This is a genomic window from Micromonospora sp. C41 (assembly GCF_018070485.1).
Taxonomy (GTDB): domain Bacteria; phylum Actinomycetota; class Actinomycetes; order Mycobacteriales; family Micromonosporaceae; genus Micromonospora; species Micromonospora chalcea.
The window spans coordinates 1-56222 of sequence record NZ_JAGPXP010000032.1; the positions used below are offsets into that span (position 1 = coordinate 1).

51 protein-coding genes and 2 pseudogenes (1 of these 53 running past the window's edge) are annotated in these 56222 nt (G+C 73.4%); 35 read left to right on the forward strand and 18 right to left on the reverse strand.

What is annotated here, in order from left to right:
• Nucleotides 1-132: 132 nt before the first annotated feature.
• The 3 genes from KBX43_RS26060 to KBX43_RS26070 all read right to left on the reverse strand — a co-directional run bounded on the left by KBX43_RS26060 (nucleotide 133) and on the right by KBX43_RS26070 (nucleotide 3392).
• Entirely contained in the window at nucleotides 133-858 is a 726-nt protein-coding gene (locus tag KBX43_RS26060) for a methyltransferase domain-containing protein (protein ID WP_210887609.1), read from the reverse strand.
• 540 nt (nucleotides 859-1398) lie between these two features.
• Nucleotides 1399-1716 (reverse strand): hypothetical protein, encoded by a 318-nt coding sequence (locus KBX43_RS26065; RefSeq protein WP_043328117.1) that lies wholly within the window; start codon nucleotides 1714-1716, stop codon nucleotides 1399-1401.
• A 38-nt stretch (nucleotides 1717-1754) separates the two neighbouring features.
• A complete protein-coding gene (locus KBX43_RS26070; RefSeq protein WP_210887612.1) occupies nucleotides 1755-3392 on the reverse strand; it encodes an ABC-F family ATP-binding cassette domain-containing protein in 1638 nt (545 codons plus the stop codon).
• An 85-nt stretch (nucleotides 3393-3477) separates the two neighbouring features.
• Here KBX43_RS26070 and KBX43_RS26075 point away from each other — a divergent pair, with 85 nt between their 5' ends.
• From KBX43_RS26075 to KBX43_RS26085, 3 genes are all read left to right on the forward strand, one after another.
• Nucleotides 3478-4248: an ROK family protein gene (locus tag KBX43_RS26075; RefSeq protein ID WP_069087764.1), complete on the forward strand. Its 771-nt coding sequence runs from the start codon at nucleotides 3478-3480 to the stop codon at nucleotides 4246-4248.
• 89 nt (nucleotides 4249-4337) lie between these two features.
• Nucleotides 4338-4700 carry a M48 family metallopeptidase gene (locus KBX43_RS26080; RefSeq protein ID WP_018787684.1) on the forward strand — a complete coding sequence of 121 codons (363 nt, stop codon included), beginning with the start codon at nucleotides 4338-4340 and terminating at the stop codon, nucleotides 4698-4700.
• Nucleotides 4701-4759: 59 nt separating this feature from the next.
• Nucleotides 4760-5014: a Smr/MutS family protein gene (locus tag KBX43_RS26085; protein WP_064446661.1), complete on the forward strand. Its 255-nt coding sequence runs from the start codon at nucleotides 4760-4762 to the stop codon at nucleotides 5012-5014.
• 99 nt (nucleotides 5015-5113) lie between these two features.
• Here KBX43_RS26085 and KBX43_RS26090 read toward each other — a convergent pair whose 3' ends face one another.
• Together KBX43_RS26090 and KBX43_RS26095 are read right to left on the reverse strand one after the other, a co-directional pair.
• Nucleotides 5114-5353 carry a hypothetical protein gene (locus tag KBX43_RS26090; RefSeq protein WP_147265155.1) on the reverse strand — a complete coding sequence of 80 codons (240 nt, stop codon included), beginning with the start codon at nucleotides 5351-5353 and terminating at the stop codon, nucleotides 5114-5116.
• Nucleotides 5354-5906: 553 nt separating this feature from the next.
• A complete protein-coding gene (locus KBX43_RS26095; protein ID WP_209963356.1) occupies nucleotides 5907-8285 on the reverse strand; it encodes a M28 family peptidase in 2379 nt (792 codons plus the stop codon).
• A 311-nt stretch (nucleotides 8286-8596) separates the two neighbouring features.
• On the opposite strand from KBX43_RS26095, the gene KBX43_RS26100 reads away from it, so the two are divergent.
• From KBX43_RS26100 to KBX43_RS26130, 7 genes are all read left to right on the forward strand, one after another.
• Nucleotides 8597-9790 carry a PP2C family protein-serine/threonine phosphatase gene (locus KBX43_RS26100; RefSeq protein ID WP_064446658.1) on the forward strand — a complete coding sequence of 398 codons (1194 nt, stop codon included), beginning with the start codon at nucleotides 8597-8599 and terminating at the stop codon, nucleotides 9788-9790.
• A 26-nt stretch (nucleotides 9791-9816) separates the two neighbouring features.
• A complete protein-coding gene (locus tag KBX43_RS26105) occupies nucleotides 9817-11544 on the forward strand; it encodes an ATP-binding protein (protein ID WP_210887645.1) in 1728 nt (575 codons plus the stop codon).
• On the forward strand, nucleotides 11541-11993 hold the full coding sequence (locus KBX43_RS26110; RefSeq protein ID WP_043328130.1) for a response regulator: 453 nt from the start codon (nucleotides 11541-11543) through the stop codon (nucleotides 11991-11993). Before KBX43_RS26105 ends, KBX43_RS26110 begins: the two co-directional genes overlap by 4 nt.
• Nucleotides 11986-12795 (forward strand): inositol monophosphatase family protein, encoded by an 810-nt coding sequence (locus KBX43_RS26115; protein ID WP_064446657.1) that lies wholly within the window; start codon nucleotides 11986-11988, stop codon nucleotides 12793-12795. Before KBX43_RS26110 ends, KBX43_RS26115 begins: the two co-directional genes overlap by 8 nt.
• Before the next feature lie 184 nt (nucleotides 12796-12979).
• Nucleotides 12980-14017, forward strand: a complete 1038-nt coding sequence (locus tag KBX43_RS26120; protein ID WP_166457661.1) for a hypothetical protein — start codon at nucleotides 12980-12982, stop codon at nucleotides 14015-14017.
• Between the two features lie 60 nt (nucleotides 14018-14077).
• Nucleotides 14078-15610: a fused MFS/spermidine synthase gene (locus KBX43_RS26125; protein ID WP_176722783.1), complete on the forward strand. Its 1533-nt coding sequence runs from the start codon at nucleotides 14078-14080 to the stop codon at nucleotides 15608-15610.
• A gap of 71 nt (nucleotides 15611-15681) precedes the next feature.
• A complete protein-coding gene (locus KBX43_RS26130; protein WP_069088013.1) occupies nucleotides 15682-17304 on the forward strand; it encodes a serine/threonine-protein kinase in 1623 nt (540 codons plus the stop codon).
• 62 nt (nucleotides 17305-17366) lie between these two features.
• Here the strand turns inward: KBX43_RS26130 and KBX43_RS26135 are convergent, their stop codons facing one another.
• Together KBX43_RS26135 and KBX43_RS26140 are read right to left on the reverse strand one after the other, a co-directional pair.
• On the reverse strand, nucleotides 17367-18035 hold the full coding sequence (locus KBX43_RS26135; protein WP_064446653.1) for a TrkA family potassium uptake protein: 669 nt from the start codon (nucleotides 18033-18035) through the stop codon (nucleotides 17367-17369).
• Nucleotides 18025-19359, reverse strand: a complete 1335-nt coding sequence (locus KBX43_RS26140) for a TrkH family potassium uptake protein (RefSeq protein ID WP_210871012.1) — start codon at nucleotides 19357-19359, stop codon at nucleotides 18025-18027. The genes KBX43_RS26135 and KBX43_RS26140 overlap by 11 nt, the downstream gene beginning before the upstream one ends.
• A gap of 106 nt (nucleotides 19360-19465) precedes the next feature.
• Here KBX43_RS26140 and KBX43_RS26145 point away from each other — a divergent pair, with 106 nt between their 5' ends.
• Nucleotides 19466-20584, forward strand: a complete 1119-nt coding sequence (locus KBX43_RS26145) for a glycerophosphodiester phosphodiesterase (protein WP_210887615.1) — start codon at nucleotides 19466-19468, stop codon at nucleotides 20582-20584.
• 265 nt (nucleotides 20585-20849) lie between these two features.
• Here the strand turns inward: KBX43_RS26145 and KBX43_RS26150 are convergent, their stop codons facing one another.
• Nucleotides 20850-21077 (reverse strand): GntR family transcriptional regulator, encoded by a 228-nt coding sequence (locus KBX43_RS26150; RefSeq protein WP_064446847.1) that lies wholly within the window; start codon nucleotides 21075-21077, stop codon nucleotides 20850-20852.
• A gap of 278 nt (nucleotides 21078-21355) precedes the next feature.
• Here KBX43_RS26150 and KBX43_RS26155 point away from each other — a divergent pair, with 278 nt between their 5' ends.
• The 11 genes from KBX43_RS26155 to KBX43_RS26205 all read left to right on the forward strand — a co-directional run bounded on the left by KBX43_RS26155 (nucleotide 21356) and on the right by KBX43_RS26205 (nucleotide 31228).
• On the forward strand, nucleotides 21356-21658 hold the full coding sequence (locus KBX43_RS26155; protein ID WP_064446650.1) for a DivIVA domain-containing protein: 303 nt from the start codon (nucleotides 21356-21358) through the stop codon (nucleotides 21656-21658).
• Entirely contained in the window at nucleotides 21655-21900 is a 246-nt protein-coding gene (locus KBX43_RS26160) for a hypothetical protein (RefSeq protein ID WP_069088016.1), read from the forward strand. The genes KBX43_RS26155 and KBX43_RS26160 overlap by 4 nt, the downstream gene beginning before the upstream one ends.
• Before the next feature lie 215 nt (nucleotides 21901-22115).
• Nucleotides 22116-23321: a substrate-binding domain-containing protein gene (locus KBX43_RS26165; protein WP_043328150.1), complete on the forward strand. Its 1206-nt coding sequence runs from the start codon at nucleotides 22116-22118 to the stop codon at nucleotides 23319-23321.
• Nucleotides 23322-23324: 3 nt separating this feature from the next.
• The gene (locus KBX43_RS26170; RefSeq protein ID WP_043328151.1) at nucleotides 23325-24068 is read left to right on the forward strand and encodes an ABC transporter ATP-binding protein; all 744 of its coding nucleotides are present in this window, start codon (nucleotides 23325-23327) and stop codon (nucleotides 24066-24068) included.
• Nucleotides 24068-24802: an ABC transporter ATP-binding protein gene (locus tag KBX43_RS26175; protein ID WP_210887618.1), complete on the forward strand. Its 735-nt coding sequence runs from the start codon at nucleotides 24068-24070 to the stop codon at nucleotides 24800-24802. The genes KBX43_RS26170 and KBX43_RS26175 overlap by 1 nt, the downstream gene beginning before the upstream one ends.
• Entirely contained in the window at nucleotides 24799-25689 is an 891-nt protein-coding gene (locus KBX43_RS26180) for a branched-chain amino acid ABC transporter permease (RefSeq protein ID WP_043328154.1), read from the forward strand. Before KBX43_RS26175 ends, KBX43_RS26180 begins: the two co-directional genes overlap by 4 nt.
• Complete coding sequence (locus tag KBX43_RS26185) at nucleotides 25686-26795, forward strand: branched-chain amino acid ABC transporter permease (protein ID WP_210887621.1); 1110 nt, start codon at nucleotides 25686-25688, stop codon at nucleotides 26793-26795. The genes KBX43_RS26180 and KBX43_RS26185 overlap by 4 nt, the downstream gene beginning before the upstream one ends.
• 119 nt (nucleotides 26796-26914) lie before the next feature.
• Nucleotides 26915-27664, forward strand: a complete 750-nt coding sequence (locus KBX43_RS26190; RefSeq protein WP_069088021.1) for an SDR family NAD(P)-dependent oxidoreductase — start codon at nucleotides 26915-26917, stop codon at nucleotides 27662-27664.
• A 61-nt stretch (nucleotides 27665-27725) separates the two neighbouring features.
• The gene (locus tag KBX43_RS26195; RefSeq protein ID WP_210887625.1) at nucleotides 27726-29846 is read left to right on the forward strand and encodes a RecQ family ATP-dependent DNA helicase; all 2121 of its coding nucleotides are present in this window, start codon (nucleotides 27726-27728) and stop codon (nucleotides 29844-29846) included.
• A 124-nt stretch (nucleotides 29847-29970) separates the two neighbouring features.
• Entirely contained in the window at nucleotides 29971-30201 is a 231-nt protein-coding gene (locus KBX43_RS26200; RefSeq protein WP_043328162.1) for a heavy-metal-associated domain-containing protein, read from the forward strand.
• Nucleotides 30194-31228: a hypothetical protein gene (locus KBX43_RS26205; RefSeq protein WP_210887628.1), complete on the forward strand. Its 1035-nt coding sequence runs from the start codon at nucleotides 30194-30196 to the stop codon at nucleotides 31226-31228. The genes KBX43_RS26200 and KBX43_RS26205 overlap by 8 nt, the downstream gene beginning before the upstream one ends.
• An 8-nt stretch (nucleotides 31229-31236) precedes the next feature.
• Here KBX43_RS26205 and KBX43_RS26210 read toward each other — a convergent pair whose 3' ends face one another.
• On the reverse strand, nucleotides 31237-31656 hold the full coding sequence (locus KBX43_RS26210; protein WP_043328166.1) for a helix-turn-helix domain-containing protein: 420 nt from the start codon (nucleotides 31654-31656) through the stop codon (nucleotides 31237-31239).
• Nucleotides 31657-31848: 192 nt separating this feature from the next.
• On the opposite strand from KBX43_RS26210, the gene KBX43_RS26215 reads away from it, so the two are divergent.
• Entirely contained in the window at nucleotides 31849-32277 is a 429-nt protein-coding gene (locus KBX43_RS26215) for a hypothetical protein (RefSeq protein WP_113973475.1), read from the forward strand.
• Between the two features lie 8 nt (nucleotides 32278-32285).
• Here KBX43_RS26215 and KBX43_RS26220 read toward each other — a convergent pair whose 3' ends face one another.
• On the reverse strand, nucleotides 32286-33434 hold the full coding sequence (locus KBX43_RS26220) for an SAM-dependent methyltransferase (RefSeq protein WP_210887631.1): 1149 nt from the start codon (nucleotides 33432-33434) through the stop codon (nucleotides 32286-32288).
• A gap of 179 nt (nucleotides 33435-33613) precedes the next feature.
• Entirely contained in the window at nucleotides 33614-35272 is a 1659-nt protein-coding gene (locus tag KBX43_RS26225; RefSeq protein WP_043328172.1) for a DEAD/DEAH box helicase, read from the reverse strand.
• Nucleotides 35273-35557: 285 nt separating this feature from the next.
• Here KBX43_RS26225 and KBX43_RS26230 point away from each other — a divergent pair, with 285 nt between their 5' ends.
• Nucleotides 35558-36244, forward strand: coding sequence for a ferritin-like fold-containing protein (locus tag KBX43_RS26230; protein WP_043328173.1), 687 nt, complete (start codon nucleotides 35558-35560; stop codon nucleotides 36242-36244).
• A gap of 45 nt (nucleotides 36245-36289) precedes the next feature.
• On the opposite strand, the gene KBX43_RS26235 is transcribed toward KBX43_RS26230, so the two are convergent.
• The gene (locus tag KBX43_RS26235; RefSeq protein ID WP_030502928.1) at nucleotides 36290-36517 is read right to left on the reverse strand and encodes a DUF3107 domain-containing protein; all 228 of its coding nucleotides are present in this window, start codon (nucleotides 36515-36517) and stop codon (nucleotides 36290-36292) included.
• A 65-nt stretch (nucleotides 36518-36582) separates the two neighbouring features.
• Entirely contained in the window at nucleotides 36583-37221 is a 639-nt protein-coding gene (locus tag KBX43_RS26240; protein ID WP_030502929.1) for a TetR/AcrR family transcriptional regulator, read from the reverse strand.
• A gap of 149 nt (nucleotides 37222-37370) precedes the next feature.
• Here KBX43_RS26240 and KBX43_RS32155 point away from each other — a divergent pair, with 149 nt between their 5' ends.
• From KBX43_RS32155 to KBX43_RS32160, 6 genes and pseudogenes are all read left to right on the forward strand, one after another.
• Nucleotides 37371-40481, forward strand: a complete 3111-nt coding sequence (locus tag KBX43_RS32155; RefSeq protein ID WP_210887633.1) for a hypothetical protein — start codon at nucleotides 37371-37373, stop codon at nucleotides 40479-40481.
• Nucleotides 40482-40520: 39 nt separating this feature from the next.
• Entirely contained in the window at nucleotides 40521-41516 is a 996-nt protein-coding gene (locus KBX43_RS26250; RefSeq protein WP_187694503.1) for an alpha/beta fold hydrolase, read from the forward strand.
• A gap of 5 nt (nucleotides 41517-41521) precedes the next feature.
• Nucleotides 41522-42379 carry a DUF3152 domain-containing protein gene (locus tag KBX43_RS26255; protein WP_210887636.1) on the forward strand — a complete coding sequence of 286 codons (858 nt, stop codon included), beginning with the start codon at nucleotides 41522-41524 and terminating at the stop codon, nucleotides 42377-42379.
• 78 nt (nucleotides 42380-42457) lie between these two features.
• Nucleotides 42458-43303 carry a DUF3152 domain-containing protein gene (locus tag KBX43_RS26260; protein ID WP_104115501.1) on the forward strand — a complete coding sequence of 282 codons (846 nt, stop codon included), beginning with the start codon at nucleotides 42458-42460 and terminating at the stop codon, nucleotides 43301-43303.
• Nucleotides 43304-43344: 41 nt separating this feature from the next.
• Nucleotides 43345-44592: an adenylyltransferase/sulfurtransferase MoeZ gene (moeZ, locus tag KBX43_RS26265; protein ID WP_176722780.1), complete on the forward strand. Its 1248-nt coding sequence runs from the start codon at nucleotides 43345-43347 to the stop codon at nucleotides 44590-44592.
• Between the two features lie 130 nt (nucleotides 44593-44722).
• Nucleotides 44723-45592: pseudogene (locus tag KBX43_RS32160) on the forward strand (hypothetical protein); the annotation flags it as partial.
• Between the two features lie 882 nt (nucleotides 45593-46474).
• On the opposite strand, the gene KBX43_RS26275 reads toward KBX43_RS32160, so the two are convergent.
• Nucleotides 46475-47716, reverse strand: coding sequence for a glutamate-5-semialdehyde dehydrogenase (locus KBX43_RS26275; RefSeq protein WP_113973469.1), 1242 nt, complete (start codon nucleotides 47714-47716; stop codon nucleotides 46475-46477).
• 74 nt (nucleotides 47717-47790) lie between these two features.
• A complete protein-coding gene (proB, locus tag KBX43_RS26280; protein ID WP_051611346.1) occupies nucleotides 47791-48948 on the reverse strand; it encodes a glutamate 5-kinase in 1158 nt (385 codons plus the stop codon).
• A gap of 13 nt (nucleotides 48949-48961) precedes the next feature.
• Between proB and KBX43_RS26285 the strand changes: the two genes are divergently transcribed.
• Entirely contained in the window at nucleotides 48962-49273 is a 312-nt protein-coding gene (locus tag KBX43_RS26285; protein ID WP_043328189.1) for an MGMT family protein, read from the forward strand.
• Nucleotides 49274-49331: 58 nt separating this feature from the next.
• Here the strand turns inward: KBX43_RS26285 and KBX43_RS26290 are convergent.
• A pseudogene (locus KBX43_RS26290) lies at nucleotides 49332-49907 on the reverse strand (nucleotidyl transferase AbiEii/AbiGii toxin family protein); the annotation flags it as partial.
• Between the two features lie 80 nt (nucleotides 49908-49987).
• On the reverse strand, nucleotides 49988-50344 hold the full coding sequence (locus KBX43_RS26295) for a hypothetical protein (protein WP_043328193.1): 357 nt from the start codon (nucleotides 50342-50344) through the stop codon (nucleotides 49988-49990).
• Between the two features lie 123 nt (nucleotides 50345-50467).
• On the opposite strand from KBX43_RS26295, the gene KBX43_RS26300 reads away from it, so the two are divergent.
• Complete coding sequence (locus tag KBX43_RS26300; RefSeq protein ID WP_113973468.1) at nucleotides 50468-51835, forward strand: MFS transporter; 1368 nt, start codon at nucleotides 50468-50470, stop codon at nucleotides 51833-51835.
• 28 nt (nucleotides 51836-51863) lie between these two features.
• Nucleotides 51864-53342 (forward strand): aminotransferase class V-fold PLP-dependent enzyme, encoded by a 1479-nt coding sequence (locus KBX43_RS26305; protein WP_113973627.1) that lies wholly within the window; start codon nucleotides 51864-51866, stop codon nucleotides 53340-53342.
• Between the two features lie 49 nt (nucleotides 53343-53391).
• On the opposite strand, the gene KBX43_RS26310 is transcribed toward KBX43_RS26305, so the two are convergent.
• The gene (locus KBX43_RS26310) at nucleotides 53392-54321 is read right to left on the reverse strand and encodes a hypothetical protein (RefSeq protein WP_113973467.1); all 930 of its coding nucleotides are present in this window, start codon (nucleotides 54319-54321) and stop codon (nucleotides 53392-53394) included.
• Nucleotides 54322-54490: 169 nt separating this feature from the next.
• On the opposite strand from KBX43_RS26310, the gene KBX43_RS26315 reads away from it, so the two are divergent.
• Complete coding sequence (locus KBX43_RS26315; protein ID WP_043328197.1) at nucleotides 54491-55051, forward strand: NADH-quinone oxidoreductase subunit B; 561 nt, start codon at nucleotides 54491-54493, stop codon at nucleotides 55049-55051.
• A 36-nt stretch (nucleotides 55052-55087) separates the two neighbouring features.
• Nucleotides 55088-56222 carry the 5' portion of a DUF2252 domain-containing protein gene (locus KBX43_RS26320; protein ID WP_043328199.1) on the forward strand. The gene runs 182 nt beyond the window's last position, so 1135 of the gene's 1317 nt are visible here — the first part of the coding sequence; it begins with the start codon at nucleotides 55088-55090; its stop codon lies beyond the right edge, outside the window.

The following is a 56222-nucleotide window of genomic DNA, read 5'->3' on the forward strand; positions in this document are numbered from 1 at the left end:
ATCATGAAGTTGGCGGCGATGTCGATCTCCGTGAGTGCCGCCAACTTCATGATCGACGGGGTGGGTCCGGGGCCGGGGTGGGTCCGGGTCCGGGTCCGGGGTGGGGCCGGGGTGGGTCCGGCTCGGCCGGGGTCAGTCGAAGAAGCGGGCCAGGTGGGATGCGGGTGGGGGCGGCGCGTCCGGGGACAGGGGAGTGAGGTCGGCGAAGACCGACGCGCCGTCGCAGCCGACGTGCAGCGGATACCAGCGCGGCGTACCCGGCGGGCGCTGACCGCAGATGCCCTTGAACGTCTGCACGTCCAGCAGGCGTACGTGGGTCGGGTCGGCCACCGCGTTGACGTGCCGCCACCAGGGGCTCATCACGTGGAGCACACCGCCGGGCCGCAGCACCCGGTGGCACTCGTCGAACAGCGGCAGGAAGTCGATCAGGTGCTCGACGATGTGCACCGCGAAGAACACGTCCACCGAGGCGTCGCGCAGCGGCAGCGAGCCGGCGAGATTGGCGACCGCGTTCACCCCCGGCGCCGGATAGATGTCCAGCCCCAGGTTGCCCGGCCACTGCTTGGTCGCACCGCAGCCCAGGTCGACCACCACCGGCGCCCGCCCGCCCACGGCGACCCGGCACCAGACCCCGAGTACGCCCGACAGCCGGCCGATCAACTCCCGTACCAGCCGCAACTGCGCCGGGTCGGCGACCGCGCCGGTCAGGTGCGCCACCCCCCGGTCGAAGCGCACCTCGACGGTCGTCCCGCGTAGCCGCTCGTCGTGCCGGACCAGGTCGGCCCACGCCTCGGCGAGAAACTCGTCGGTCTGCCGGAGTCGCTCACCCGAGAGCGCGGTCTGCCCCATCGCCACCATGCGCCACCTCCGGCGGCCCGTTACCCCCATTTCACCCCAATATGCCCCGACCCGTCCGCCGTCCTCCTCCACCCCGTCCCGCCGTCCGCCCCGCCCCACCCCGTTGATCAAGGACTTTGTGTCACCAGAAGACGCCCGCGAGGACACAAACTCCTTGATCACCGGGGCGCGCCCGAGATCTTGGAAGATTTCGGCGGTCATGGGGCACTTTCCTTACAAGATCTCCCGCGACTCGGGGATCAAGGAGTTCGTGCTGGCGTCGGCGTGGATGGACCCGAACTCCTCGATCGCGAGAGGCCACCCCCCACCCCGTTGATCAAGGAGTTTGTGTCCTTTTTCGAGGGCGACGTCCACACGAACTCCTTGATCACCGCCGGTTTCGGGCCGGGGGGTGCACGCTCCGACGGGAGGCTTGGGGGCGGGCGCTGTCGATCGTGGAGTTGTGGCCCGGGCCAAGCTCGCAAAAGGGGCAGGCGAGGGGCCGCAACTGCAAGATCGACGCGCTGAGGGGCGGGAGGGGCGGGGAGGGAGGGAGGAGGGTCAGGGGGAGAGGGTTCGGCGGATGGTGCGGGAGCTGCGCATCCGCTGGCGCGGCTGGGCCGCCGCTGCCTTCGGGCGCTTGAGGTGGTAGCGGTGCAGCTCGTTGTTGCCGGGCAGCGACGGGTCCTCGCTCATCGCGACCAGTTCCCAGCCCTGGTCACCGGCCCGGTTCAGGTGGGCCAGCGCGGTGTCGCCGTACGGTGTCACGTCGATCATGGAGCCGTCCGGGCCGTACCAGATGAAGACGACCTCGAACCCGAGGTCGGTCGACGCGGGTTGACGACGACGGACCAGCAGCGCGTACTCCCACTTGAGCATGCGCTCATTGTGGACCCGCCCGGCCGACTCGGCATGGATCAGTGTTCGGCGATCCCTCCGTCCGCCACGCGCAGCCGCCGGTTGACGCTCACCGCGTCGAGCATCCGCCGGTCGTGGGTCACCAGCAGCAGCGTGCCCGGGTAGCTCGCCAGCGCCGATTCGAGCTGCTCGATCGCAGCCAGGTCGAGGTGGTTGGTCGGCTCGTCGAGCACCAGCAGGTTCACGCCGCGCCCCTGCAGCAGCGCCAGCGCGGCCCGGGTCCGCTCGCCGGGGGACAGCGTCGCCGCCGGCCGCAGCACGTGGTCGGCGCGCAGCCCGAACTTCGCCAGCAGCGTCCGCACGTCCGCCGGGGCGAGATCGGGTACGGCGGCGCCGAACGCGTCGAGCAGCGGCTGGTCGCCGAGGAAGAGTCCCCGGGCCTGGTCGACCTCGCCGACCACCACGCCGGGGCCGAGCGCGGCGTGCCCCTCGTCCAGCGGGAGCCGCCCGAGCAGCGCGGCGAGCAGGGTGCTCTTGCCGGAGCCGTTCGCCCCGGTGATCGCCACCCGGTCGGCCCAGTCGATCTGCAGGTCCACCGGGCCGAGCGTGAAGCCGCCACGGCGTACCACTGCTCCTCGCAGCGAGGCCACGACGGCGCCGGCGCGGGGCGCGGCGGCGATCTCCATCCGCAGCTCCCACTCCTTGCGCGGCTCCTCGACCACCTCCAGCCGCTCGATCAGCCGGGCCGTCTGCTTGGCCTTCGCGGCCTGCTTCTCGGTCGACTCGGTGCGGAACTTGCGGCCGATCTTGTCGTTGTCGGTGGCCTTGCGCCGGGCGTTCTTGACGCCCTTCTCCATCCACGCCCGCTGGGTGCGGGCGCGCGCCTCCAGGTCGGCCTTCGTGTCGGCGTACTCCTCGTACTCCTCGCGGGCGTGCCGGCGCGCCACCTCCCGCTCCTCCAGATAGGCCGCGTAGCCACCGCCGAAGTGGTTGACCTGCCGCTGATGCAGGTCCAGCTCGACGATCCGGGTGACGGTGCGGGTGAGGAACTCGCGGTCGTGGCTGACCACCACGGTCCCGGCGCGCAGCCCGGTGACGAAGCGTTCCAGCCGGTCCAGCCCGGCCAGGTCGAGGTCGTTCGTGGGCTCGTCGAGCAGGAAGACGTCGTACCGGCTGAGCAGCAGCGACGCGAGCCCGGCGCGGGCGGCCTGCCCGCCGGACAGGCCGGTCATCGGATGGTCGAGGCCGACGTCGAGACCCAGCTCCGCGGCGACCTGCGCGGCCCGCTCGTCCAGGTCCGCGCCGCCGAGGTCGAGCCAACGTTCCAGAGCATTCGCGTACGCGTCGTCGGCGCCCGCCGCCCCGGCGGTGAGCGCCTCGGTGGCGGCGTCGAGCGCGGCCTGCGCGGCGCTGACCCCGGTGCGCCGGGCCAGGAACTCGCGGACCGTCTCGCCGGGCCGGCGCTCCGGCTCCTGCGGCAGGTAGCCGACCGTCGCCGTGGGCGGGCTGAGCGAGACCGTGCCCTGCTCGCGTGGGACCAGCCCGGCGAGGGTACGCAGCAGCGTGGACTTCCCCGCGCCGTTGACCCCGACCAGCCCCACCACGTCGCCGGGCGCGACGACCAGGTCGAGGTCTTCGAAGAGGAGGCGGTCACCGTGGCCGGCGGTGAGGTCCTTGGCGATCAACGTGGCGCTCATCAGGGCACCGAGCCTACCGGCGTGCGCATCCGGATTACCGCGACCCACGCTCGCGGCGGCACCGATCTGAGGGAGACTCACAGCCGTGGTGACCACACTGGCGATCGACTGCGGTGGCGGCGGGATCAAGGCCTCCGTGCTGGATGCCGCCGGGACCATGCGCGCCCGGCCGCTGCGCGTGCCCACGCCGTACCCGCTGCCGCCTGCCTTGTTCGTCAAGACGCTGCTGGATCTCGGCGCCCGCCTGCCCACGGCGGACCGGCTCACCGTCGGCATGCCCGGCATGATCCGGCACGGCGTCGTGGTGGCCACGCCGCACTATGTGACGCGGTCCGGGCCGCGCAGCCGCGTCGACCCGGACCTGCTGGCCGAGTGGTCCGGGTACGACGCGCGTACCGCGCTGGCCGAGGCCTTCGGCGTGCCGGCGCTGGTGTTGAACGACGCCGAGGTGCACGGCGCGGGCGTGGTCGCCGGGACCGGCTGCGAGCTGGTGCTGACGCTCGGTACCGGGCTGGGCAGCGCGTTGTTCGACGGCGGGGTGCTGGCGCCGCACCTGGAGCTGTCGCACGCGCCGGTGCGGTGGAACACCACCTATGACACGTACGTGGGGGAGCCGGAACGGCGGCGCCTCGGCGACGCGTTCTGGTCCCGGCGGATCCGGCAGGTGGTGGACGGCCTGCGGCCGGTGTTCCGCTGGGACCGGCTGTACCTCGGCGGCGGCAACTCCCGGCTCATCCGGCCCGAGCAGGTGGCCCGGATGGGCGATGACGTGGTGATCGTCCCGAACACTGCCGGAATCGTCGGCGGTGTCCGGGCCTGGGACCTGGTCGGCGGCCGGTACGACCCCACAACCTGATCTTTCGCCCCGCAGGAACACTCGCGCTCCCGCCGGTGTTGTGCCAGCGTCGGACCAAGGGCCTGGCGCGACACGAGGAGGTGGGTCGAGTGGATCTTCTGGCGGAGTACCGGCGGGCGACCATGTTCTTCGAAGCGGGTGACCCGACCGGAGCGGCCCGGCTGCTCGAACCGATCATCGAGGCCGAGCCGGACAACTCGTCGGTCCGGCAGCTGCTGGCCCGCGCCTACTTCCAGTCGGCCCAGCTCAACCGGGCCGAGGAGCAGTTGCGCGAGCTGGTCGACCGGGACCCGAGCGACCACTACGCGCACCACGTGCTCGGCCGCACGCTGGAGCGGATGAACCGGCCCGTGGACGCGCTGCGGCACCTGCGCATCGCGGCCGCGATGTACTCGACGAACACCGACTACGCCACCGCGCTGCGCCGGGTGGAGGGCAAGGTCGGCCGTTGACTGATCACGCGGAAGGGCAGCCCGCCCGGGCTGCCCTTCCGCGTACCTAGGATGGGACCGTGAAGCTCAAGCTCGACCTCCACGACATCTACAACAAGGGCCACGACATCGATCGTGCACTGCGCGGGATCATCGACGAGGCGGTGGCGAAGAAGGCCACGCTCGTGGAGATCATCCCGGGTAAGGGGTCGGGCGCGCTGAAGAAGAAGGTGCTGCGGTTCCTCGACCAGAAGGACGTGAAGCAGCTCTACCACCGGGTCGAGAAGGACTCGAAGAACTTCGGCCGTTTGTTCGTGCATTTCCGCTGGAAGTAGAACCGGCATGCCCCCTGACCTGCGTCCTGGGTCGTTCAGAGGGGGCCGAAAGCAAGATCATGCCGTTTCCGGGTGCTCCGGCACGTGCCGCCGTCCGTGTCAGAACTTGGGGTTTATGTAGCTACCCCAGGTCCAATTCTGGTCTTCATCGCTCATGCCGCGGATATCAATATCGAGCGGTTCGAGGTGGGCCGCCGGAAGGGGGTCCGAGTCTACGATAACTTGCAGGGAGCCGGTGAGAGTGTAGTATCCGGAACGCGGATCAATGCACTCTTTCCAGTTGTAGTTCGCGGCAGTAAGATAGATACTTCTTTCCTGATAGCCTTCCTGGTTGAGCATGACGTGACCCCACGAGTAGGTACCCGAGGCGAGCTGGATCTGCCTGGAGATGCACGCAGTGGCCATGCCCTCCGCCGGGATCCGCGCAAGCTTCGTCGACTTGGTCAGGTAAGCGGTTGCGGCGGCATTCGCAGGAGACGCGACTCCAACCAGACCTGCGGCTATGAGAATCGACGCAACAGCGGACCGCAATTTAATCAGACGCAAGGAATCCCCCGATAGTTGGGCCACACACCTTCCGTGAGCGGCCGGTGCCCGTTGCTCGTAGCAAGCTATCGAGGAAGATGAGCGGGCGCAAGGGCATGATGTCTGTCACGAAGCGCTACCGCTCGTAAGCATTTCCTGGTTGTTGCGCTCAGGCACTCCTGGATGGCTAATGGCGCAGTCGGGGGAGAGTGCCGTTCAACATCAGGCCGTTTGCCGGCCGCCCCATCGCTGTCAGCACGATCGGGCGCGGCTTGCTCTAGTCTTGATCCACTCCAGTACGCCGAAGTGGCGGTATCCCGGCGCGGGGATACCGCCACTTCGGCGAGGTGGTGCAAGTAAGTGGCGGTCAGAGCGGGTACGTGCGCGCCACCGCCAGCATCTCCGAGCTGTGCGAGCCGACCACGCCCACACCCTCCGGCCGCTCCCGGAACCCGGGCACCCCGGAGAGCCCGTCACTGGCGTCCATCGCGCGCACCGAAACGGCCCCGGCGCCGGGCACGAGCGTCAGCGTCACCTCGACACCGTCCGGCGGCGGGGCGTGGAACACGATCCCGAACCCCCACCTGCCGTCGCCCGGCTCGACCGGCACGTCCCGCCCGGCCACCGAGGCGGACCGCACGGTGGCGGTGCTGGTGTCGACGTGCAGCGTGAGCAGGCGTACCTGCCGCTGCGGCGTCACGCGCAGGCGCAGCACGCGCTGGTCACCGGTGCGGGTGTCGGAGAGCAGGTCCAGCTTCGGGGCGGGCAGGGGCGCCGCGGCGGCCGGTCCGGCGCGCATCTCACCGTTGCCCAGCCCGGGGAAGTCGTCGGCCACCGCGATGCTCCGGTCGACGTAGCCGTCGGTCCAGGGCTGCGGCTTCTCCTCGCGCGTGAGCCAAGCCGCCTTCCCGGTGCCCGCGTCCAGCGCGTACATCAGGTGGGTCGGCACGGGATGCGCGGCGTCGAAGCGGTCCACGGCGAGGCCGACCCCGGCGAGCACCACCGCCGCCAGCGCGGCGGCCGCGGCGGGCAGCGCGCCGAGCCGGCGTGCGCGCAGCGCGAGCAGGCCGCGCTGGCCGCTGGCCCGGGGGTGCAGCAGGTCCACCACCGGGAGTACGGCGAGGCCGAGCAGCACCGCGACGAGCGCGGCTACCGCGCCCATGCCCATGCCGAGCGCCGGGAACAGCAGCACCACCGGCGGCAGCAGGATCACCACCGCCACCGCGGCGGCGAGTGTCACCGCGACCACCGGCCACGGTCCGTCGCGCCGGGTGGCGAGCGCGGCGAAACCGGCGAGCGCGCCGGCCAGGGCGGGCAGTGTCGTCAGGTACGCCCCACCGGGCACCGCCACCGCCAGCAGCACGCCGAACACGGCGAGCCAGGCCAGCCCGCCGAACGCCAGCGCGGCCGGGCCGACCCGTCGGCGCAGCAGCGCGTACCAGCAGAACAGCACCGCGGCGGAGAGCGCCACCACGGCGAGCCGATACCAGACCGGGCGGTACGGGTCGAGCAGCTCGGCGTACCCGGGGCGGATCGTGGTGATCGCGGCCCAGAGCAGCCACGCGCCGAGCGGCGCCACGACGACCGGCAGCAGGGTGAGGCCGAAGCCGGCGGCGAGCGTGCCGGCGGTGGCGCGGCCCCGGCGGCGCAGGAGCCAGCCGAGCGCGCCGACGGCGAGCAGCGCGGCGACGGCGAGCGGCAGTGTCAGCCAGCCGGGGTAGCTCACCAGGCCGCCGAGCACCGGGAAGTAGGTGTCGTCGTGGCCGGCGCGCAGGTCGCCCAGGTCGGTGCGGCCGAATTCGCGGGCCAGGCCGAGCGCGTTGTCGCCGTGCATCTGGAGGCTGCCCCGGTCCACCCGGGCCGGCACGTCCAGCGGGGTGTGGTAGATCGCGCCGCCGTCGATGTACGCCGAGTTCAGGCCCACGAATTTGCGGTCGAGGAACGCGGTGAAGTCGGTGTCGTTCGGCAGCGCGCGGTAGATCTCCACCGCGAACGAGGTGCCCACCGGGTGCGGCGCGGCCTTGCCGAACACCTCGACCAGCTTCGCGTTGTTCCGGGACGTCTCGAACATGATCACCGGGCCGGTGGAGCCGCGCGCCTCCAGGTTGAGCACCACCCCGCCCTCACGGGCGAGCGGGTGGTCGCCGGCGAACCCGGCGGCCCCGCACAGGCACGCCTCCTCCGCGTCGGTGAGCACGAAGACGATGTCGTTGCGGGGGCGCGGGCCGGTGGTGAGCGCCCGTGCCACCTCCAGGATCGTGGCGGTGCCGGCGGCGTCGTCGTTGCCGCCCGGCCCGGTCTGCACCGAGTCGTAGTGGGAGACCAGGAACACCTTCCCGGTCGGGTCGGTGCCGGGGAGCCGGGCCACCACGTTGCGGACCCGGGCCAGCGTGGCCCCGCCGGCCGCGCCGGACAGCTGCCCGGCCTCGGGCGCGACCGCGTCCTGCACCTCGGTCTGCAGCCCCAGCCCGCGCAGCGTCGCCACCAGGTGCTCGCGTACCCGGTCGTTCGCGGCGCTGCCCGCCACGTGCGGCTCGGCCGCGATCACCTCGACGTTCCGGTACGCCCGGGCGGCGCTGAACTCGCGCTCGGGCGCGTCCGCCGGGGCCGGCGCCGGGGTGGAGAGGCCGACCAGGACGCCCGCCCCGACGGCGAGCAGCGCGATCAGCGCGGCGACGGCGCTGGTCAGCCGGCGGCGGGGCTTGGTGAGCGCCCGGTCGGCGGGACGGGTGGGGGGTGCGCCCACGGGGACTCCTCGGGGTGGATCAACGGGGTGGGCATCATCCTGCACCCCCGGGGGCTGCGGCGGCAGTCCTCGGACGGTGCGCTGCGGGCGTGACAGCGCTCCCGGCGTAACATCGTCTGTCGACCGTGCCGCTGTGGAGGTGGACCGGTCACCCGCTCCGCCGCGCCGGTGTCGGCCGCGTTGTGTATGACTGTGGTCTGAGTCAGGATCAGCAGGGCATTCGGAAGGAGCCCGACATCACCAGCGAACTCCCGCGACTCGCGGCGGTTACCCGACCGCAGCGGGGTTCCGGCGCATCGGGCGCCGTCCACGTGCCGTCGGCCGGGGCGGGGCTGCACGGCGGCGTACCGCCGGGCGAGCGGCTACGGGTGCTGCTGGTCGAGGACGACGAGGGCGACGCCTTCCTGGTCGGCGAGCTGCTCGCCGAGACCAACTCGATGATCGACCTGCTGGTGGCGACCAGTCTCAGCGAGGCCCGGCAGCGGGTGATGGGCGTGGACTGCGTGCTGCTCGACCTGGGCCTGCCCGACGCGCAGGGCCTGGACGGGCTGCGCCGGGTGCTGGAGATGGCCAGCGGCGCGGCGGTCTGCGTCCTGACCGGCCGGTCCGACGAGCACCTGGGCATCGTCGCGGTCGCCGAGGGCGCGCAGGACTACCTGGTCAAGGGCCAGGTCGACGGGGTCCTGCTGACCCGGGCGCTGCGGTACGCGGTGGAGCGCAAGCGGGCCGACGAGAACGCCCGCCGGCTGCGTGAGGTGGAGCTGCGCCAGGCCGAGTCCGCCCGCCTGGAGCGCGGCCTGCTGCCGCAGCCGTTGATGACCACCGACGAGGTGTCGGTGCACACGTTCTACCGGCCCGGCCGGCACGCCGCGCTGATCGGCGGCGACTTCTACGACGTGGTGCAGACCCGGCCCGACCGGATCGACCTGATCGTCGGCGACGTCTGCGGGCACGGCGTGGACGAGGCGGCGCTCGGCGTCGAGCTGCGCGTGGCCTGGCGGGCGCTGGTGCTGGCCGGGGTGCCGGACGACGAGGTGCTGCCCGCGCTGGAGCAGGTGCTGATGAGCGAGCGCCGCCTCCAGGAGATCTTCGCGACGGTGGCCACCACCCGGCTCGACCTGGCGTCGGCGCGGGCCACCGTACGCCTCGCGGGTCACCCGCCGCCGCTGCTGCTCAGCGGCGGCACTGTCGCGCCGGTGCCGGCCAGGGGTGGGCTGCTGCTGGGCGTACGGCCGCGCCGCCCGATCGCCTTCGACCTGGAGTTCGACACCGACGACTGGTCCCTGCTGATGTACACCGACGGCCTCATCGAGGGCCGGGTGGACGGCGGTGACGAACGGCTCGACGTGCCCGGTCTGACCGATCTGCTCGCCGACCCGGCCAACCGTGCGGTGCCGCTGTCCGAGCTGCCCGCCTGGCTGGTGGGGCGCGCCGAGCAGATAAACGGTGGCCCGCTGGCCGACGACGTGGCGATGTTGCTGGTCACGCGGGGCAGCGGCCGGTGAGCGCGAAGGGCGACGGGGAGGAACCGGTGAAGGCGTACCAGCAGGGGTGGACCCTGCGGCGGCGGGTGGCCGCGCTGCTCGGCGTGGTGGTCGTGCTGCTGCTCGGGTTGGCCGGCGCGGAGGCGGCGGTCGCCGCGCAGAACCGCCAGAACATCGACGCGGTGCTGCTCAAGACCGGTCCGCTGCGGGTGCAGGCGCAGGAGCTGATGAGCGCGCTGCTCGACCAGGAGACCTCGGTGCGCGGGTACGCGGTGAACGGCGACCGCACCGACCTGGAGCCGTACCAGGAGGGCGTGAAGCGCGAGCAGAGCCTGGCCGCCTCGATCCGCGATCTCTCCGCCGACTACCCGGACGTGCGCCGGTCGCTGGACGTGGTGGAGCAGAAGACCGCGCAGTGGCGGAGCCAGGTGGCCGAGCCGGTGATCAGCACGGTCGAGCGGGACGGCGCGGCGGCGGGCCAGGCGCTGATCACCGACGCGACGCGGCAGCAGTTCGACGGCATCCGTTCGTCGGTGAACACGCTCCAGGACGAGATCCTCACCGTCCGGCAGGAGACCGCCGACCGCGTCAACGCGACGAGCAACACGCTTGTCGTGCTGCTGATCATCGCCGCGCTGGTGGTCACGACGGCCGGCGTGGTCATGCTGCTCTCGCTGGACCGGATCCTGATCCGCCCGCTGGCCGCCCTGGTCGGCCAGGTGCGTGAGGTGGCCGACGGCGACTACCGGCACCGCATCGAGGGGTCCGGGCCGCCGGAGTTCCGCCGCCTCGCCGAGGACATCGACCAGATGCGGATGAAGATCGCCCGCGAGCTGGACGAGGTACGCGAGGCGCGGGAGCGCATCGAGTGGGTCAACAGCCAGTTGCAGAAGCAGGCCGAGGAGCTGACCCGCTCCAACCGTGACCTGGAGCAGTTCGCCTACGTCGCGTCGCACGACCTGCAGGAGCCGCTGCGCAAGGTGGCCAGCTTCTGCCAGCTCCTGCAGCGGCGGTACGCCGGGCAGCTCGACGAGCGCGCCGACCAGTACATCGCGTTCGCGGTGGACGGCGCGCAGCGCATGCAGCGGCTGATCAACGACCTGCTGGCGTTCTCCCGGATCGGCCGGCTGACCACCGGTTTCACCGAGGTCGACCTGAACAAGGTGATGGGCGACGTGGCGGGGCAGACCGAGGCGGCCGTGCAGTACGCCGACGCGGAGCTGACCTGGGGCGAGATGCCGACCATCCGCGGCGAGGAGCCGCTGTTGACCAACCTGCTGGTCAACCTGGTCAGCAACTCGGTGAAGTTCCGCCGCCCGGATGTGCCGCCGAAGGTGCACGTGTCGGCGCGGCTGGTCGACGGCGAGTGGGAGATCAGCTGCCGGGACAACGGCATCGGGATCGAGCCGGAGTTCGCCGACAAGATCTTCGTGATCTTCCAGCGGCTGCACTCGAAGGACGCGTACCCGGGCACCGGCATCGGGCTGGCGATCGTCAAGAAGATCGTGGAGTATCACGGCGGCCGGGTCTGGGTGGACACCGACGCCGACGAGGGCACCACGATCCGGTTCACGCTGCCCGCGCTGGAGGCCGACATCGAGGCCGCCAAGGCGGCGGAAGCGGCGGAGGTGGCCGAGGCCGGGGCGCAGGCCGAGGCCGCCGAGGGTGACCCGGCGGCCGTCGGGCGTCAGCCGGACGGCGAAGCACGCGAAGAGCCGCCCGCGGAGGCGGACGGACACGGTACAAACGGTGGCATGAAGGAGACGGTGGGATGACCGCGCCCGCGGACGGCAAAAGCCCGATCGAGGTCCTGCTCGTCGAGGACGATCCGGGCGACGTGCTGATGACCCAGGAGGCGTTCGAGGAGCACAAGCTCCGCAACCGCCTCACCGTCGTCTCCGACGGCGCCGAGGCGCTCGCGTACCTGCGCCGTGAGGGCCAGTACGCGGACGCGGTGACGCCCGACCTGATCCTGCTCGACCTGAACCTGCCCCGGCGCGACGGCCGGGAGGTGCTGGAGGAGATCAAGAAGGACGGGGAACTGCGCCGCATCCCGGTCGTGGTGCTCACCACCTCGCAGGCCGACGAGGACATCCTGCGCAGCTACCAGTTGCACGCCAACGCCTACGTGACCAAGCCGGTGGACTTCGAACGCTTCATCTCGGTGGTCCGCCAGATCGACGAGTTCTTCGTCAGCGTGGTCAAGCTGCCTCCGCGTGGCTGACCCGCTGCTGGACGACGTCGGCGCGCTGCTGCGGGAGGCGGCGGCCAAGGTCGTCGTGCCGTTGTTCCGCCGGCTCGACGAGGCCGACATCTCCGAGAAGGCGCCCGGCGAGGTGGTGACTGTCGCCGACCGGGAGGCCGAGGCGCTGATCTCCGAGGGTCTGCGTCAGTTGCTGCCCGGTTCGGTGGTGGTCGGCGAGGAGGCCGTCGCCGAGGACCCGGACCTGCTGCGGCACCTGCGCGGCAGCGGTGACGTATGGCTCGTCGACCCGGTCGACGGCACCTCCAACTTCGCCGCCGGGCGGCGGCCGTTCGCGCTGATGGCGGCGCTGCTCACGGACGGCGTACCGGTGGCTTCCTGGGTGTACGACCCGCTGGACGGCACGATGGCGGCGGGCCGGCTCGGCGCGGGCACCCGGCTGGACGGAGCGACGCTGCGGACGCCGCCGGCGGAGCCGCGGGTGGGCGCGCTGCGGGGCACCGCGGCGACGAAGTTCCTGCCGCCGGACTTCCGCCGCCAGGTGGAGGAGGGCGGGCGCCGCATCGGTGAGTTGCTGCCCGGCCAGCACTGCGCCGGCCGGGAGTACCTGGACATCCTCACCGGCGCGCAGCAGTTCGTGTTGTTCTGGCGCACCCTGCCGTGGGATCACACGCCGGGCACCCTGCTGGTGCGCGAGGCCGGCGGTGTGGCCCGCCGCTTCGACGGCGCCGACTACCACCCGGCCGACGACGGCACGGGACTGCTCGTGGCGGCCAGCCCGGACGTCTGGGACGAGGTGAGCGCCGCCCTGCTGGGTGGTTGAGCGGCGCTGCGCGACGGCCACGGCACGCTGCGTCGACGCCAGCCGCCGTACGCCGTCGCCGGCCTGGCGTGTCGCGCGTGTTCCGGTATCGTGACCGGCGGTCTCCGCCAGCAGGCCGCCGACCGGCGCCGGCGGAGACGCCGCTCGGTGTACGGGGGCCGGCGGTCGACGGAAGGACCATCACGTGCCCAGGACCAGCTCTACCGGCCGGCGCGCCCGGCGGTCGCTGCTCGCCGCGTTCGCCGCGCTGGCCGTGCTTCTCGGCTCCGGCGTGGCCGCCGGGCCGGCCGCCGCCGTACCCAGCCCGAACGCCCCGAACGAGGGCGGCAGCAAGCAGCTGCGGGCGGCGCTGGAGGCGGCGGCGAAGGGCCACATCGAGGCCCAGAACAAGCTGGAGAACTCCAAGCGCCGGCAGAAGGCGCTCGACGCCCAGCTCAAGGACATCGAGGTACGCCTCGTCGGGCTCAGCGCGCAGGCCGGTGAGGTGGCCGCGCAGTCGTACCGGATGGGCCGGCTGACCGCGACGTCGATGCTGCTGGCCAGCGCCGACCCGAACGACTTCCTCAAGCGCGCCGCCGAGCTGGACGTGATGGCCCAGCGGGACAGCAAACGGCTGCGGGAGCTGGCCGACGCGAAGGCGCAGGCGGCCGAGGCGAAGCTCGCCATCGACGCCGAGGTGCGCGAGCAGGCCAAGCAGGTCGCGGTGCAGGCCCGCAAGAAGAAGGACGCCGAGGTGGCGCTGGCGAAGGTCAGCTCCGGCGCCGGGTCCGGGTTCAACGGCACCTCCTCGTCGGCGAAGCCCGCGCCGCGCAACTCGGACGGTTCGTGGCCGTCGGAGTCGTGCTCGGTGGACGACCCGACGCCCGCGTCCGGCTGCATCACGCCGCGCACGCTGCACATGCTCCAGCAGGCCAAGGCGGCCGGTTACAAGCGCTACGCCTCGTGTCACCGCAGCGGTGGCGGCGGCGAGCACCCCAAGGGCCGGGCCTGCGACTTCTCCGCCGCCAGCGGCGGGTTCGAGGACAAGACGGCCACCGGCGGCGACAAGGCGTACGGCGACAGCCTCGCCGCCTGGGCGAAGAACAACGCGAACCGCCTCGGCATCATGTACGTCATCTGGTATCGGCAGATCTGGATGCCGAACACCGGCTGGCGCGCGTACAGCGGTGGCGGCAGCCCGGCCGCCGACCACACAAACCATGTTCACATCTCGATGTATTGACGCGGCCCGCCGGCGGCGCTGCGTACCATCGCCACGGTGAGCAGCACATCGTCCGACGTCATGGCGGAACCGGCGGCCGACGCCCCGGTTCCGCCGCGGGCCCTCCCGAACGGGCTCGCCGCGTTCCTCGTCTTCTTCTCCAGCGGCGCGGTGCTGGTGCTGGAGACCGTCTCGTTGCGCCTGGTCGGCCCGTACGTCGGGGTGACGCTCCAGGTGACCAGCTCGGTCATCGGCATGGCGCTGGCCGCCATCGCCTACGGGGCGTGGTTCGGCGGGTGGCTCGCCGACCGGCGTGACCCGCGTACCCTGCTCGCCCCGGCGCTGGTGCTGGCCGGCATCGCCACCGCCGTCACGCTGCCGATCGTCAGGTACGCCGGTGAGGTGTTGCGCGGCGGCGCGGCGAGCGCGGTGCTCCTGCTGACCGCGCTGACCGTGGTGCTGCCGGCGGCGCTGCTGGCCGGGATCACCCCGCTCGTGGTGAAGCTTCAGCTCGCCGACCTGCGCCGCACCGGCCAGGTGGTGGGCAAGTTGTCCAGCATCGGCACGCTCGGCGGCATCACCGCCACGCTGGGCACCGGCTTCGTGCTGGTGGCCGCGCTGTCCAGCTCCGTCATCGTGCTGGGACTCGCTGCCGCGCTCGGGGTGACCGGGCTGGGGCTCGGCGTGTGGCTGCGACGGCAGGCCGGGGCCGGCGGGCCGTCCACGCCGGGCCGGGTCAAGGCCGCGCTGGCGTTGCTCGGTCTCGCCGCGGCGGGGCTCACCGCTGCCGCGCCGAACCCGTGCGACGTGGAGACCGCGTACCACTGCGCCCGGGTCGAGGTGGACCCGTCGTGGCCGCAGGGACGCACGCTCTACCTCAACTCGGCCGAGCACTCCTACGTCGACCTGAACGAGCCGAACCACCTGAAGTACGCGTACACGCAGTGGATCGGCCTGGTCGCGGACGTGGCGCGGCCGGCGAAGCAGCCGATGGACGCGCTGCACCTGGGCGGCGGCGGCTTCACCGTGCCGAACTACCTGGCCGCGACCCGGCCCGGCACCGACAACCTGGTGTTCGAGCTGGACGGCGGGCTGGTCGAGCTGGACCGGCGGGAGCTGGGCCTGCGCACCGGCCCGAAGATGCGCGCCGAGGTGGGCGACGCGCGGGTGCTGCTGCGCGGCGAGCCGACCGACAGCCGCGACTTCATCGTCGGCGACGCGTTCGGGCACCTGGTGGTGCCGTGGCACCTGGCGACCCGGGAGATGGCCGCCGACATCCGGCGGGTGCTGCGCCCGGACGGGATCTACGTGCAGAACGTCATCGACTACCCGCCGGGCCGGTTCATCCGGGCCGAGCTGGCCACGGTGAAGGCCGAGTTCGCGCACGTCGCGCTGATCGCGCCGCCCGGCGCGATCGACGGGGAGCAGGGCGCCAACTTCGTGATCGTCGCCTCGGACGCGCCGCTGCCGCTGGCCGCGATCCCGCCCGGTCTGAAGCTGCTGCCGGAGCGGGCCGAGCTGATGGACGAGGCGGCGGTGACCGAATGGGTGGGCGACGCGATGGTGCTCACCGACGACTACGCGCCGGTGGACCAACTCCTCGCGACCGCCTGAACGGGTGACTTTCCTGACCGATTCCGACCGCTGAGGTGTACCGGGGCCCACTTCGGGCAACAGGACCGACCATGGGTGGACCGGTCAGGAACGGCGTGCAACTGCTCGGCGAGCGCTATCGGCTCGTCGAGCAGTTGGGTGCGGGCGGCATGTCGGTCGTCTGGCGCGGCTACGACGAGGTGCTGGGCCGCCAGGTGGCGGTCAAGGTGCTGGCCTCACGGCTGGCCAGCGACAAGGCGTTCCGGCACCGGATCCGGGTGGAGGCGCAGGCCGCCGCGCGGCTGTGCCACCCCAACATCACAAACGTGTACGACTACGGCGAGTCGGTCCAGGTCGGCCTGACCGTGCCGTACGTGGTCATGGAGCTTGTCGACGGCGGTCCGCTCAGCGGGCGGCTCGGCCGCGACGGGCAGCTTCCCTGGCGGGAGGCGATGACCATCGGCGCGGAGGTCGCCTCGGCGCTCGCCGCCGCGCACGCCCGTGGCGTGGTGCACCGGGACGTGACCCCGGGCAACGTCATGCTGACCCCGACCGGGGTGAAAGTCGTCGACTTCGGCATCTCGGCGCTGGTGGGGGAGAGCGACAAGGGGCCGGACGGCGCGCTGCTCGGCACGCCGGCCTACCTGGCGCCGGAGCGGCTGGACAACGGGCACGTCTCGCCCGCCACCGACGTGTACGCGGTCGGGCTGCTGCTCTACCGGATGCTCACCGGCCGTCTGCCGTGGCAGGCCAGCACCACCACCGAGATGCTGCGCGCGCACATGTACCGCGACCCGGACCCGATGCCGCCGGTGCCGGGCCTGCCCGAGCCGGTCGCCGCGCTGGTGCAGCGGTGCCTGGCCAAGCGCCCCGAGGACCGCCCGGCGACCGCCGAGGTGGCCCGTACGCTCGCCGAGGCCGCGGGGATCGCGGCGATCGTGCCGGTGTCGCCCGCGTTCGGCCGGATGGACCCGGCGCTCGCCGAGAACGCGGGCACCACGATCCTGCCGTGGTCGGCGGAGACCGACGCGCTGCCGTTCTCGGCGGTGCGTACCCGCACGCGGCGGGCGGTGGCACGGCGGCGCAAGGTGGAGGCCGGTGTCGCCGCCGTCGGCCTGATCGCGGTGACCGCCACGATGTGGGGACTGACGTCGCGGAGCCCGGCCAGCGGCGGCGTCGAGCCGACCGAGGCGCGGATGAGCCCGCCCGAGCCGACGCCCTGCGCCGTCGACTACTCGCTGCGCCGCGACACCGGCAAGGACTTCTCCGCCGAGTTGACGCTCACCAACACCGGTGACCGGGAACTGCGCGGCTGGACCATGAACTTCACGTTCCCCGGCAAGCAGACGGTCACCACGGCCCAGCCGCCGGCCCGGCAGGAGGGGCGTACCGTGTCGATTCCCGCGCCCACCGCGACCCCGGCGCTGGCGCCCGGCGCGTCGGCGAAGCTCACGCTGGCCGGCCGCTACACCGGGAGCAACACGCTGCCGGTGGAGTTCACCGTCGGCGGCAAGAGCTGCGGCGTGCAGGTGTCCGGGATCGCCGGCTCGGCGCCCACCACCGCGCCGCCGGTGAAGACGCCGGTCAAGTCGCCCACCAAGACCACCGCGAAGACCACCACCAAGAGCGGGCCGGCGAAGCCCAAACCGGCGAAGCCCAAGGCCGCACCGAAGCCCGGCAAGGGCAAGGAGGGCCCCAAGGGAAAAGCACAGTAGACCAGTCGAAGGGGGGTGGGCCGGGCAAGGGCAAGGGCAAGGGCCCGAAGAAGGACTGACGGTCAGGCCAGCGCGGAGAAGCGTTGCACCTGGGTGATGCCGCCCTCCACGATGAGCACGCTGTCCGCCTCCAGCACCGTGTCCGGTCCGACGTACCGGAACCGTTCCCCGGCCTGCTTCTCACCCACCACCATCACGCCGTACCGGTCCTGCGGCGCGATGTCGCGCAGCGACCGCCCGACCAGCGGCGCCGGGACCTTGACCTTGGCGATGGCGAAGTCGTCGTCGAACTCGATGAAGTCGAGCATCCGGCTGACGATCAGATGCGCCACCCGCTCACCGGTCTCCGCCTCGGGAAAGACCACGTGGTGCGCGCCGACCGAGTGCAGGATCTTGGCGTGCTTCTCCGAGGTGGCCCGCGCCCAGATCTGCTCGATCCCCAGCTCGGCCAGGGCCAGTACGGTGAGCACGCTCGCCTCCAGCGACGCCCCGATCGCGACCACCACCCGGCGGAAGTCCGCCAGCCCGAGCTGGCGCAGCACCACCTCCTCGGTGGTGTCCGCCTGCACCACCCGGTCGAGGTCGGCCGACCAGTGCTGGACCCGCGCCGGGTCGTGGTCGATCGCCAGCACCTCGTAACCGAGCCGGGACAGCGAGTCCGCGAGGCGCGAGCCGAACCGGCCCAGGCCGATCACCGCGATGCCGGTCTCCTCCGGGCGTCTAGCCGACAATGGGTTGCTCCTCCGGGTAGCGGTACAGCCGTCGACGGGTGTTCAACGCGATGGCCGAGCCGAGCGTGAGCGGCCCGACCCGGCCGATGTACATGAGCGCGATCAGCACGTACTGACCGGGTGGGGAGAGCTGCCCGGACACCCCGACGGTCAGGCCGGTGGTGCTGAACGCGGAGGTGACCTCGAACAACGCGGCCGAGAACGACACGTGCGAGGTCAAACCGATCAGGCCGACCGTCCCGCCCGCCACGAGCGCCACGCTCAGCAGCGCCACGGTCAGCGCCTGCCGCTGGCTGGCCGCCGCCACCCGGCGGTGCCCGACAGTGGTGTCCGGCTCGCCCCGCAACTCGGCCCAGATGGCGAAGCCGAGCAGGAAGAACGTGGAGACCTTGATGCCGCCGGCGGTGCTGGCGCTGCCGCCGCCGATGAACATCAGGCCGATCAGCATGGGGTAGCTCTCGTCGGTGAGCCGCCCGACGTTTATGACGTCGAAGCCGCCGGTACGGCTCAACGCGATCTGGGTGAACGACGCCAGCAGCTTGCCCGGCACGTCGAAGGTGCCGATCGTGAACGGGTTGCCCCACTCGGCCATCAGCAGGTAGGCGACGCCGAAGACGGTCAGCACCACGCTGCCCCAGACGGTCAGCTTCGTGGCGACCGCCCAGCGCGCCGGCTGCCGCCACTCGCGTACCGCCTCGAACAGCGCCGGAAAACCGAGCCCGCCGATGATCGCCCCGATGCTGAGCGGCAGCGCCACCCAGCCGTCGCGGGAGAACGCGATCAGACCGTCCGAGTAGAGCGCGAAGCCGCCGTTGTTGAACGCCTGCACCGAGTGGAACACCGCCGACCAGAGCGCCCGGCCCGGCCGGTAGTCGTAGGCCAGGAACAGGCGCGCGGCGACCACCGCCGTCATCAGGGCCTCGGTGACGAAGACGGTCGCCGCGATGCGCAACAGCAGCCGGCGTACGTCGCCGAGGCCGAACTCGGCGGTCTCCGCCTGCACGAGCAGCCGGTTGCGCAGGCCGAGCTGGCGGGAGACCGCCAGGATCACCAGCGACGCCCCGGTCAGGATGCCCAGGCCGCCGAGCTGCGTCAGCACGGTGATCATCACGAGCCCGAAGCCGTTCCAGTAGTTCGGCGTGTCGGTCACCGCCATCCCGGTCACCGACACCGCCGACGTGGACGTGAACAGCGCGGTGACGAACGGGGTGTACCGCTCCTCGCTGGTGGCCCAGGGCAGCATGAGCAGACCGGTGCCGACCAGGATCACCGCCAGGAACCCCAACGGCACCAGCCGTACGGGCTTCCGGAGCAGGCGGCGCATCCCGTCATCTTCCGTCCGGAGATTCACCGGCAGGTCAGGAACCGACCAACTGGCGGTCAACCGCGCCCGGTCTGCTGTGCGTACCCATCGACGACAGGAGACGGCGTTGCGACGTACCCTTTCCGCCCTCGGCGTGGCCGGCGCGCTGCTCGCGGCGGCTGTGGTGGTGCCGGCCGTGGCCGCCCAGGCCGGCCCGGACCACCGCGCCGCCGAGCAGGCCCGCGCGACCCAGCGGCCGATCGTGATCGGCCACCGCGGCGCGAGCGGCTACCGCCCGGAGCACACCCTGGAGGCCTACCGGCTCGCCATCCGGCAGGGCGCCGACTTCATCGAACCGGACCTGGTCGCGACCAGGGACGGCGTCCTGGTCGCGCGGCACGAGAACGAGATCTCCGGTACGACAGACGTGGCCGCCCGCCCCGAGTTCGCCGCTCGCAAGGCGACGAAGACCATCGACGGGGTGACAGTCACCGGCTGGTTCACGGAGGACTTCACGCTGGCCGAGCTGAAGACGCTGCGGGCCAAGGAGCGGCTGCCGCAGGTGCGGGTCGCGAACACCGCGTTCGACGGCAGGTTCGAGATCCCGACCTTCCAGGAGGTCATCGACCTGGCACGGACCGAGTCGAAGGCCCGGGGCCGGACCATCGGCGTCTACCCGGAGACCAAGCACCCCACCTACTTCGCCTCGATCGGCCGCCCGCTGGAGGAGCCGCTGGTGGCGGTGCTGCGCCGCAACCGGCTCACCCACCGCGCCGACCCGGTGTTCGTGCAGAGCTTCGAGACCGCCAACCTGCGCAAACTCGACAAGATGATCGACGTGCGGCTGGTGCAGCTCATGGACGCCAGCGGCGCGCCCTACGACTTCGTCGCGGGCGGCGACAAGCGGACCTACGCGGACCTGGCCACGCCCGCCGGACTGGCCTGGATCTCCCGGTACGCCGACGGCGTCGGCCTGAACAAGAATCTGATCGTGCCCCGCGACTCGGCCGGCCGGCTGCTCGCGCCGACCTCGGTGATCCGTGACGCGCACCGGCAGAAGCTGGTGGTGCACGCGTGGACGTTCCGGGCCGAGAACCAGTTCCTGCCGGTGGACTTCCGCATCGGTGCCGACCCGAACGCGCGTGGTGACATCACGTCCGAGTACGAGCTGTTCTTCGACCTGGGCCTGGACGGCGTGTTCAGCGACCATCCCGACACGGCGGTGGCCGCCCGAGCCGGCCGCTGACCCCTGCTCCTGTTCACGGGGTGCCCGCCGCAGCGGCGGGCACCCCGTTAGCGTGCCCGGGGTCCGTCGCGCTCGCCCGCGCCCGAGATCTTGGTATGAAACGGCCCTCCGAGGGGTCATCCCGTACCAAGATCTCGGGCCTCCCCACCGATCTTGGACTTGTGGTGCCTCGCGTAAGCCGCGAACCGGGCATCTGAGGCGCCACAACTCCAAGATCGGCGGGGCGGGGCGGGATGATGCCGCCACCTCGGCGTAGTGGAGTTGATCAGGCCGGCGGTTCGGCTACGTAGGTGCCTCGGCCGGGCTGGCCGGTGATCAGCTCGCGATCGTGCAGCAGTGAGAGAGCGCGGGACGCCGTGTTCATGTGGACGCCGTAGGCTTCGGCGAGTTCACGGGTCGAGGGCAACTTGTCGCCGGGCTTCAACTCGCCACTCTTGATCTTTGCGGCGAGTTCGTTGGCGATCTGACGATACGGCGCTTCGGCTGTAGGCATGGTGAGGACTCCGGTCGGTTCGGCACCTCCGATCATGCCGGGCCTACACCAGTAACTGCAACAAGCAGAAAGCCCGATGTGGACGCTCGACCTACACAGGTATTTTGGGTAGGCTGACCCGCGTCCGGCTCCGGTTGGTTCGGCAAACCTCGGGAGTCGGACCCGGATTGGGCTCCGGGGCCGTACCGCCGAACGGGCTGCGGTCTCGGGGTCGGCGGCCCGCCCGTGTCCCCTGTCTGCGGGTGGGCCGCCTCCACGGCTCGGTGAGGAGGATCGGCGTGCGAAACGTGCTCAACCTGTTCAAGTCGGCGCGGCGTAACCGGACCCGGAGGCCGCCGAACCAGGGCTGGTACCGCTCGGAGTCGTGCCGGCCGCTGAGCGTCGGGCAGATCCGCGAGCGGAAGTTCCGCACCGTGCGGCACGGACTCGACCCGGCGGAGGTGCACGCCTTCCTCTACCGGGTGGCCGGTGACCTGGCGCTGGCCCGGCGCGACGCGTCCCGGTACGCCGAGGAGAACACCCGCATCAAGGCGGCGCTCAAGAGCTGGCAGTCCCGGTTCACGCCGGGCGCGCAGCGGTGAGCCGGGAGCGGTTCGTCGTACACCTGCCGGTTCTCGCGGCCGACCTCGACGGCGCGCGCGGGTTCGCGCGGGCCATCTGCCGGGCGCTCGGGTTCCTGGCCGACGTGGAGCGCGCCGGGACGACCGTGTCGCGGGAGGACGATCAGTCGGTACGCCACTGGGTCTGGTGCGACCGGCCGCGTGACGGTGGCCGGCGATGCGCACGGGCGGCCGACCATGACGGGGAATGCGGCGGGCGGTGACCGGCGCGCGATGGCGTGGGCCGACATTCCCGGCGAGCTGCGCGTGGTGGGTGCGGCCATCCCGGGTCGGCGCGGTTACGTGACGATGTCCGGCGTTGTAACGAGCGGCCACCCTGTCCCGGGCACTTGTGTGCGCCGACCACATAGCCCGTGGGTGACGTCACTTCTAGCGTGAGCCGACAACTGACATTCCCCTGTCCTCACCTGGAGTCGCAATGACGATCCGGCACACGCGACGGGTGTTCCTTACCGCCGCCACCTCGGTGGCGGTCGTTCTGGCCGCCACGGCCTGTGGCAGCCCGCAGGACACCGCATCCGGCGGCGGCGACGCCGCCGCCCCGGTCAAGGTCGGTCTGGTCTACTCCCAGTCCGGGCCGCTCGCCAGCTACGGCAAGCAGTACATCGAGGGCTTCAAGGCCGGCCTCGACTTCGCCACCAAGGGCACCGGCAAGGTCGGTGACCGCACGATCGAGGTGACCGAGGCCGACGACGCGGGCGACCCGGCCAAGGCCGTGTCCGCCGCGAAGGACCTGATCGGCAAGGGTACGAAGATCATCGCCGGGTCCACCTCCTCCGGGGTGGCGCTCCAGGTCGCGCCGATCGCCGCGCAGAACAAGGTGCTGTTCATCTCCGGCCCGGCCGCCACGGACGCGGTGACCGGCGCGAACAAGTACACGTTCCGCTCCGGCCGGCAGTCGTGGCAGGACGTGGTGACCGCCCGTTCGTTCATCGGCGACGCGGGCGGCAAGAAGGTCGTGGTGTTCGCGCAGGACGGCGCGTTCGGCGACGCCAACGAGGCCGCCGTCAAGGCCGTCATCGGCGGCGCGGGCGCGAACGTGAGCAGCGTGCGGGCACCGGCGAGCGCCACCGAGTTCACGCCGTTCGCCAGCCAGATCAAGGCCGCCAAGCCGGACCTGCTCTTCGTCGCCTGGGCCGGCACCACCGCGGGCGCCATGTGGCAGACGCTCGACCAGCAGGGCGTCCTCGCCTCCACCACCGTCGTCACCGGCCTGGACATCCGGGCCTCGTGGCCGACGTTCGGCGCGGCCGGCAGCAAGATCTCGTTCCTGTCGCACTACTTCGACGGCGCGAGCGACACCGAGGCCGCCAAGGCCGCGAAGGCGAAGGTGCCGGGCGGCACGCTCGACCTGTTCCACCCGGACGGGTTCGCCGCCGCGCAGATGGTCGTCCGGGCCGTGCAGGAGGGCGGCGACGACGTGGAGAAGATGGTGAAGGCGCTGGAGGGCTGGGAGTTCGAGGGCGTCAAGGGCACCATGAAGATCCGCGCCGAGGACCACGCCCTGCTCCAGCCGATGTACCAGGCGAAGCTCTCCGGCAGCGGCACCACCTTCACGGCGACCGCGCAGAAGTCGCTCACCGGTGACGAGAGCGCGCCGCCGGTCGCGCAGATGAAGGGCTGACCGATGCTCGCCACCCGCGGTCTGACCTGGCGGATCGGTGAGGTCGCCATCGTCGACTCCGTCTACCTCGATCTGGCGCCGGGGGAGTTCCTCGGCGTGATCGGGCCCAACGGCGCCGGCAAGACCTCCCTGTTCAACCTGATCACCGGCCTGCGCCGGCCCACCGAGGGCACGGTCCTGCTGGACGGCGCGGACATCACCGCGCTTGCGCCGCACCGGCGTGCCCGGCTCGGACTGGGGCGTACCTTCCAGGCGTCCTCGGTCTTCGGCTCGCTCAGCGTGCGGGAGAACGTCCGGCTCGCCGTACAGGCACACCGGGGTGGCTCGATGAAGCTGTGGCGGCGGGCGGCGGCCGACCGGGAGGTGGCCGCCGCCGCCGACGCGGCGCTCGACCGGGTCGGCCTGCACCACAGGGGTACGGCGCTCGCCGGCACCCTGGCCCACGGCGAGAAGCGCAAGCTGGAGATCGCGCTGCTGCTCGCCGGTGAACCCCGGGTGATGCTGCTGGACGAGCCGATGGCCGGGGTGAGCGCCGAGGACGTGCCCGAGCTGGTCAGCGTGATCAAGTCGCTGACCGGGGACAGCGGCCGGGCGGTGCTCATGGTGGAACACCACATGGACGTGATCCTGGAGCTGGCCGACCGGATCGCCGTGATGCACCACGGCGCGCTGCTGGCGTGCGACACCCCGGAGACGGTGATGGCGAACGCCACAGTGCAGGAGGCGTACCTGGGGGAGGCGCTCTGATGGCGGAACCTGTCCTGTCCGTGGTGGACCTGTCCGTGCGGATCGCCGGGCTGCACATCCTCCAGGGCGTGTCGTTCGAGGTCGCGCCGACCGGCGTGACGGTGCTGCTCGGGCGCAACGGCGTCGGCAAGACCACCACGCTGCGCGCGATCGTCGGGCTGACGCCGCGCGGCGGCGAGGTGCGCGGCAGCGTACGCATGGGGGCGCGCAGCCTGCTCGCCCGCCCCACCCACCGGCTGGTCCGTGACGGTCTCGGCTACGTGCCGGAGGACCGCTGCGTCTTCGCCGGGCTCACCGTCGCGGAGAACCTGCGGCTGGCCGAACGGCGCGGTGTCGCGCCCGCGTACGACAAGGTCTTCTCGCTCTTCCCGGAGCTGGAGCGGCGCGGACGGCAACGGGCCGGCTCGCTGTCCGGCGGGCAGCAGCAGATGCTCGCGATCGGCCGGGTGCTGCTCAACGACAACCGGCTGCTGCTCGTCGACGAGCCGACGAAAGGGCTGGCGCCGAAGGTGGTGACCGAAGTGGCCGAGGTGCTGGAACGGGTCGCGGAATCCGTGCCGGTGCTGCTGGTCGAGCAGAACCTGGCGGTGGTACGGCGGCTGGCGACCGACGCGGTGGTGCTCTCCGCCGGCAAGGTCGCCTGGACCGGTGACGCCGCGGAGTTGCTGCTGGAGACCGCGTTGACGAAGTCGTTGCTCGGTGTGGGTTCTGGTTCCGGGGAGGTGCACGCGTGAACACCGTGGTCCTGCTGACGCTGACCGGGCTGGGCCTGGCGGCGCTCTACTTCCTCGTCGCCTCCGGCCTGTCGCTGGTGTTCGGCCTCGCCGACGTGCTCAACTTCGCGCACGGGCTGTTCCTCGGCGTGGGCGCGTACGCGACGTGGTGGGCCTCGGGCAACCTGCCCGGCGCCGGACCGGACGGGTTCGGCTTCGTGCTCGCCGTCGTCTTCGGCGTGCTGGCCGGTTCGCTCGTCGCGGTGCTGGTGGAGCTGGTGCTGATCCGGCCGCTCTACTCCCGCACCATCGAGCAGGTGCTCGTCACCGTCGGCCTGTCGCTCGCCGGGGTGGCGCTGCTCCAGGCCACCTGGGGCGCCGACCCGCGACCGTTCCCGCGCCCGGAGTGGAGCCGGAACGTGACGTCGGTGCTCGGCGCGCAGGTGCCGAACGCCGGGCTGCTGCTGATCGTCGCCGCCGCTGTGGTGCTCGGCGCGTTGCTGGCGTTCCTGCGCTGGACCCGGTACGGCCTGATCATCCGGGCCGGCGTGGAGAACCGGGAGATGGTGACGGCGCTCGGCATCGACGTGCGCAAGGCGTTCACGCTGGTCTTCGCGATCGGCGGGGCCGCCGCCGCGCTGGCCGGCGCGCTCGGCGGCGTCTACTTCGGCACCGTCTCGCCGGGGCAGGGCGGCTCACTGCTGATCTTCGCGTTCATCGTGGTGGTGATCGGCGGGATGGGCTCGGTGGTCGGGTCCGCGTACGCGGCGGTCGCGGTGGGGCTGCTGCAACAGTTCGTCAACTACTACGGCACGTCCGGGCTGGGCGACCTGTGCGTGGTCGGTCTGCTCGCCGTGGTGCTGCTGCTGCGTCCGCAGGGCCTGGCCGGAAAGGTGGCTCACGCATGACCAACTCGGTGGTCGACGCGCCTCCGGCGCAGGTGCCCGACGAACTGACCCCCGGGCGTTCCCGCTGGCACGGCCTGCGTCCGTACCTGCCGTTGGTGGCCCTGGTGGTGGCGGCGATCCTGCCGTACTCGACGCTGAACCTGCCCGGGATCTTCGAGGGGCCGCTGAACTCGCCGGGCACGCTGCAACTGCTCGCCATCTGCCTGGTGTTCGGCGGGCTCGCGGCCGGATACGACCTGCTGTTCGGGCGTACCGGGATGCTCTCCTTCGGCCACGCCCTCTACTTCGCCGCCGGGGTGTACGGCACCGACATCCTGGTCACCAAGGCCGGGCTGCCGCTGTGGCAGGCCGCCGTGCTCACGGTGATCGGCGGGACCACGCTCGCCGCGCTGCTCGGCGCGGTGGCGCTGCGCACCGTCGGTATCGCGTTCGCCATGGTGACGCTGGCGTTCGCGCAGGTCGGGGCGATCCTGGTGGCCCGCGACTTCGGCGGCCTCACCGGTGGCGAGGAGGGCCTGCCGCTGGACGTGTCGGGGCTGCCGGCTGCCTTGGTGGGCGTCACCAACACGGTGAACCTGTACTGGCTGGCGCTGGCGTACCTGGCCATAGTGGTCCTGGTCGTGCACCGGGTCAGCGCCTCGCCGACCGGGCGGGTGCTGGCCGGGCTGCGCGACGACGAGCGGCGGATCGGGGTGCTCGGGCTCGACCCGTACCGGTTCAAGCTGGTCGCGTTCACGCTCGCGGGCGGGCTCGCGTCGGCCGGTGGGGTGGTCTACGTGCTGATCGTCGGCGGCGCCAGCCCGCACATCACCTCGTCGGAGCTGACGCTGTCGCTGCTGGTCATGGTGGTGCTCGGTGGCCCCGGTACGCGATGGGGGCCGGTGCTGGGCGGCGTCCTGTACATGTACCTGGACCACCGGCTCACCGCGTTCGGCAGCAGCGACGCGGTGAATGGCCTGCCCGCGTTCCTCAGTCACCCGCTGAGCCAGCCGTTGTTCGTCCTGGGCACGGTGTTCATCCTGGCCGTCTACTTCTTCCCCGGCGGCCTGGCCAGCCTGCGCTCCCGCGTGACCCCCCTCCTGAAGGCCCTCCACCGCCCCCGCTGACCTCCGGCCCCCTCCCTCCACCCCGTTGATCAAGGAGTTTGTGTCCTGATTTCGCGGTTAGGATGACGCAAACTCCTTGATCAACGGGGAGAGCGGGGACAGCGGGAAGGGGAGCGGTCATGGGGGAGCGGCGGCTTGCCGTGGTCAGTGGGGGTGGGACCGGGATCGGGGCTGCCGTGGCGCGGGGGCTCGTCGGGGACGGATTCGACGTTCTCGTGGTGGGGCGGCGGGGGGACGTGCTCGACGCCGCCGCGCGGCGGATCTCTGACGAGAGCGGGCGGGACGGGGCGGTCACGGCCGTCGTCGCCGACCTGACCGATCCGGGGCAGGTCGGCGCGGTCGTGGACGCGGTCGGGGAACGCGCCGTGGACGCCGTCGTCAACAACGCCGGTGGATTCCTGGGCGGGTCCACCGACTCGCTCGACGGGGTGGCGGACTGGTGGCGGGCCAACCTGGACGCCAACGTGCTCACCGCCGTACTGCTCACCGAGGCGCTGCTGCCCGCCCTGCGCCGCCCCGGCGGCCGGGTTGTCCTGCTCAGCTCGATCGCCGCGCAGCGCGGCGGCGGCGGGCCGTACTCGGCCGCGAAGGCCGCGCTGCACGGCTGGGCGTACGACCTGGCCGCCCAGCTCGGCCCGGACCAGATCACCGTCAACGTGGTCAGCCCTGGCTACGTGGCCGAGACCGAGTTCTTCGGCGACCGGATGACGCCCGAGGGGCACGCCAAGCGCGTCGCCGCCACGCTCGTCGGCCGGGCCGGTGTGCCGGACGACATCGCGGCGGCCGTCAGCTACCTGGTCGGCCCGTCCGCCGGGTACGTCACCGGGCAGGTGCTCGGCGTCAACGGCGGTTCCGTACTCGGCCGCTGACAAGAGGTCACCCGCCGCCCGGTCCGCTCCTGGTGTCTGCCACCCCTGGTAGAAATGCCGGATGAGCCAGGATCGGACGGCCGTACGGGAACGCGCCGAAGCGGTGCTGCGGCGGCTGGCGGGTGACCACGCCCGGCTGCGCGAGGACCAGTGGCGGGCCATCGAGGCGCTCGTGATCGACCGGCGGCGGGTGCTCTGCGTGCAGCGCACCGGCTGGGGCAAGTCGGCCGTCTACTTCGTGGCGACCGCGCTGCTGCGCGAGGGCAACCGGCACGGGCCGACGGTGATCGTCTCGCCGCTGCTGGCGCTGATGCGCAACCAGGTCGAGTCGGCCGCCCGCGCCGGCATCCGGGCCCGCACCATCAACTCGGCGAACCTGGACGAGTGGGACGAGATCACCGCCGAGATCCACGCCGGTGCGGTCGACGTGCTGCTGATCAGCCCGGAGCGGCTGAACAACCCGGACTTCCGCGACGGCGTACTGCCGAAGCTCGCCGCCACCACCGGGCTGCTGGTGGTGGACGAGGCGCACTGCGTCTCCGACTGGGGGCACGACTTCCGCCCCGACTACCGGCGGCTGCGCACGTTCCTGGCCAACCTGCCCGAGCGCACGCCGGTGCTCGCCACCACCGCCACCGCCAACGCCCGGGTCACGCAGGACGTGGCCGAGCAACTGGGTGACGCGCTGGTGCTGCGGGGCACGCTCGACCGGGAGTCGCTGCGCCTGGGCGTACTCGATCTGCCGACCCCGGCGCACCGCCTGGCCTGGCTGGCCGACCACCTGGACCGGCTCCCCGGCTCGGGGATCATTTACACGCTCACCGTCGCGGCGGCCACCGAGACGGCCGACTTCCTGCGCGGCCGGGGCTGGTCGGTCGCCTCCTACACCGGGCAGGCCGAGGACGCCGACCGGCGGGCCGCCGAACAGGACCTGTTGGACAACAAGATCAAGGCGCTGGTCGCCACCAGCGCCCTCGGCATGGGCTTCGACAAGCCCGACCTCGGCTTCGTGGTGCACCTGGGCGCGCCGCCGTCGCCGATCGCCTACTACCAGCAGGTCGGCCGCGCGGGCCGGGCCGTCGAGCACGCCGAGGTGCTGCTCCTGCCCGGCGTGGAGGACGCGGCCATCTGGCGGTACTTCGCCTCGCTCGCCTTCCCGCCCGAGGAACAGGTCCGCGCCGTGCTGGCCGCGCTGGACACCGAGCGGCCGATCTCCACCCAGGCCCTCGAACCGGTGGTCGACCTGCGCCGGGCCCGGCTGGAGCTGATGCTCAAGGTGCTCGACGTGGACGGCGCGGTCCGCCGGGTGCGCGGCGGCTGGCTCGCCACCGGCGAGCCGTGGGTCTACGACGAGGCCCGGTTGCGGCGCGTCGCCGACGCGCGCGCCGCCGAGCAGCGGGCCATGCGGGAGTACGCCTCGACGTCCGGCTGCCGCATGCGCTACCTGCGGGAAGGGCTGGACGACACCGGGGCGGCCGACTGCGGGCGGTGCGACAACTGCGCCGGCCCGTTGTTCGAGGCAGCCGTCTCCGACGAGGCGCTGACCGCCGCGCAGACGTTCCTCGGGCGCCCCGGCGTCGCGATCCCGCCCAAGAAGCTCTGGCCGACCGGGTTGGACGCGGTCGGCGTACCCCTGAAGGGCCGCATCCCCCCGGCGGAGCAGGCGCTGCCCGGCCGGGCCGTGGGACGCCTCTCCGACCTGGGGTGGGGCGGGCGGCTGCGCGGGCTGGTCGGGCCGGAGGCGCCCGACGGCCCGGTGCCCGACGACGTGGTGGCGGCCGTGGTCGAGGTGCTGAAGGCGTGGGCGCACGGCGACGACCCGTGGCCCCGGCGGCCGGTGGGCGTGGTGGCGGTCGGCTCGCGGACGCGACCGCTGCTGGTGGGCTCGCTGGCCGAGCGGATCGCCGCCGTGGGCCGGCTGCCGCTGCTCGGCCACGTCGTCCCGGCCGGTCCGTCCGGCGGCGGCGGGCCGCGCGGCAACAGCGCCCAGCGGGTACGCACGCTGCACGACGCCTTCCGCCTGCCGGACGAGCTGGCCGACGCGCTGCCGGGGCTGGACGGGCCGGTGCTGCTGGTGGACGACCTGGTCGACTCGGGCTGGACCATGGCCATGGTGGCGCGGCTGCTGCGCCGGGCCGGCGCGCCGGACGTGCTGCCGCTGGCGCTCGCGGTGGCCGCCTGACCCGTCGCGTCCGCGTGACAGGTCCCGGCCGTCGAAAAAGTTCCCGGCGCGGCCGGAATGCGAGCGTCGCCACCGTCGGCGGACCGTCGGCGGAGCCGCAGGTGACCGGCGGTACCGTGGGGTCATGACCGAGCAGCTACCCGTCGTCCAGACGTACGCCGTGACCGGGATGACCTGCGAACACTGCGTCCGGGCGGTGACCGAGGAGCTGTCCGCGCTGCCCGGCGTCGAGGAGGTCCGGATCGATCTGGCCGGTGGCACCGCCACCGTCACCAGTGACGCCCCGCTCGCGGTCGAGTCGGTCCGTGCCGCCGTGGACGAGGCGGGTTACGAGCTGGTCGGCGGCGGTGCCTGAGTCGTCGTCCGGCACGTCCGGCACCGGCGTCGTCCCCGACGACGCCGTGGCCGGCGCGACACCGCCCCGCGCCGGGGTGGCCGCGGGCGGCCCGGTCGCGGTGGATCGGGAGACGCTGCGGTTGGCCCTGGTGGTGGGCGGGCTCGTGCTCGCCGTGCTGCTCGGCTTCGGGCTCGGCCGGATGAACGCGCCCGCCGACCCGGCGCGGCCCGCAGCCACGGCGAGCGGGGCCACCACGGGCGACGGCGGCATGCACGCCCACGCGCCTGGCACCGGCGCTCACTCCCACGACGGCGCCACCGTCACCCAGGGCGGCGGCGACGGCGCGGCCGGGCTGTCGATGACCTCGGCCGGTTACACGCTGGTCCCGTCGAACGCCGAGCTGACCGCCGGCCGCGCCGGTGAGCTGCGCTTCCAGATCCGCGACGACAAGCGCCGCGCGGTCACCCGGTTCGCCGTGGTGCACGACAAGCCGATGCATGTGATCGTGGTGCGCCGTGACCTGAGCGGTTACCTGCACCTGCACCCCACGATGGCCGCCGACGGCACCTGGTCGGTGCCGCTCGGGCCGATCGAGGCGGGCTCCTGGCGGATGTACGCGGACTTCACCGCCGTCGCCGACGACGGTGGACAGGTCGCCGTGGTGCTCGGCGCCGACCTGGCCGCGCCCGGCGCGTACCGGCCCCGGCCGTTGCCCGCCGCCGCGACGTCGGCCACCGTCGACGGGTTCACCGCCGCGTACACGGGCACCCCGGAGGTGGGACGCTCGGTGCCGCTGCGGTTCCGGATCACCGGCGCGGACGGCGCGGCAGCGCCGCTTCAGCCGTACCTCGGCGCGTTCGGGCACCTGGTCGCGCTGCGCGAGGGCGACCTCGGTTACCTGCACGTACACCCGGAGCCGGTGCGCGACGGCGACGAGGTGACGTTCTGGCTGACCGCGCCGGGGCCGGGCAACTACCGGATGTTCCTGGACTTCCAGGTCGGCGGCGTGGTGCGGACCGCCGAGTTCACGCTGACGGTGGCCTGAGCCCTCGGTCAGCCGGCGCGGCGGACCGGGCGGCGGGCCAGGTAGCGGAGCAGATCACGGATGTGGTGCTTCTCCTCGGCGGGCACGCTCGGGTCGGCCAGCCGGTCCAGGATCACCCGCACGTCGGCCTCCACCGGACCCTCCTCGGCACCTCGGCGGCGCGGCACCGGCCCGGCGTCGGGCAGGCCCAGCGCGCGGAACGCGGCCGCCACGGGCAGGTCGAGAGCGGCGCAGAAGCCGCGCACCTTGGCGAGTTCGGGGTAGTCCTGCCAGTCGCCGGCCAGCCAGCGGAACACCGTCGAGCGGCCGACTCCGGTGTGGGTGGCCAGATCGGTGACCGTCCAGCCGCGTTCCTCGCGCGCGTCGTCGATGGCCCGGCGTACGAAGCGCGCGAAGGCCATCTGCGGCGAAACGTCTGCCGAACCCATCCCTGTCGGATCTGCCCCTCCCGCCGGTGGCCCGGCTCTGCCGATCGAGCCTAGTACGCCGGGGCGCAGAAGTAACTGACTGATCGGTCCGGAGATCTCGTCGGCGGGACTCGGTGAATGCGGAAGCTTGCTTCGGGTAATGCGCTTCGGGTAATAGGCTGAGTGAACCCTGAGAATCGATGGAGGAGAAGCATGGCCGAGCCGGACCGTCCCGTACCGCATCGCCCCGGCGCGGTGAGCCTCTTCTTCGTGGCCAAGGCCGCGTTGTTCGCTCTCGGCTTCTGGATCTGGCTGCTGGTGCTGGCGGTACGCGGTGGCGAGGCGACCGGCGTACACCTGATCGCCGCGACCGGCGCGATCTGCACCACGCTGGCCTCGGTCGTGTTGGGAGCGCGGATGGCGTTGCAGCGCAACGCCGCCCTCCGGCATGCCGAGCTGAAGCGGATGCTCGTGGACATCTCGTGGAACGCCTTCGCCGCCGCCGGCAACGCCGAGCAGTTCGGCGGGAAGGTGGTGCCGTTCCCGACCGCGGCCGAGGACGGCGAGCGGCCCGCCAACCGTGGTGAGCGCGTGTCTGTGCTGGACCGGGGCGATCGCAACCGGGGCGACCGGGGGCGGTAGCGCGCCCCTCAGGCCCGCTCCGCCAGCAGCGTCTCCAGCCGGGGCGTCACGCCCCACTGGCCGACCAGGTCGCGATACTCGGCGCGCTGCCCGTCGGTCGGCGCTCCGGCCGTCCGGCGTGCCCGGATGAGCAGGTTGCGCGGCGTGTGCTGGGAGTCGATGAACTCCACCACCTCGGCGCGGTACCCGTGCAGGCGCAGCAGACCGGCCCGCAGCGCGTCGGTCAGCACGTCGGCGAACCGCTCCCGGAGGATGCCCTGCCGGGTCAGCAGCTCGTACGGTCCCGGCGCCGGGCGGGCCCGGAGCTGGGCGGCCAGGTCGTGGTGGCAGCAGGGCGCGGCGAGCACCCAGCGGGCGTCCCAGCGCACCGCCCGGGCCAGCGCCTCGTCGGTGGCGGTGTCGCAGGCGTGCAGCGCGAGCACCAGGTCCGGCGCCGGTTCGACGGGCGCCTCGGCGATGGTGCCGGCCACGAAGCTGACCCGGTCGGCCCAGCCCAGCCGCTCGGCCAGCTCGGTGTTGCGGCGGCGCTGGTCCTCGCGTACGTCCACGCCGACGAGTGTCACGTCCAGGCCGCGCCGCAGCAGGTAGCGGTAGGCGGCGAAGGTCAGGTACGCGTTGCCGCAGCCCAGGTCCACCACCCGCAGCGCGCCGGTGAGGTCGTCGGGCAGCGTCGCGGCCAGCGCGCGCAGGAACGCGTCGACCTGCCGGCGTTTGGCCGCCGAGCCGCCGATCTCCTTGAAGAGGGGATCACCCGGGTCGAGCAGCCACTCCTTGGCCCGGTCGTGCCGCTCCGGCTCGCCGGCGGTACGGCTGGCCGCCGCGCGGTGCACCTGCGCCTCACCGGACTTCGTCACCCGGAGCTGGATCGTGGCGTCGGCGGTCTCGACATGCCAGTTGCCGAACGGCTCGGCGAGCAGTTCGTCCACCGCGGCGTCGGCCTCGGCTCCCGGCGCCACGTTGCGGGTGTGCGGCCGTGACCCGTCCGAGGTGGCGATCTGCAACCGGGGGCCGCTCTTGAGCGCGACCGGGCGCAGTTCCGCGCGTACCACCGAGGGACGCTGCCCACGACGCCGCCCGGCGGCCACCGCCCGGGTCAGCCCCGGCGCGAGCAGCAGCGTCCGTACCTCGGCGAGCGCCGATTCCAGCGCTTCCGGCATCCCTACCTACCTCTCCAGTTCTCCACCCACCCCACCGACCTGGTTGATCATGAGGTTGGCCGTACGTGAGCACGGCGTGTCGCGCCGTCAACTTCATGATCACCGCGTGGGTCCGGCGGTCGTGGGACGGGGACGGCCTCCGGGACCGGGGTCCGGGAGGCCGTTTCCGTTGGTGTTCGTCAGTCGGCGTTGCTGGCTTCGGCGGGCGCGCCGGTGCTGCCGCTGCGGCGGCGACGACGGCGACGCGGCTTGCTCGCCGTCTCACCCTCCGCGGCCTGCGGTGCGGCGGGGGCCTCGGTCGAGCCCTCGGTGCTGATCACCGCGGTCGGCTCGCCGGCCACCGTCTCGCCGGCCCGGCGACGCCGCCGCCGACGCGGCGTACGGGTCGCCTCGCCGTCCCCGGCCTCGGCCTGCCCGGCGGGCGCGTCCCCGCCGTCGCTGGTACGGCCCCGACCGCGGTCACCACGGTCACGGTCGCCGCGCTCGCGGCCCCGGCTGTCACCCCGACGCGCGCCCCGGCGTGCCCGGCCGCCGCCACCCAGGTCCTCCTCGACCTCGGCGGACAGCCCGGCGCGGGTGCGCTCGGCGGTCGGCAGCGTGCCGCTGACGTCGGTGGGGATGGCCAGGTCGGTGTAGAGGTGCGCGGAGGTGTGGTACGTCTCCGGCGGCTCGGGCATGTCCAGCCCGAGCGTCTTGTCGATGATCCGCCAGCGGGGCATGTCGTCCCAGTCGACGAACGTCACCGCGACACCGGTGGCCCCGGCCCGGCCGGTACGGCCGATGCGGTGGGTGTAGGTGTCCTGGTCCTCGGGGCAGTCGTAGTTGATCACGTGCGTGACGCCGGTGACGTCGATGCCCCGGGCCGCCACGTCGGTCGCGACCAGCGTGTCGATCTTGCCGGCGCGGAACGCCCGCAGCGCCCGCTCGCGCGCGCCCTGGCCGAGGTCGCCGTGTACGGCGGCCACGGCGAAGCCGCGGAAGTCGAGATCCTCGGCGACCCGGTCGGCGGCCCGCTTGGTCCGGGTGAAGATCATGGTCAGGCCACGGCCCTCCGCCTGGAGGATGCGCGCCACGATCTCGACCTTGTTCAGCGAGTGCGTGCGGTACGCGAGCTGCGTGGTCTGCGGCGACGGGCCGGTCTCGGCGGTGTGCCCGGCGTGGATCGTCACCGGCCGGCGCAGGAACCGCCGCGACAGCGCGACGATCGGGTCCGGCATGGTGGCCGAGAACAGCATGGTCTGCCGGTCCTCCGGCAGCATCGCCAGGATCTTCTCGACGTCGTCCAGGAAGCCCAGGTCGAGCATGCGGTCGGCCTCGTCGAGGACGAGCGCGCGGACCCGGTCGAGCCGCAGGTGCTTCTGCTTCTGCAGGTCCAGCAGGCGGCCGGGGGTGCCGACCAGGATCTCGACGCCCCTGCGCAGCGCCTCGATCTGCGGCTCGTACGCCACGCCGCCGTAGATCGGCAGCACCCGGACGCCCCGGGTGCGACCGGCGGCGTCGAGGTCCTTGGCGACCTGGATGCCCAGCTCACGGGTGGGTACGACGACGAGCGCCTGCGGGACGCCGTCGCTGCCCTCGGACGGGGCGAACACGCGCTCCAGCAGCGGGATGCCGAAGCCGAGCGTCTTGCCGGTGCCGGTGGGAGCCTGCCCGATCAGGTCGACGCCGCGCAGCGCGATCGGCAGCGCGTACTCCTGGATGGCGAAGGCGCGGGTGATGCCGGCGGCGGCCAGCGCCTCGACGGTTTCCTGCCGCGCGCCGAGCGCGGCGAACGTGGGTGCCTCCGGCGGGACCGGAGCGGTGGGGGCCAGTGGCTGGCCGGAAATCTGGTCGCTCATGTGGATGTGGGGGTGCCCTCTCGTGGTGCGCCCCTCATGTCCTCAGGGCGCGTTCGGTGTGTGGCGCGGGCCACGCGGTCGGGGGCGAATCGCCGAGCCGGACCGGGCCGCACGCGCGTCGGGGACCGGTCTTGATCAGCGAAGCTGACCGAATCGGTGCCCACGGCAACTGTCTCATCCTACCTGAACGGCCCCTGAGTCGTCCCGATTCCCAGGTGGTGGCCGTGCGCGCGGGGCGGCTCGATGTGACTTGAGTCACAGCGTTGGCGCCGGTAGCCTGCGCTCGTGGCCGCCCCCGACCCCGCCGCGACCGGCTCTGCCGCCGCCGGTCCCACCGCCCCCGATCCCGCCGCGATCGACCTGTTCGGGCTCGTCGCGTACGGCGAACTGCTCGCCTTCGACCGCCTCGCCGCCGACGCCCGCCTCGCGCCCGACCTGGGCCGCCGCGCCGCGCTCAGCGAGATGGCCGCCGCGGAGATCGCCCACTATCGCTGGCTGACCGACCGCCTCGCCGCGTGGGGCGTCACCCCGGAGGAGGCGATGGTCCCCTACGTCGAGGCGCTGCGGGCGTACCACGACTCGACCGAGCCGCGGGACTGGGCGGAGGCGGTGACGAAGGCGTACGTGGGCGACGCGATCACCGACGACTTCCTGCGCGGGATCGCCGACGGCCTGGACGGGCCGGAGCGGACGCTGCTGCTCGACGTGCTGCACGACTCCCGGTACGCCGAGTTCGCCGCGGCCGAGATCCGGGCCGCGATCGAGGCCGATCCCCGGGCCGCGGGCCGGCTCTCCATGTGGGCCCGGCGGCTGCTCGGGGAGGCGCTGTCCCAGGCCGGCCGGGTCGCCGCCGCCGACCGGGGCGCGCTCAGCGCGTTGATCGGCCGGACCGGTGGGGACGTGCCGGGGCTGCTGCGCCGGCTGACCGAGGCGCACACCGCGCGGATGACGGCGGTCGGGCTGAACAACTGAGCCGCCGTGGCGGGAGGCCCGCCACGGCGGCCGGCGCCGCGGGAATCAGCGAACGGTGAACCCGACCGCGCGAGGCGACGCCTCGGCGATCTCGACGTAGGCGACCTTGCCGACCGGCACGATCACGCGCCGGCCCTTCTCGTCGGTCAGGGAGAGCGTGCCCTCGCTCCTGGCGAAGGCGTCGGTCACGATCTGCTCGATCTCGGCCGGCGACTGCGCGCTTTCCAGGACCAGCTCCCGCGGCGCGTACTGCACGCCGATCTTGACCTCCACTGTGCCTCCTCAACTGGGGCGAAAAAGCCACCGTGGGAAGGCTATCCGATCCGGCGGCCCGATGTTCAGGCTGACTCACCTTGCAGCGGGAAGCTGGCGATGCCCCGCCAGGACAGGGCCGCGACCAGCGCCTCGGCCTCCGCCTTGGGCACCTGACGGCCGCCGGCGAGCCAGAACTGGGCGGCCGTCTCGGCGGCGCCGACCAGGCCCGATGCGAGCAGCTCGGCATGCGACCGGCTGACGCCGGTGTCCGAGATGATCGTGTCGGTGATGGCCGCGATGCAGCCCTGCTCGACCCGCTCCACCCGCTGCCGCACCGCCGGGTCGTTGCGCAGGTCGGACTCGAAGACCAGCCGGAACGCCTCGCTCTCGTGGTCGACGAAGTCGAAGTACGCGCGGACCGCGGCGCTGACCCGTTCCTTGTTGTCGCTGGTGCTGCTCATGGCGCCCTGCACGTTTGCCACTATCGCGTCACAGTGCGTGTCCAGCAGCGCCAGGTAGAGCTCCATCTTCCCGGGGAAGTGTTGGTAGAGCACCGGCTTGGAGACCCCGGCCCGCTCGGCGATGTCGTCCATCGCGGCGGCGTGGTAGCCCTGCGCGACGAACACCTCCTGAGCAGCGGCGAGCAGCTGCTTACGGCGTGCCGAGCGGGGCAGGCGGGTGGGCCGACCGGCGGTCTGTGCACCGTTCCCCACTGCGGTCATGGGAACCTCCGAGTATCTGCGTACGAGCCGGCACGTATCACCCGAACCGGTGCGGGTTCGTGAACCCGTCGCGGAATTGGCCCGCCGCTGTAACTTATCGCCACTGTCACCACACGGTAGCCTCAGCGGGGGCGACCAAGGAGCGCGCGGTGAGTGAAACAGGGCAACCCGGAGCCGCCACCCCGGGAGAGCACGGCGACGGGACGGGCCGGCAGGACGAACCCGCCCGTACCGGCGGCGGTTGGGCGCCCCCGCCGAACGGCTGGTCCCGTGGTGCTCCGGCGCCCGGCGGCTGGCCCTACGGCGATCTCGGCGGCTGGGCCGCCTCCTCGCCCCGGCACGGTGACCTGCCGGCTCCGCTACCCGGCCGACCGGAGCCGGGACCGGTGAACGGCCGCCACGTCAACGGCGTGCACCACGCCGGGGAGGAGTCGCGCGTGACCCGCCAGGCGCCGGTCAGTGCCCCGCCGGCGGACGAACCGCCCCGGCAGAGCGACGGCGAGCGGCTGGCCGTACCGGCCCCGCGACCGGCGCCCCCGGCCGAGCAGCAGGTGAACCCGGCCGACGCCGCCGGCTCCCGGCACGCCGCCGACGACCCGGCCGCCGCGCCCCGCTGGGCCGAGAGCGGCCCCGCCTCCGCGCCCCCGGCCCTGCAGGTGCCGCCGGTCGGCGCCGCCGCATCCGGCTTCGAGGTGCCACCGGGCTTCCACGCGCCGAACACCGAGTCCACCCCGTCGCTCTCCCGTGGCTGGGCCGACCGGGCCGCCGGCGAGCCGTCCGCCGACCCGGCCGGCCGTTCCGCGCAGCCCGTGGGCGACGTCCGCCCGCCGGACGGACCGGCGGGCGCCGCCGGGCCCCGGGCCGCCGCCGACTCCCGGGAGCCCGCCGCGGACGACCCGGGCGCCGGTGAACCCGACTGGTCCGGACCGTCCTGGAACCGCCCGAGCTGGGGCGACGGCTGGGCCCCGCCGTGGGCCCGCACCGACGAGCCGGCGGCGCGCCGCGCCGCCGAGCCCGCCGACCGGCGCGAGCGGGAGGACGACACCGCCGGCCGCCGCGCCGCCCGCGACGACCGCTCGGCCCATGACGACCGTGCCAGCCACGACGACCGTGTCAGCCACGACGACCGCGCGGCCCACGACGACCGTGCCAGCCATGACGACCGCGCGGGCTGGGACGACCGGGCGGGCTGGGACGACCGGCCGGCCCGCGACGAGCGCGCGGCCGAGTGGGCGCCCGAGCCGGTGCGGCCGTACATGCCGGCCCGCGTCGAGCCGCCGTCCGGCTACGAGCCGCCCCGGCCCGAGCCGGTACGGCCGTACGAGCCGCTGCGCGCCGAGCCGGCCGCCGGACCGGAACCGACCCGGCCGTACGAGCCGGAACCGCCGCGTCAGTACGAGTCCGAGCCGGGCACCGGTCCGGAGCCGGCGCGTGAGGCGACCCGGCCGTTCCGGCTGGCCCGGGGCGACGGCGAGCCGCCGCACGGGTACGAGCGACCCTCGTGGGCCGGGCCGCCGGTGCCGGTCCCGCCGGTGAACCCGGCCACCGGTCCCGAGCCGGCGAGCGCCCCACCCGCCCCGGCCGGCGGGTACACGCCGACGTTCCCCGGCTACCCCTCCGCGCCCGCCGGGCCGCCGCCTGCCGCCGCGCCCGTCGCCAACCCCGCGACCCGGGCCACCGGTGAGACCGCCGACGATCCCCGGCAGCCGCCGGCCGCCCCTGCCCGGCCGATCTCCGGAGTCCCGGCGCAGCCGGCCTCCGGCCTCCCGGCACAGCCGATCTCGGGCGTGCCGGCCCGGCCGACGTCCGGCGTCCCGGCCGGGCCGATCTCCGGTGTGCCGGCGCGGCCGATCTCCGGCGTCCCCGCCACGAGCGGTGCGGCGCACACCGACCGCACCTCCGCGCCCCAGCCGGCGAGCGCGCCCCCCTACGCCGCCCGCCGGTCCGCGCCGGAACCCGTGCCGGCCGCCGACGCGGCCACCGAGCCCCGACCGGAGGAACCGGCCCCAGTGGTGCTGCCGCAGCGCGTCCCCGCCGAGCCGGACGTGCCAGTCGTGCCGGAGCCGCCCGCAGTGGAACCGTCCGCCGAGACCCCCGAACTCGCCCGCATCGCCACCCACCTGCGCCGGGACGACGAACCCGCGCCGCTGCGTGAGCGCCCGGAGGGCTTCGACGTCAACGCGATCCTGGACGCGGTCCGCGAGGTGGCCGGCGTACGCGACGCGGCGCTGCGCCGTACCCCGGCCGGCGCGCACAGCCTCCGGCTCGACCTGGCCGACGGCGCGGACCCGGCAGAGGTCAGCCGCCTGGTGGCCCGGCTGCTCCAGGAACGGATGGGCCTGGCGGCGGCGCCGCAGAACCTGCCCGGCGCGCCGGTCGTGCCGCCGCCGGCCCCACTGCGCCGCCGATCGGCCCGGCTGGACCGGGCCGGTGAGGCACGGGCGGGCGAGGGCCGTTCACCCGGGCCGATTCACGCCCGCGCCCTGCCGGACGAGACGCGGACGGCGGTGCCCGCGCCCCGCAACGGTGACGAGCCCGGACCGGCCGGGGACGAGACGCCGACGCGTACCGGTGTGGTGCGCCCGGCCGCGAACCGCTCCGGTGAAGGGCGGTTCGGCGGCACGGACCGCGCCGCGCGTCCGGCCGACGCCCCGGCCGAGGGCGACGAGCCGCCGCGCCGCCGCCGGCAGGCCACCCACCGGGGCCGGGCCGCTGTCGACGAGACGTCGCTGGCCGCCGCGCCGACCGGCATGTCCACCGGCAGCCCGGTGACGCTCGGCACCTCGTACTCCGGTGGGCAGATGACCACGACGGAGACCGCGCCGTCGCGACCGCTCGACACCGGCGGCGCGCCCGGGCCCCGGGTGGTCATCGAGCACGTCCTGGTGAGCACGTTCGGCCTGGACGCCACCACTGAGGTCCGCCTGATCGCGGGCGACCGGACCGCCGAGGGCCACGCGACCGGGCCGGCCGTCGACGGGTACGTGCTGCGGCTGTGCGCGGTGGCGGCGGCCGCGGCGGTGGACGAGTTGCTCGGCCGGGGCGTCCCGGCCGGTGAGCACGGCCGGTGCTTCGTGGAGCACGCCGCCGTGGTGCCGTTCGGCAACTGCGAGGTGGCGACGGTTGTCGTGCTGCTGGTCTGCGACGGCTGGGTGGAGCAACTGGCCGGGTCGGCCCTGGTCGCCGGGGATCCCCGGCAGGCGGTCGTGCGGGCCACGCTGGCGGCGGTGAACCGGCGGCTGGAGGCGCTGCTCGCCTGAACGGTGTGCGGTACGGCGCGCGCGGGGAAGACTGGAGACATGAAACGCGCCGCACTCTGGCCGGAGCACAGCCTCCCCGCGCACGAGGTCCCGCCGCCCTGGCCCGGCCGGCACGTCCGGCTCGACGGCACGCTCGTGCACGTCCGGGACACCCCGGCGACCGGGCCCGGCGCGGAACCGGCGCTGTACGTGCACGGACTCGGCGGGTCCGCGCAGAACTGGACCGACCTGGCCGGCCTGCTCGCCGGCCGGCTCGACGGCCAGGCGGTCGACCTGCCCGGCTTCGGGCGCAGCGAGCCCGGACCGCGCTACACCATCCCGGCCTTCGCCGACCGGGTGATCCGCTGGATCGAGCACACCGACCGGGGGCCGGTACACCTGTTCGGCAACTCGCTCGGCGGCGCGATCTCGGTCCGGGTGGCGGCGCTGCGGCCGGACCTGGTCCGCACGCTCACCCTGATCTCGCCGGCCCTGCCGTTCCTGGACTTCCGGCGTTCGTTGCAGGGGCGGATGCTTCCGCTGCTGGCGATCCCCCGTGGTGAGCGGCTGGCCGCCTGGCGACTGGCCCAGTTCACGCCCGAGGTGGCGGCGCAGCAGGTTATGGAGGCGTGCGTCGCGGATCTGACCCGGATCAGCGAGCAGCGCCGGCAGGAGGCGATCGACGAGATCCGGGTCCGGTACGAGGCAGCGCACCACGCCGCCGCGTACGTGCGTACCTTCCGGGGACTGGTCGGCAGTTTCCTGCGCTCGTACCTGCCGGGGGAGGGCGCGCTGTGGCGGCAGGCGGCGGCGGTGCGGGCGCCCACGCTGGTGGTGGGCGGAAGGCAGGACCGCCTGGTCGACGTCCGGGTGGCGCCGCAGGCGGCCCGCGTGATCCCGGACAGCCGGCTGCTGATGCTCGACGGCGTCGGGCACGTGGCGCAGTTGGAGGTCCCGCGGACGGTGGCGCGGGCGGTGCTGGGGCTGCTCGGCGAGCCGTCGTCGCCGGACGCCGGTGCGGGGGAGAGCGGAACGGGGCGCGACATGGCAGGCTGAGCCGGATGCCCAGCTCACGCCCTCCCCGCACCGCCCGGTCCCGGGCCTCCGCTCGTCCCTGGCGCTCCGCCCTCGTGGTGTGCGCCTTCCTCGCCGTCGCCGCGGTCGGCGTCGGCGCGGCGCTGCAACTTCCGTCGGCGGGGGCGGGGACGCGGGTCACCGACGGGTTCGTGGCCCAGCCTCCGGCGCCGACGCGGACGCCGCCGAGCGTGTCCCCGTCGCCGGTGGTGACGCCCAGCTCCTCGCCGCCGCCGGTGCTGACGCTGTCCGACCCGGGGCCAGCGAAGGGGCGGGGCAGCTTCGGCTACGACGACCGGCCCGGCGGGGTGCTGGGCCGCTCCGGGCCGCTGCAGCGGTTCCGGGTGGCGGTCGAGAACGGCTCGGGCGAGCAGGTCCGCGATTTCGGCGATGCGGTGCAGCGGGCGCTGGCCGGCCCGGGGAGCTGGGTGGACGGCGGCCGGTTGCGGTTGCAGCGGGTCGGGCCGGGCAGCGGGTACGACTTCACGATCTACCTGGCCACCCGGGAGACGGCGCGGCGGTTGTGTGGCGCGGGCGGGATCGACATCCGCGTGGGCGGGGTGCCGTACACGTCCTGCCGGGTTCCGGGCAAGGTGGTGATCAACCTGGACCGGTGGCGGACCTCCGCGCCGCACCTGGTCGCCGCCGGGATGACGCTCGACGACTACCGGCTCTACGTGATCAATCACGAGGTGGGCCACCAGCTCGGGCACCGGCACGAGGGGTGTCCGCGGGCGGGGCGGGCCGCGCCGGTGATGCAGCAGCAGACGCTCTTCCTCAACGGCTGCCGCCCGAACCCCTGGCCCTACGTGGGCGGGAAGCGGTACGCCGGGCAGAGCCTGTGACCGCCGGTTCGTGAAGAACATTCGCGGCATAGGCGGCAAAAGCAGCTAAATGCCCGAATTGCATGGCACGCTGGTGTCATGACCTCGTCGTCCCCTTACGACATGCACGCCGAGCCGCGCCGCCGACCGCCGCCCCGTCACCCGGCCGAGCGTCCCACGGTGCGCCGCATGCGCCGTCGTCGCCGCCGCTCGGTGCTGCTGCTGGCGATGCTGCTGGCCGCTGGCAGCGGAGCGGTCGGCGTCACCCGGCTGAACGCCCCCGGGCCCGGCGGGACGTCGCTCGCGGCCGAGCCGTCGCTCGCCCGCGGGGCCGCCGAGGCCGACGTCCCGGCCGCGCCGCCGACCGGCTACCCCACCGCCGGCCCCGGCACGTTCGCCGTGGCCCAGGGCCGATCCCCGGTACGCGGACACGCCGGGCCGCTGCGCCGCTACCGGGTCGAGGTCGAGCACGGTACGGGGCAGGACGCCGACGGTTTCGCCGCCACCGTGGACGCGGTGCTCGGCGACCCGCGCAGCTGGATCGCGTCGGGGGAACTGCGGGTGCAGCGGGTGCCCGAGGCGGCCGCCGCCGACTTCACCGTCTACCTCGCCACCCCCGTCACCTCCGAGCGGATGTGCGCCGAGGGCGGACTGCGCACCGACCGGTACACCTCCTGCCGGCTGCCCGGCCGGGTCGTGCTCAACCTGGCCCGCTGGATGACGGCGGTGCCCGACTACGGCGCCCCGCTGGACGTCTACCGGACCTACGTGATCAACCACGAGGTCGGACACGAGTTCGGCGAGCTGCACCAGGCGTGCCCCGCGCCCGGCGCGCCCGCCCCGGTGATGCAGCAGCAGACGTACGGGCTGGACGGCTGCCTGCCGAACGCCTGGCCGTACGTCGACGGGGCTCGATACTCCGGCGAGCCCACCGACGGGGTCTGAGTTATTCCCGGTCCCGCAGTTCGGGCCGAGTGTCCCTCATCATGGCCGATCCCCGCCCGGGCGAGCGACAATGGCGCGGTCACACCGCCGATCCCGGGGAGTCCACCGTGTCGTTGCCCCCGCTCGTCGAACCCGCCGCCGAGCTGACCGTAGACGAGATCCGCCGATACTCGCGCCACCTGATCATCCCGGACGTCGGGGTCGAGGGGCAGAAGCGGCTGAAGAACGCCCGGGTGCTCTGTGTCGGCGCCGGCGGCCTCGGCTCGCCGGCCCTGCTCTACCTGGCCGCGGCCGGTGTCGGCACGCTCGGCATCATCGACTTCGACACCGTCGACGAGTCGAACCTGCAGCGCCAGGTCATCCACGGCGTCTCCGACGTGGGCCGCTCCAAGGCCGAGTCCGCCGCCGCGTCGATCCGCGAGATCAACCCGCTGGTCAACGTGGAGATCCACAACACCGCGCTGGACCGGGAGAACGTCCGGGACATCTTCTCCCGGTACGACCTGATCGTGGACGGCACCGACAACTTCGCCACCCGGTACATGGTCAACGACGCCGCGGTGCTGCTCGGCAAGCCGTACGTCTGGGGTTCGATCTACCGCTTCGACGGCCAGGCGTCGGTGTTCTGGGCCGAGCACGGGCCCTGCTACCGCTGCCTCTACCCGGAGCCGCCGCCGCCCGGCATGGTCCCCTCCTGCGCCGAGGGCGGCGTACTCGGCGTGCTCTGCGCGTCCATCGGGTCGATCCAGGTCAACGAGGCGATCAAGCTGCTCGCCGGCATCGGTGAGCCGCTCGTCGGCCGGCTGATGGTCTACGACGCCCTGGAGATGAGCTACCGCAAGATCAAGGTCCGCAAGGATCCCAACTGCGTGCTCTGCGGTGAGAACCCGACCCTCACCGACCTGATGGAGGACTACGAGGACTTCTGCGGCGCGGTCTCCGACGAGGCGCAGGAGGCGGTGGTCGACTCGACCATCACCGCGCTGGAGCTGAAGGACTGGCAGGACTCCGGCAAGGACATCTTCCTGGTCGACGTGCGCGAGCCCGCCGAGTACGAGATCGTCCGCATCCCCGGCTCGACGCTCATCCCCAAGGGCGAGATCCTCTCCGGCGAGGCGCTGGCGAAGTTCCCGCAGGACCGGCAGATCGTGCTGCACTGCAAGTCCGGCGTCCGCTCGGCCGAGGCGCTCGCCGCGCTGAAGGCGGCCGGCTTCAACGACGCCGTGCACGTCCAGGGCGGTGTGCTCTCCTGGGTCAAGCAGATCGACCCGTCCCTGCCGTCGTACTGAGTCGCGTCGATGGGCCCGCCCGGTTCCCCGGGCGGGCCCGTCGTGCTTTCCGTACCCCGTGGCGTGGACAAACGCCTGGTCGCCCGACCCGCAGGTGGATGCGTTCGGCGACCGGTGGGCGGTACCGGCCCTGACCGAGCTACCGAGGCGTAACCCCGGCCGCGCCAGTACCGTCAGGGCCGTGGTGGACTTGGACGCGGCGATCGGATTCGTCGTCGCTCACGGAGACGCGGTGGACCGCGCCCGGCTCTCCCGGCTGCGCACCGGCGCTCCGGTGCCGTCCGACGTGCTCGACGCCGCCGAGTCCGGGCCGGCGCCGGGCGGCGGCTGGCCCGCCGTACTCGACGGCGAAGTCGCCTCGATCGACGCGACCTGCTTCCGTCTGGCCGAGCTGGACGACCTCGGCGCGCTCGGCCGCCCGGCGGCCCGGCACGCGCTGGACTGGCTGGCCGCCCGGCAACTACCAGACGGCGGCTGGGACGAGGATCCGTCGCTGGCCGGGCTCGCCCCCGAATGGGCCACCCCCGGCGATCCGGAGGCCCGGCTCTACCAGACCGCCAACGCCGGATTCTGGCTCACGGTGGCCGGGCTGGACGCCCGGGCCGCCGGGCCGCTGGACCACCGGGTCGGCGGCGCGTACGCCGGTGTGGTGCAGGCGGCGGCCCAGGCGCTCGCCGCCCAGCTCGCCCCGGACGGAAGCTGGCCGTCCTTCCTGCCCGCCGGCTGGCTCGCCGCCGCGGTGCTGCACCGCCAGCAGATGTACTACGAGTCGGCGCGCATCCAGGCGGTGCTGGCCGACCGGATCCCCCGGATGTCCCCGGCCGACGTGGCCTGGCTCGCCGCCACGCTGCGCCGGGTCGACGTCGGCGAGGAGCAGTGGCTGCTGGTGTCCGCGCGCAGGCGGCTCGCCGAGACCCAGCGCAGCGACGGCGGCTGGGACAGCGACGACGGCCACCAGTTCGACGTGCACACCACGCTGCGGGCGATCCGGGCGTGCCGTCCGAACACGCCCGAGGCCCCGGTGTCCGGCGCGCCGTTCGTGGCGCCGCGCCCCGCCGAGCTGCCCCCGCCGCCCGCGGTGCCGGCCCCGCGCCCGCGCCGGCTCCCCGCATCGACGTCTCCGCCGCCCGCGCCCGACTCTGGGCCGCCCGCCTCCACGCCCGCGTCGCCTGCGCCCGTGTCTCCGCTGCCCGGCCCGGCTCGCCCGTTGACCGGCCCGGCTCGCCCGTTGACCGGCCCGGCCGAGGCATCGGTCGCATCGGCGGGTCCCGCTTCCGACCCTTCGGCGGGCTTCGGCTCCGACCTGTCGTCCAGTTTCGGCACCGACCCGTCGGCCGGGATCGCGCCCGCGCTGTCGGACGGCGCGCCGGAGCTGTTTCCGGCCCGGGGTCTCGGGCCGGATACCTGGTTCCGTCCGGACACCGGGCCGGATGCGACGCCCGGATCGGGAGCAGGGCCTGATCCGTCGGCCGGTGCTGAGGTGTCGGCCGGTGCGGACAGCGGGCAGGCGCCGTGGTCCGCCTGGATCGTCACGCCCGATCTGCTTCCCGACGAGAGCGCCGGGCCTGCCGCGCAGCTGGTGTCGGAGCTGCTGCCCGGCCCGGTGCCGCCCGCTCTGCCTCCGGCGGTTGCGGTGCCACCGGCCGCCCCCGTGTCCCCGGGTTTGCCTCCGCTGGTCACGCCGCCATCGGAGCCCACCGCCCAGGTGATCGCCGCACCGCCGCAGCCCGGCACAGTTCCGCCGGTCGCCCCCGCCGCACCGGCCGACGGAGATCCACTCCAGATCGCCTAGCCCGGCCAGCTGATGATCAACACCAGTTCGGGGAGGTGGTGGCATCAAAGTGCGGGGGTGGCGCCGGCGCGCCACAACGGGCAAGGTCGGTCAGCGTAGGTGACCGTCCCCGGTCACCACGTACTTGGTGCTGGTCAGCTCCGGCAGGCCCATCGGGCCGCGCGCGTGCAGCTTCTGCGTCGAGATGCCGATCTCCGCGCCGAATCCGAACTCGCCGCCGTCGGTGAACCGGGTGGACGCGTTGACCATGACCGCGGCCGAGTCCACCCGGGCCACGAACTCCCGGGCCGCCCGCTGCGAGTCGGTGACGATCGCCTCGGTGTGACCGGTGCCGTACCGGCGGATGTGCGCGACCGCCGCGTCGAGCGAGTCGACCACGGCGACGGAGATGTCGGCGGAGAGGTACTCGGTGCCGAAGTCCTCCTCGGTGGCCGGCACCACGGCGTCGGAGTGGGCGGCCACCTCGGGCGTGCCGTGCACGGTCACCCCGGCCTCGGCGAACGCGGCGAGCACGGCCGGCAGGAACGCGTCGGCGACGTCGCGGTGCACCAGCAGCGACTCGGCGGTGTTGCAGGTGGACAGGCGCTGGGTCTTGGCGTTCAACGTGACCGCCAGCGCCTTGTCGAGGTCGGCGGCGGCATCGACGTACACGTGGCAGTTGCCCACGCCGGTCTCGATCACCGGCACCGTCGACTCCTCGACCACGGCGCGGATCAGCGACGCGCCGCCGCGCGGGATCAGCACGTCGACCAGGCCGCGGGCGCGCATCAGCTCCTTGACCGAGTCACGGGTGCTGGAGTCGAGCAGCTGCACCGCGTCGGCCGGCAGTCCGGCGCCGGCGACCGCGTCGCGCAGCACCGCGACCAGCGCCGCGTTCGAGTGCGCGGCCGACGAGGAGCCGCGCAGCAGCGCCGCGTTGCCGGACTTCAGGCAGATCCCGGCCGCGTCGACTGTCACGTTCGGCCGGCCCTCGTAGACGATGCCGACGACCCCGAACGGCACCCGGATCTGGCGCAGCTCCAGGCCGTTGGGCAGCGTCGAGCCGCGTACCACCTCACCGACCGGATCGGGCAGCGCGGCCATCTGGCGCAGCGCGTCGGCGATCGCCGCCACCCGGCCCTCGTCGAGCGCGAGCCGGTCCAGCACGGCCGCGGACAGCCCGGCCTCGCGCCCGGCCGCCAGGTCCGCGGCGTTCGCCGCCAACACCTCGGGGGTACGCGCCACGAGCGCGTCGGCCATCGCGTGCAGCGCGGCGTCCTTGACGGTACGGGTGGCAGTGGCCAGGGCTTCCGCCGCGTCCCGGGCTCGCCGGGCCTGCTCGACGACGCTCATCGTGCGTACTCCTTCGGAGGTGTTTTAAGGAGGGGCCCCTTATTAACAGACGTCTGTTAATAAGGGGCCCTTGCTTACAGCAGGACGAGGTCGTCGCGGTGGACGACCTCACGTTCGTACGCCGGGCCGAGCGCCGCGGCGAGTTCGGAGGTGGAACGGCCGAGCAGGCCGGGCAGTTCCACCGCGTCGTAGTTGACCAGCCCGCGGGCCACCGGCGCGCCGGCGGTGTCGACCAGGTCGACCGGGTCCCCGGCGGTGAACGCGCCGTCGACGGCGGTGATGCCGGCGGGCAGCAGCGACTTGCGGCGGCCCACCACCGCCTGCACCGCGCCCGGGTCGAGGTGCAGGCGGCCCCGGGGCGCGGTCGCGTGCGCCAGCCAGAACAGGCGCGCGGCGGGACGGCGGCTGCTCGGGTGGAAGTACGTGCCGACGGGCTCCCCGGCCAGCGCCGGCGCGGCCAGCGGCGCGGCGGTCAGCACCACCGGGATGCCGAAGCCGGTCGCGATGCGGGCCGCCTCGACCTTCGTCACCATGCCCCCGGTGCCCACCCCGGCCCGGCCGGCCCCGCCGATGTCCACGCCCGCGAGGTCACCCTCGCCGTGCACCTCGGTGATGCGGGTGCTGCCCGGGCGGGCCGGGTTGCCGGTCCAGAGCGCGTCGACGTCGGAGAGCAGCACCAGCAGGTCGGCGTCGACGAGCGCGGCGACGAGCGCGGCGAGGCGGTCGTTGTCGCCGAACCGGATCTCCTCGGTGGCCACCGTGTCGTTCTCGTTGACGATCGGCACGGCCCGCAGGTCGAGCAGTTTCCGCAGCGTCCGGTACGCGTTGCGGTAGTGCGCGCGCCGGGTCACGTCGTCCACGGTGAGCAGCACCTGCCCGACGGTGCGGCCGTGCCGGGCGAACGCGGCAGCGTACCGTCCGATCAGCAGGCCCTGCCCGACGCTGGCGGCGGCCTGCTGGGTGGCCAGGTCGCGCGGGCGCCGGGGCAGCCGCAGCGGGGCGAGGCCGGCGGCGATCGCGCCGGAGGAGACCAGCACCACCTCGCGTCCGGCGGCGGCCAGCCCGCCGAGCGTGTCGACGAGCGCGTCGACCCGGGCGTCGTCCAGGCCACCGGTCGCGGTGGTCAGCGAGGACGAACCGATCTTGACGACGATCCGGCGGGCCGAGGTGACTGCTTCGCGCACCCGACCATTCTGCGCGCTGCGGTCTGTGACGCCGCGGCGCGTTCCCATATCGTGGCAGCTCGTGACACCTGACGAGTACGTCGAGGCGGTGCTGGCACTTGTCGAGCGGATCCCGCCGGGCCGCGTGATGTCGTACGGGGCGGTGGCCGACGCGCTCGCCGACCGCTCCGGGCGGGCGTCGCCGCGGCTGGTCGGCTCGATCATGGCGCGGCACGGAGGCGGCGTGCCGTGGCACCGGGTGGTGAACTCGGCCGGCCGGCTGCCGCCGGGTCACGAGCGCAAGGCGCGGGAGAGGCTGCTCGCCGAGGGGTGCCCGCTGCGCGGGGACCGGGTGGACCTGGCGGCGGCGTCCTGGTCGCCGGACGAGGGGTGACCCGACCGCGTCGGAGGCGGCCGGTCGATCGATCGCGACTCCGCTCAACGGGGCCGAGTCATCGCGGCCACTCGGAGAACGCGTGCCGGAGGTCGTGGATCTCAGCCGGGGTGAGGCGGTAGAGCGCGAAGACGGTGTCGGGGAGGCGGTCGAGGCGCTGCAGCGCGTCCTGGAACTCTTCGTCGGTGAGCGCCGGGTCGGCACGCCGTGCGAGGTCCACCAGGTCGTTCCTGCTGTACCGGCGGAGCGCGGCGGCTACGTCGATGTAGTCGCGGGGTTGAGCACGGGTCACCATGGCGGCGACTTTGGTGCCGATCACGTCGTCCAGGTGCAGCACCGGCCCGACGTCGAGCACGATCGGGCTGGCGCTGCGCGCGAAGCGCACGAGTTGCAGTCGTACGGTCCGGTCGTCGCGGCGAACCTCGAACTCGGTCATGTCGTGTTCGAAGCCGTAGAAGACATCGTCCAGCTCGGTGGGCTCGGCGATGGTCTCGACCTGGAACCCGGCATCGAGCAGGGTGGCGTGCACCAGCTCGGCGGCTGCGGTGACCCCGCCGTCGAGATCGGTGAACAGGTCCACGTCCTCGGTGGGACGGGCGCCGATGCCGTGGGCGATGAGGGCCTGGCCGCCGGCGAGGGCGAAGCCGTGTCAGCCGGCCACGGCGAGCGCGATACGGGCGACCTCGTGCTGGAACGGGTCCGGCGCGGGTGACATCAGGCGGCGACGTCCCGGGCGCGCAGCACCGGGTGGCTCTCTTCCCAGGCGCGGCGGACACCGCGGGGCACGTAAAGCTCGGGCCACAGCCGGACGAGGGTGGGTCCGTGCAGCCAGGTGCGCAGCTCGTCGGGATGAACGGCTTCGGTGAGCACCGTCTCGTACATCCAGGCGAGCAGCCCCGGAACGTCGAGGTCGACGTGCCGGTCGGGTTGCCAGAACAGCCGGTGGGGCAACTCGACGATGCCGGTGACCGGGCCCTGCAATTCGCTCAGGGCGGGGACCACGACCGCACGGCGGCCGGGGCGGGCCTCGTACGGTGCCCGCGAGCTGCGAACGGATCGGGCCGGGTCCATGCCCTACAGGGTAACGGTGCCGACCTGCGGCTTGTTGCGACTCGCGAGCGCCTGGCGGCATCGAACAAGCAGCGTCCGGGAGGGGATGTGACGCGAGCCATAACGTGAGTAGCATTCGGCTCCATGACAGCTTCGGGCCTGCCCCGCCGGGTGCACCTCGGATACGCGCTCGGTTCCCTGGTCACCGGCGCGTTCGGCACCGTGCCCGGGCTGCTCCTGCTGCCGTACCTCACCGACACGCTCGGCGTCGCCGCCGGGCTGGCCGCGCTGCTGGTGCTCCTGCCGAAGGCGTGGGACGTGCTGGTCAACCCGGTCGCCGGGCGGATCTCCGACCGGACCCGCTCCCGCTGGGGCGCCCGCCGTCCGTACCTGCTGGTCGGCGGGCTGGCGCTCGCCGTGCTGTTCGCCTCGATCTTCGCCGCGCCGTTCGCGAACGGTCCGGCCGCCGCCGCGTACGTGGCGCTGGCGTTCCTGGCGACAGCCACCGCGTTCGCGTTCTTCCAGGTGCCGTACGTGGCCATGCCGGCCGAGCTGACCGCCGACCCGGCGGAGCGTACCCGGCTGATGACCTGGCGGATCGCGGTGCTGGCGCTGGCCATCCTGGTCTCTGGCGCGGTGGCCCCGGCCGTGGTGAGCGCGGGCGGCGACGGCGTGCCCGGTCACCGGTGGATGGGCCTGTTCGTCGCCGCGCTGATCGTCGCCGGCACCGTCGGCGTGTTCCTGGGCACCCGGTCCGCGCCGACCGGCACGGTGGGGGAGAGCGAGCCGAGCCTGCGCGCCCAGCTCGCTGTCGCCACCGGCAACCGGCCGTTCCGGGTGCTGCTGATCTGCTTCGTGATCCAGTCCGCCGGGGTGGCCACCGTGCTGGCCGGGGTGAAGTACTTCGCCGGCCAGGTGCTGCGCGAGCCGGACAGCGGCCCGACGCTGCTGTTCGCCTGCTTCGTGGCACCCGCGCTGCTGGTCATGCCGCTGTGGTCGCGGGCCGGCGCCCGGCTGGGCAAGCGGGCGTCGCTGGTCGCCGCGTCGCTGATCTTCGCGGTGGGCGCGCTGGCCTTGGTCGCCGCGCCCGCGCTGCCCGCCGCCGCGGCCTACGCGGTGGTCGCGGTGATCGGCGTCGGGTACGCGGGCCAGCAGGTGTTCGCGCTGGCCATGCTGCCGGACTGCATCGCGTACGACACGGCGCGCACCGGACGCCGGCAGGCCGGGGTGTTCACCGGGCTCTGGACCGCCGGGGAGACGTTCGGGCTGGCGCTGGGACCGGGCATCTACGGGCTGGTGCTCCAGCTCTCCGGCTATGTCTCCTCGTCCACCGGTACCGCCGCCGTCCAGTCCGACACGGCACGTCTCGGTGTGCTGCTCGGCTTCACCGTGCTGCCCGCGCTGCTGGTGGCGATCCCGCTGGTGCTGCTGCGCGGCTACACCCTGACCCCGGCCCAGCTGACCGCCGCCGCACCCGAGGCCGATGACGCCGCGCCGGCCGCGCGGGCGTGAGCACCCCGTCCACGAGAGGAACCACCCGATGACCGACACGGCAGGCGCCGGTGCGCTGCCCGCCCAGGGGATGCCCGCGGCGGACGTACTCGGCGAGATCCGCGCGCTGCGGGACGCCGACCGGCCCACGCACGGCGGGCGGTTGTTCGCGTACGTCTACGACCCCGGCGTGGCCGGTCTGGACGAGCTGGCGCAGGCCGCGTACGCGCAGAGCGCCCACGTCAACGGCCTCGACCCGACCGCGTTCCCGTCGCTGCTGGCGATGGAGAACGCGCTCGTCGGCGCCGCCGCCCGGCTGCTCGGCGGCGGCCCCGGCACCGGCGCGCCGGACGTGGTGGGCAGCGTCACCAGTGGCGGCACCGAGTCGCTGCTGCTCGCCGTCAAGGCGGCCCGGGACGCCCGCCCCGACCTGACCGAGCCGCGGATCGTGGCGCCGGCGAGCGCGCACGCCGCGTTCGCCAAGGCGGCGCACTACCTGCGGGTCGCTCTGGACACGGTGCCGGTCGACCCGGTGACGCTGCGCCCGGACGTGGCAGCGGTGGCCGCCGCGATCCGCCCGGAGACCGTGCTGGTGGTCGCGTCCGCGCCGTCGTACGCGCACGGGGTGGTCGACCCGGTCGCGGAGATCGCCGCCGTCGCGCAGGCCGCCGGGGTGCGATGCCACGTGGACGCCTGCTTCGGCGGCTGGGCGCTGCCCTGGCTGCGTCGGCTCGGCGCGCCGGTGCCGCCGTTCGACTTCACCGTGCCGGGGGTCACCTCGATCTCGGTGGACCTGCACAAGTACGCGTACGCGCCGAAGGGCGTCTCGGTGCTGCTGCACCGCGATCCGGCGCTGCGCGCCCCGCAGTTCTTCGCGTACGCGGACTGGCCCGGGTACACGATGGTCAACCCGGTGATCGCCTCCACCCGCTCCGGCGGGCCGATCGCCGCCGCGTACGCCACGCTGCGGCACCTCGGCGAGGACGGGTACCTGCGGCTTGCCGCCGCCACCCGGGACGCGGTCGCCGGGCTCGCCGACGCGATCCGGGCCACCGACGGGCTGCGGCTGATGGCCGAACCGGAGACCACTGTCGTCTGCTTCACCAGCGACGATCCGGGGCTCGACCTGTTCGTGCTGGTCGACGAGCTGACCGAGCGTGGCTGGCACACCCAGCCCCAGCTCACGTACGCCGATCTGCCGGCCAGCGTGCACCTGACGGTGACCGCGGCGGTGGCGCCCCGGGTGGCCGAGTTCGGCCCGGCGCTGGCCGAGGCGGTCGCGGCGGCCCGCGCCGCCGGGCCGGTGGTGCTGCCGCCGGAGCTGCTGGCGCTGACCGGCAGCCTCACCCCGGAGGCGCTCACCCCCGATCTGGTGGCCGGGCTGGCGGGCGGGCTCGGCCTGGCCGCCGACGCCGGTGCGCCGGAGCGGATGGCGGTGGTCAACACGCTGCTCGACGCCGCGCCGGCCCGGCTGCGGGAGCGGCTGCTCGCCGAGTTCGTCGGGTTGCTCCAGCGCCCGGCCTGGTGACGCGAACGCGGCCCGCCCGGATTCCGGGCGGGCCGCGTCGTGCGGTGTCTCAGCCGGCCGCGCCGACGCTGAACGTGGTGGTGTCGTCCGCCGGGTCGACGTCCCCGACCGGCTCGTTCACGTAGCGGGCCTCGACGGTGAACGTGCCGCTGCCCAGCACGCCGGCCGGCGTTCCGGCCGGTGCCCGCAGGACGACGTCGAACGTGCGCTCCTCGCCGGGCATGAACCGGCCGCCCGGGACGTCGAACGAGTCCGGGAAGCTGGGCAGGTCCTGCGGATCGGTGCTCCAGACCTCGACCCCGGCGGGCAGGGCCGCCCGCGCGGCGAGCCGGAACGACGGCGCGTCGTTGCCGTAGCGCACCGTTACCGGCATCCGGCCCAGCAGGCTTCCGTCGGCCTGGCGGGTCAGCGTCACGTCACGACCGTTTACGGTCAGGTCCGTCGCGGTGGCCTGCCGGTAGACGCGCGGCGCGCGGACGCTGCCCGAGGTGGACCGGAACACGGTCGGGAAGGCGTCGCGATCCGCGACCCGGGCGCCGCCGCCCGGCACCACCGCGATCGAGCCGCCCGGCGCGACCATCGGGTAGGCGCGCGCTGTCGTCCAGACCTGGAAGTTGAGCCGCAGGGCCCGGCTGTCGCCCGCCGCGACCCGGCCGCCGAAGCTGCCGATGACCCGGCGGTTTTCCACCAGGCCCTCGGTGAACCACGGCGTGCCGTCGTCGAGGCCGATGAACGAGGCGCCGGCCGGCTCGGTGATGCGCAGGTCGGCGACGCCGTCGGCCCGGCCCCGGTTGCTGATCGTCGCGGTCAGCGTGCCGACGTACCCCCGGTCGGTGGGCGTCAGCACCAGCGGCCCGGTGTCGACGGTCAGCCGTGCCGCAGCGGTGCCGCTCGTGGCTGCGGCGGGCGTGGCCAGCGCGAACAGCGCTGCCGCCCCGGCCAGCAGCGCGGTGGCGACTCGTGCCGTACGTGTGGTCATGACAGGTCCTCCGTGATCCCCGTGGTGGGCGGCGGTGGTTCCGTCCGCCCGACAGTGAAGACACCCGCCGGCCCCGGGGACAGTTGCCCGGGTTCCCTGTCGTGGGTACGACACCGGACCGCTGTGGTTGACTGTCTGCTCGGGGTTCACGGACAGCGGGAGGTCGGAGATGCAGCTGCCGGGCGTGCTCGGCGAGCCGATCCGGTTCGTGCTGAACTGGGGCCGCCGCTACTCGCTCTGGGTGTTCAACTTCGGCCTGGCCTGCTGCGCCATCGAGTTCATCGCGACCAGCATGGGCCGGCACGACTTCATGCGGCTCGGCGTGATCCCGTTCGCCCACGGCCCCCGGCAGGCCGACCTGATGGTGGTCAGCGGCACCGTCACCGACAAGATGGCCCCGGCGGTCAAGCGGCTCTACGACCAGATGCCCGAACCGAAGTACGTGATCTCGTTCGGCGCCTGCTCCAACTGCGGCGGCCCGTACTGGGACTCCTACTCGGTCACCAAGGGCGTCGACCAGCTCATCCCGGTCGACGTGTACGTGCCCGGCTGCCCGCCGCGCCCGGAGGCGCTGCTGCACGGCATCCTGCGCCTCCAGGAGAAGATCGCCGCCGAGCAGTCCGGCGTCGGCGGCGTGGCCCGCCCCGACGCGCTCGCCTCTCCGGCGGACGCTGTGGCGCGGCCGGTCGAGGCGCTGACCGCGCCGCCGGTCCGTCCGCCGCTCGGCTGAGCCGTCGGGTGGCGCCGCCGGTCTAGCCTGCGGCTCATGACCGACTTCGCGGAGAAGCGCTCCGCATTCATCATCGACGTGCTGACCGAGGAGTTCGGCGCGTCCATGGCGATCGACCCGGCGGCGTTCCGCCGTAAGTTCCGCAAGATGGCCGCGTCACCGTTCGCGTTCTACCGGGGCAGCGCGGCGCTGTTCTACGCCGACCAGCGCGGCGACTTCGGCAGCGACCGGTTCCTCGACGGCCGGACCAGCCGGGTGTGGATCCACGGCGACCTGCACGCCGAGAACTTCGGCACCTACATGAACGCCTCCGGGCAGCTCGTGTTCAACGTCAACGACTTCGACGAGGCGTACGTCGGGCCGTTCACCTGGGACCTGAAGCGCCTTGCGGCGAGCGTGGCGCTGATCGGCTACGCGAAGGCCCTCTCCGACCGGGTGATCGGCGAACTGGTCACCGGCTTCGCCCGGTCGTACCTGGCCGAGCTGCGGGCCATCGCGGCCGGCGGGGACGACGCGATCGGCTCGATCACGCTGGACAACGCCGACGGCGTGCTGCGCCGGGTGCTCCAGCAGGCGCGGCTGAATACCCGGGTGGACCTGCTCGCCGCGCAGACCACCGTCGACAACTACGAGCGCCGGTTCTCCCTCGGCGACGGCGTGCACGAGATCGACGACGCGACCCGGGAGAAGGTCTGCGCCGCGTTCGCCGACTACCTGCACACGCTGCCGGACTCGGCCGCCCGGCTGCGCCCGGTGGCCACCGGCATCAAGGACGTGGTGCTGCGCAAGGGCGTCGGCATCGGGTCGGCCGGGCTGCCGTCGTACAACCTGCTGCTGGAGGGGCACACCCAGGCGCTGGAGAACGACGTCGTCATCTACATGAAGCAGGCGCAGGTGCCGGCCGTGGCGCGGTACGTCGACGACGAGCGGGTCCGGTCGTACTTCCGGCACCAGGGGCACCGCACCGCCGAGTCGCAGCGCGCGTTGCAGGCGCACGCCGACCCGTGGCTGGGCTTCACCGAGCTGGACGGCGTCGGCCAGCTCGTCGCGGAGGTCTCCCCGTACGCGGCGGACCTCGACTGGGCCGACGTGAACGAGCCGGAGGAACTGGCCGGGGTGCTCGCCGACCTGGGCCGCGCGGTGGCCCGGATGCACTCGGTGGCCGACGACG

Bases quoted from the DNA above. Each gene is read 5' to 3' on its own strand.
- moeZ (WP_176722780.1), top strand. From the start codon at position 43,345: ATGGCCGATCCCCGCCCGGGCGAGCGACAATGGCGCGGTCACACCGCC.
- KBX43_RS26190 (WP_069088021.1), top strand. From the start codon at position 26,915: ATGGGGGAGCGGCGGCTTGCCGTGGTCAGTGGGGGTGGGACCGGGATC.
- KBX43_RS26305 (WP_113973627.1), top strand. From the start codon at position 51,864: ATGACCGACACGGCAGGCGCCGGTGCGCTGCCCGCCCAGGGGATGCCC.
- KBX43_RS26090 (WP_147265155.1), bottom strand. From the start codon at position 5,353: ATGCTCAACCAGGAAGGCTATCAGGAAAGAAGTATCTATCTTACTGCC.
- KBX43_RS26175 (WP_210887618.1), top strand. From the start codon at position 24,068: ATGGCGGAACCTGTCCTGTCCGTGGTGGACCTGTCCGTGCGGATCGCC.
- KBX43_RS26210 (WP_043328166.1), bottom strand. From the start codon at position 31,656: ATGGGTTCGGCAGACGTTTCGCCGCAGATGGCCTTCGCGCGCTTCGTA.
- proB (WP_051611346.1), bottom strand. From the start codon at position 48,948: ATGGGAACGCGCCGCGGCGTCACAGACCGCAGCGCGCAGAATGGTCGG.
- KBX43_RS26310 (WP_113973467.1), bottom strand. From the start codon at position 54,321: ATGACCACACGTACGGCACGAGTCGCCACCGCGCTGCTGGCCGGGGCG.
- KBX43_RS26070 (WP_210887612.1), bottom strand. From the start codon at position 3,392: ATGAGCGCCACGTTGATCGCCAAGGACCTCACCGCCGGCCACGGTGAC.
- KBX43_RS26125 (WP_176722783.1), top strand. From the start codon at position 14,078: ATGGCGGAACCGGCGGCCGACGCCCCGGTTCCGCCGCGGGCCCTCCCG.
- KBX43_RS26185 (WP_210887621.1), top strand. From the start codon at position 25,686: ATGACCAACTCGGTGGTCGACGCGCCTCCGGCGCAGGTGCCCGACGAA.
- KBX43_RS26060 (WP_210887609.1), bottom strand. From the start codon at position 858: ATGGTGGCGATGGGGCAGACCGCGCTCTCGGGTGAGCGACTCCGGCAG.
- KBX43_RS26195 (WP_210887625.1), top strand. From the start codon at position 27,726: ATGAGCCAGGATCGGACGGCCGTACGGGAACGCGCCGAAGCGGTGCTG.
- KBX43_RS26150 (WP_064446847.1), bottom strand. From the start codon at position 21,077: ATGCCTACAGCCGAAGCGCCGTATCGTCAGATCGCCAACGAACTCGCC.
- KBX43_RS26140 (WP_210871012.1), bottom strand. From the start codon at position 19,359: ATGCGCCGCCTGCTCCGGAAGCCCGTACGGCTGGTGCCGTTGGGGTTC.
- KBX43_RS26215 (WP_113973475.1), top strand. From the start codon at position 31,849: ATGGCCGAGCCGGACCGTCCCGTACCGCATCGCCCCGGCGCGGTGAGC.
- KBX43_RS26240 (WP_030502929.1), bottom strand. From the start codon at position 37,221: ATGACCGCAGTGGGGAACGGTGCACAGACCGCCGGTCGGCCCACCCGC.
- KBX43_RS26295 (WP_043328193.1), bottom strand. From the start codon at position 50,344: ATGGACCCGGCCCGATCCGTTCGCAGCTCGCGGGCACCGTACGAGGCC.
- KBX43_RS26250 (WP_187694503.1), top strand. From the start codon at position 40,521: ATGAAACGCGCCGCACTCTGGCCGGAGCACAGCCTCCCCGCGCACGAG.
- KBX43_RS26275 (WP_113973469.1), bottom strand. From the start codon at position 47,716: ATGAGCGTCGTCGAGCAGGCCCGGCGAGCCCGGGACGCGGCGGAAGCC.
- KBX43_RS26315 (WP_043328197.1), top strand. From the start codon at position 54,491: ATGCAGCTGCCGGGCGTGCTCGGCGAGCCGATCCGGTTCGTGCTGAAC.
- KBX43_RS26260 (WP_104115501.1), top strand. From the start codon at position 42,458: ATGACCTCGTCGTCCCCTTACGACATGCACGCCGAGCCGCGCCGCCGA.
- KBX43_RS26110 (WP_043328130.1), top strand. From the start codon at position 11,541: ATGACCGCGCCCGCGGACGGCAAAAGCCCGATCGAGGTCCTGCTCGTC.
- KBX43_RS26300 (WP_113973468.1), top strand. From the start codon at position 50,468: ATGACAGCTTCGGGCCTGCCCCGCCGGGTGCACCTCGGATACGCGCTC.
- KBX43_RS26200 (WP_043328162.1), top strand. From the start codon at position 29,971: ATGACCGAGCAGCTACCCGTCGTCCAGACGTACGCCGTGACCGGGATG.
- KBX43_RS26065 (WP_043328117.1), bottom strand. From the start codon at position 1,716: ATGCTCAAGTGGGAGTACGCGCTGCTGGTCCGTCGTCGTCAACCCGCG.
- KBX43_RS26165 (WP_043328150.1), top strand. From the start codon at position 22,116: ATGACGATCCGGCACACGCGACGGGTGTTCCTTACCGCCGCCACCTCG.
- KBX43_RS26130 (WP_069088013.1), top strand. From the start codon at position 15,682: ATGGGTGGACCGGTCAGGAACGGCGTGCAACTGCTCGGCGAGCGCTAT.
- KBX43_RS26170 (WP_043328151.1), top strand. From the start codon at position 23,325: ATGCTCGCCACCCGCGGTCTGACCTGGCGGATCGGTGAGGTCGCCATC.
- KBX43_RS26220 (WP_210887631.1), bottom strand. From the start codon at position 33,434: ATGCCGGAAGCGCTGGAATCGGCGCTCGCCGAGGTACGGACGCTGCTG.
- KBX43_RS26255 (WP_210887636.1), top strand. From the start codon at position 41,522: ATGCCCAGCTCACGCCCTCCCCGCACCGCCCGGTCCCGGGCCTCCGCT.
- KBX43_RS26225 (WP_043328172.1), bottom strand. From the start codon at position 35,272: ATGAGCGACCAGATTTCCGGCCAGCCACTGGCCCCCACCGCTCCGGTC.